The 57,136-nt window shown below is 43.9% G+C and carries 63 protein-coding genes and 1 tRNA gene (2 of these 64 only partly in view); 33 read left to right on the top strand and 31 right to left on the bottom strand.

Going from position 1 to position 57,136, the window contains the following annotated elements:
* The 7 genes from WC407_RS04305 to WC407_RS04275 all read left to right on the top strand — a co-directional run.
* Positions 1–1,173: the 3' end of an outer membrane beta-barrel protein gene (locus WC407_RS04305; RefSeq protein WP_373021340.1), read on the top strand. 1,572 nt of this gene lie to the left of the window's left edge; 1,173 of the gene's 2,745 nt are visible here — the last part of the coding sequence; its start codon lies beyond the left edge, outside the window; the stop codon is at positions 1,171–1,173.
* A 184-nt stretch (positions 1,174–1,357) separates the two neighbouring features.
* Positions 1,358–2,113: a hypothetical protein gene (locus WC407_RS04300; RefSeq protein ID WP_373021339.1), complete on the top strand. Its 756-nt coding sequence runs from the start codon at positions 1,358–1,360 to the stop codon at positions 2,111–2,113.
* 86 nt (positions 2,114–2,199) lie between these two features.
* Entirely contained in the window at positions 2,200–2,586 is a 387-nt protein-coding gene (locus tag WC407_RS04295) for a hypothetical protein (RefSeq protein ID WP_373021338.1), read from the top strand.
* A gap of 112 nt (positions 2,587–2,698) precedes the next feature.
* Positions 2,699–2,851: a hypothetical protein gene (locus WC407_RS04290; RefSeq protein WP_373021337.1), complete on the top strand. Its 153-nt coding sequence runs from the start codon at positions 2,699–2,701 to the stop codon at positions 2,849–2,851.
* Between the two features lie 148 nt (positions 2,852–2,999).
* Positions 3,000–5,402, top strand: a complete 2,403-nt coding sequence (locus WC407_RS04285; RefSeq protein WP_373021336.1) for a PAS domain-containing protein — start codon at positions 3,000–3,002, stop codon at positions 5,400–5,402.
* 86 nt (positions 5,403–5,488) lie between these two features.
* Entirely contained in the window at positions 5,489–6,229 is a 741-nt protein-coding gene (locus WC407_RS04280; RefSeq protein WP_373021335.1) for a polysaccharide deacetylase family protein, read from the top strand.
* Positions 6,230–6,266: 37 nt separating this feature from the next.
* Positions 6,267–6,824 (top strand): manganese efflux pump MntP family protein, encoded by a 558-nt coding sequence (locus WC407_RS04275; RefSeq protein ID WP_373021334.1) that lies wholly within the window; start codon positions 6,267–6,269, stop codon positions 6,822–6,824.
* Here WC407_RS04275 and WC407_RS04270 read toward each other — a convergent pair whose 3' ends face one another.
* The gene (locus WC407_RS04270) at positions 6,825–7,187 is read right to left on the bottom strand and encodes a hypothetical protein (protein WP_373021333.1); all 363 of its coding nucleotides are present in this window, start codon (positions 7,185–7,187) and stop codon (positions 6,825–6,827) included.
* 65 nt (positions 7,188–7,252) lie between these two features.
* Here WC407_RS04270 and WC407_RS04265 point away from each other — a divergent pair, with 65 nt between their 5' ends.
* A complete protein-coding gene (locus WC407_RS04265; protein WP_373021332.1) occupies positions 7,253–7,654 on the top strand; it encodes a rhodanese-like domain-containing protein in 402 nt (133 codons plus the stop codon).
* 99 nt (positions 7,655–7,753) lie between these two features.
* Here the strand turns inward: WC407_RS04265 and WC407_RS04260 are convergent, their stop codons facing one another.
* Positions 7,754–8,068: a hypothetical protein gene (locus WC407_RS04260; protein ID WP_373021331.1), complete on the bottom strand. Its 315-nt coding sequence runs from the start codon at positions 8,066–8,068 to the stop codon at positions 7,754–7,756.
* A gap of 94 nt (positions 8,069–8,162) precedes the next feature.
* On the opposite strand from WC407_RS04260, the gene WC407_RS04255 reads away from it, so the two are divergent.
* Entirely contained in the window at positions 8,163–9,371 is a 1,209-nt protein-coding gene (locus WC407_RS04255) for a GGDEF domain-containing protein (protein ID WP_373021330.1), read from the top strand.
* Here WC407_RS04255 and WC407_RS04250 read toward each other — a convergent pair.
* The 4 genes from WC407_RS04250 to WC407_RS04235 are packed head-to-tail and all read right to left on the bottom strand — an operon-like array spanning position 9,366 to position 12,327.
* Positions 9,366–9,707, bottom strand: coding sequence for a translation initiation factor (locus WC407_RS04250; RefSeq protein WP_373021329.1), 342 nt, complete (start codon positions 9,705–9,707; stop codon positions 9,366–9,368). The genes WC407_RS04255 and WC407_RS04250 overlap by 6 nt on opposite strands.
* The gene (locus WC407_RS04245) at positions 9,704–9,910 is read right to left on the bottom strand and encodes a DUF1653 domain-containing protein (protein ID WP_373021328.1); all 207 of its coding nucleotides are present in this window, start codon (positions 9,908–9,910) and stop codon (positions 9,704–9,706) included. The genes WC407_RS04250 and WC407_RS04245 overlap by 4 nt, the downstream gene beginning before the upstream one ends.
* On the bottom strand, positions 9,903–10,736 hold the full coding sequence (locus tag WC407_RS04240; protein ID WP_373021327.1) for a DUF5718 family protein: 834 nt from the start codon (positions 10,734–10,736) through the stop codon (positions 9,903–9,905). The genes WC407_RS04245 and WC407_RS04240 overlap by 8 nt, the downstream gene beginning before the upstream one ends.
* Positions 10,723–12,327 (bottom strand): ABC-F family ATP-binding cassette domain-containing protein, encoded by a 1,605-nt coding sequence (locus WC407_RS04235; protein ID WP_373021326.1) that lies wholly within the window; start codon positions 12,325–12,327, stop codon positions 10,723–10,725. Before WC407_RS04235 ends, WC407_RS04240 begins: the two co-directional genes overlap by 14 nt.
* 149 nt (positions 12,328–12,476) lie before the next feature.
* Between WC407_RS04235 and WC407_RS04230 the strand changes: the two genes are divergently transcribed.
* From WC407_RS04230 to crcB, 11 genes are all read left to right on the top strand, one after another.
* Positions 12,477–14,591 (top strand): EAL domain-containing protein, encoded by a 2,115-nt coding sequence (locus WC407_RS04230; protein ID WP_373021325.1) that lies wholly within the window; start codon positions 12,477–12,479, stop codon positions 14,589–14,591.
* Positions 14,592–14,613: 22 nt separating this feature from the next.
* Positions 14,614–16,548 (top strand): acetate--CoA ligase family protein, encoded by a 1,935-nt coding sequence (locus WC407_RS04225; protein ID WP_373021324.1) that lies wholly within the window; start codon positions 14,614–14,616, stop codon positions 16,546–16,548.
* Positions 16,549–16,664: 116 nt separating this feature from the next.
* On the top strand, positions 16,665–16,940 hold the full coding sequence (locus tag WC407_RS04220) for an RNA-binding protein (RefSeq protein WP_299933658.1): 276 nt from the start codon (positions 16,665–16,667) through the stop codon (positions 16,938–16,940).
* A gap of 87 nt (positions 16,941–17,027) precedes the next feature.
* Positions 17,028–17,231, top strand: a complete 204-nt coding sequence (locus WC407_RS04215; protein ID WP_373021323.1) for a phage head closure protein — start codon at positions 17,028–17,030, stop codon at positions 17,229–17,231.
* 74 nt (positions 17,232–17,305) lie between these two features.
* Positions 17,306–18,631: a S41 family peptidase gene (locus WC407_RS04210; RefSeq protein WP_373021322.1), complete on the top strand. Its 1,326-nt coding sequence runs from the start codon at positions 17,306–17,308 to the stop codon at positions 18,629–18,631.
* A 2-nt stretch (positions 18,632–18,633) separates the two neighbouring features.
* Positions 18,634–19,344: a phosphoribosylaminoimidazolesuccinocarboxamide synthase gene (purC, locus tag WC407_RS04205; protein WP_373021321.1), complete on the top strand. Its 711-nt coding sequence runs from the start codon at positions 18,634–18,636 to the stop codon at positions 19,342–19,344.
* A gap of 2 nt (positions 19,345–19,346) precedes the next feature.
* Positions 19,347–19,589: a phosphoribosylformylglycinamidine synthase subunit PurS gene (gene purS, locus WC407_RS04200; protein WP_373021320.1), complete on the top strand. Its 243-nt coding sequence runs from the start codon at positions 19,347–19,349 to the stop codon at positions 19,587–19,589.
* Entirely contained in the window at positions 19,586–20,260 is a 675-nt protein-coding gene (gene purQ, locus WC407_RS04195; protein ID WP_373021319.1) for a phosphoribosylformylglycinamidine synthase subunit PurQ, read from the top strand. The genes purS and purQ overlap by 4 nt, the downstream gene beginning before the upstream one ends.
* Positions 20,257–21,417 (top strand): hypothetical protein, encoded by a 1,161-nt coding sequence (locus WC407_RS04190; protein WP_373021318.1) that lies wholly within the window; start codon positions 20,257–20,259, stop codon positions 21,415–21,417. Before purQ ends, WC407_RS04190 begins: the two co-directional genes overlap by 4 nt.
* A gap of 43 nt (positions 21,418–21,460) precedes the next feature.
* Positions 21,461–22,093 (top strand): lysophospholipid acyltransferase family protein, encoded by a 633-nt coding sequence (locus WC407_RS04185; protein ID WP_373021317.1) that lies wholly within the window; start codon positions 21,461–21,463, stop codon positions 22,091–22,093.
* On the top strand, positions 22,062–22,448 hold the full coding sequence (gene crcB, locus WC407_RS04180; RefSeq protein ID WP_373021316.1) for a fluoride efflux transporter CrcB: 387 nt from the start codon (positions 22,062–22,064) through the stop codon (positions 22,446–22,448). The genes WC407_RS04185 and crcB overlap by 32 nt, the downstream gene beginning before the upstream one ends.
* Here the strand turns inward: crcB and WC407_RS04175 are convergent.
* Together WC407_RS04175 and WC407_RS04170 are read right to left on the bottom strand one after the other, a co-directional pair.
* Positions 22,440–23,012, bottom strand: a complete 573-nt coding sequence (locus WC407_RS04175; RefSeq protein ID WP_373021315.1) for an ATP-binding cassette domain-containing protein — start codon at positions 23,010–23,012, stop codon at positions 22,440–22,442. The two genes, crcB and WC407_RS04175, sit on opposite strands and share 9 nt — an antisense overlap.
* On the bottom strand, positions 23,009–24,241 hold the full coding sequence (locus WC407_RS04170) for a glutamate-5-semialdehyde dehydrogenase (RefSeq protein WP_373021314.1): 1,233 nt from the start codon (positions 24,239–24,241) through the stop codon (positions 23,009–23,011). Before WC407_RS04170 ends, WC407_RS04175 begins: the two co-directional genes overlap by 4 nt.
* Positions 24,242–24,423: 182 nt before the next feature.
* On the opposite strand from WC407_RS04170, the gene fliG reads away from it, so the two are divergent.
* On the top strand, positions 24,424–25,449 hold the full coding sequence (fliG, locus tag WC407_RS04165; RefSeq protein WP_373021588.1) for a flagellar motor switch protein FliG: 1,026 nt from the start codon (positions 24,424–24,426) through the stop codon (positions 25,447–25,449).
* Between the two features lie 12 nt (positions 25,450–25,461).
* Here fliG and WC407_RS04160 read toward each other — a convergent pair whose 3' ends face one another.
* The 3 genes from WC407_RS04160 to WC407_RS04150 form a co-directional block, all read right to left on the bottom strand.
* Positions 25,462–26,511: a response regulator gene (locus WC407_RS04160; protein ID WP_373021313.1), complete on the bottom strand. Its 1,050-nt coding sequence runs from the start codon at positions 26,509–26,511 to the stop codon at positions 25,462–25,464.
* A gap of 154 nt (positions 26,512–26,665) precedes the next feature.
* Positions 26,666–28,543: a molecular chaperone DnaK gene (gene dnaK / locus WC407_RS04155; RefSeq protein WP_373021312.1), complete on the bottom strand. Its 1,878-nt coding sequence runs from the start codon at positions 28,541–28,543 to the stop codon at positions 26,666–26,668.
* A 108-nt stretch (positions 28,544–28,651) separates the two neighbouring features.
* Positions 28,652–29,191: a nucleotide exchange factor GrpE gene (locus WC407_RS04150; protein WP_373021311.1), complete on the bottom strand. Its 540-nt coding sequence runs from the start codon at positions 29,189–29,191 to the stop codon at positions 28,652–28,654.
* Positions 29,192–29,356: 165 nt separating this feature from the next.
* Here WC407_RS04150 and WC407_RS04145 point away from each other — a divergent pair, with 165 nt between their 5' ends.
* From WC407_RS04145 to WC407_RS04135, 3 genes are read left to right on the top strand one after another with little or no spacing between them, the layout of a single operon-like run.
* The gene (locus WC407_RS04145; RefSeq protein ID WP_373021310.1) at positions 29,357–30,760 is read left to right on the top strand and encodes a DASS family sodium-coupled anion symporter; all 1,404 of its coding nucleotides are present in this window, start codon (positions 29,357–29,359) and stop codon (positions 30,758–30,760) included.
* Positions 30,757–32,013, top strand: a complete 1,257-nt coding sequence (locus tag WC407_RS04140; protein ID WP_373021309.1) for a hypothetical protein — start codon at positions 30,757–30,759, stop codon at positions 32,011–32,013. The genes WC407_RS04145 and WC407_RS04140 overlap by 4 nt, the downstream gene beginning before the upstream one ends.
* A gap of 48 nt (positions 32,014–32,061) precedes the next feature.
* Complete coding sequence (locus WC407_RS04135; protein ID WP_373021308.1) at positions 32,062–33,558, top strand: SagB/ThcOx family dehydrogenase; 1,497 nt, start codon at positions 32,062–32,064, stop codon at positions 33,556–33,558.
* 5 nt (positions 33,559–33,563) lie between these two features.
* Here WC407_RS04135 and WC407_RS04130 read toward each other — a convergent pair whose 3' ends face one another.
* The 7 genes from WC407_RS04130 to glmM form a co-directional block, all read right to left on the bottom strand.
* Positions 33,564–34,142 (bottom strand): ComF family protein, encoded by a 579-nt coding sequence (locus WC407_RS04130; protein ID WP_373021307.1) that lies wholly within the window; start codon positions 34,140–34,142, stop codon positions 33,564–33,566.
* 1 nt (position 34,143) lies between these two features.
* Complete coding sequence (gene lepA / locus WC407_RS04125; RefSeq protein WP_373021306.1) at positions 34,144–35,934, bottom strand: translation elongation factor 4; 1,791 nt, start codon at positions 35,932–35,934, stop codon at positions 34,144–34,146.
* 343 nt (positions 35,935–36,277) lie between these two features.
* Positions 36,278–36,808 (bottom strand): translation initiation factor IF-3, encoded by a 531-nt coding sequence (gene infC / locus WC407_RS04120; RefSeq protein WP_373021305.1) that lies wholly within the window; start codon positions 36,806–36,808, stop codon positions 36,278–36,280.
* Positions 36,805–38,613, bottom strand: coding sequence for a threonine--tRNA ligase (thrS, locus tag WC407_RS04115; protein ID WP_373021304.1), 1,809 nt, complete (start codon positions 38,611–38,613; stop codon positions 36,805–36,807). The genes infC and thrS overlap by 4 nt, the downstream gene beginning before the upstream one ends.
* Before the next feature lie 109 nt (positions 38,614–38,722).
* A tRNA-Val gene (locus tag WC407_RS04110) sits at positions 38,723–38,798 on the bottom strand.
* 54 nt (positions 38,799–38,852) lie between these two features.
* The gene (lspA, locus tag WC407_RS04105; RefSeq protein ID WP_373021303.1) at positions 38,853–39,296 is read right to left on the bottom strand and encodes a signal peptidase II; all 444 of its coding nucleotides are present in this window, start codon (positions 39,294–39,296) and stop codon (positions 38,853–38,855) included.
* Positions 39,289–40,629 carry a phosphoglucosamine mutase gene (glmM, locus tag WC407_RS04100; RefSeq protein ID WP_373021302.1) on the bottom strand — a complete coding sequence of 447 codons (1,341 nt, stop codon included), beginning with the start codon at positions 40,627–40,629 and terminating at the stop codon, positions 39,289–39,291. Before glmM ends, lspA begins: the two co-directional genes overlap by 8 nt.
* Positions 40,630–40,756: 127 nt before the next feature.
* On the opposite strand from glmM, the gene rpsT reads away from it, so the two are divergent.
* Complete coding sequence (gene rpsT, locus WC407_RS04095) at positions 40,757–41,023, top strand: 30S ribosomal protein S20 (RefSeq protein ID WP_373021301.1); 267 nt, start codon at positions 40,757–40,759, stop codon at positions 41,021–41,023.
* An 82-nt stretch (positions 41,024–41,105) separates the two neighbouring features.
* On the top strand, positions 41,106–42,173 hold the full coding sequence (gene prfA, locus WC407_RS04090; RefSeq protein WP_373021300.1) for a peptide chain release factor 1: 1,068 nt from the start codon (positions 41,106–41,108) through the stop codon (positions 42,171–42,173).
* Here prfA and dapF read toward each other — a convergent pair.
* The 3 genes from dapF to WC407_RS04075 are packed head-to-tail and all read right to left on the bottom strand — an operon-like array spanning position 42,168 to position 44,105.
* A complete protein-coding gene (gene dapF, locus WC407_RS04085; RefSeq protein ID WP_373021299.1) occupies positions 42,168–42,917 on the bottom strand; it encodes a diaminopimelate epimerase in 750 nt (249 codons plus the stop codon). The two genes, prfA and dapF, sit on opposite strands and share 6 nt — an antisense overlap.
* A 31-nt stretch (positions 42,918–42,948) precedes the next feature.
* Positions 42,949–43,554, bottom strand: a complete 606-nt coding sequence (gene coaE / locus WC407_RS04080) for a dephospho-CoA kinase (RefSeq protein ID WP_373021298.1) — start codon at positions 43,552–43,554, stop codon at positions 42,949–42,951.
* Positions 43,554–44,105, bottom strand: a complete 552-nt coding sequence (locus tag WC407_RS04075; RefSeq protein ID WP_373021297.1) for a spermidine synthase — start codon at positions 44,103–44,105, stop codon at positions 43,554–43,556. Before WC407_RS04075 ends, coaE begins: the two co-directional genes overlap by 1 nt.
* A 153-nt stretch (positions 44,106–44,258) precedes the next feature.
* On the opposite strand from WC407_RS04075, the gene WC407_RS04070 reads away from it, so the two are divergent.
* The 3 genes from WC407_RS04070 (at position 44,259) to WC407_RS04060 (ending at position 46,161) form a co-directional block, all read left to right on the top strand.
* Positions 44,259–44,459, top strand: a complete 201-nt coding sequence (locus WC407_RS04070; protein ID WP_373021296.1) for a phosphoribosylaminoimidazole synthetase — start codon at positions 44,259–44,261, stop codon at positions 44,457–44,459.
* A gap of 148 nt (positions 44,460–44,607) precedes the next feature.
* Entirely contained in the window at positions 44,608–45,603 is a 996-nt protein-coding gene (gene purM / locus WC407_RS04065) for a phosphoribosylformylglycinamidine cyclo-ligase (RefSeq protein ID WP_373021295.1), read from the top strand.
* Positions 45,604–45,720: 117 nt separating this feature from the next.
* The gene (locus tag WC407_RS04060; protein WP_373021294.1) at positions 45,721–46,161 is read left to right on the top strand and encodes a heme-binding domain-containing protein; all 441 of its coding nucleotides are present in this window, start codon (positions 45,721–45,723) and stop codon (positions 46,159–46,161) included.
* A 7-nt stretch (positions 46,162–46,168) separates the two neighbouring features.
* Here WC407_RS04060 and ccoG read toward each other — a convergent pair whose 3' ends face one another.
* The 5 genes from ccoG to WC407_RS04035 form a co-directional block, all read right to left on the bottom strand.
* Entirely contained in the window at positions 46,169–47,632 is a 1,464-nt protein-coding gene (gene ccoG / locus WC407_RS04055) for a cytochrome c oxidase accessory protein CcoG (RefSeq protein ID WP_373021293.1), read from the bottom strand.
* Complete coding sequence (locus WC407_RS04050) at positions 47,629–48,288, bottom strand: recombinase family protein (RefSeq protein WP_373021292.1); 660 nt, start codon at positions 48,286–48,288, stop codon at positions 47,629–47,631. The genes ccoG and WC407_RS04050 overlap by 4 nt, the downstream gene beginning before the upstream one ends.
* Positions 48,289–48,365: 77 nt before the next feature.
* Complete coding sequence (locus tag WC407_RS04045) at positions 48,366–49,163, bottom strand: UDP-N-acetylmuramate dehydrogenase (protein WP_373021291.1); 798 nt, start codon at positions 49,161–49,163, stop codon at positions 48,366–48,368.
* Positions 49,160–49,426 (bottom strand): flagellar biosynthesis protein FliQ, encoded by a 267-nt coding sequence (fliQ, locus tag WC407_RS04040; protein WP_373021587.1) that lies wholly within the window; start codon positions 49,424–49,426, stop codon positions 49,160–49,162. The genes WC407_RS04045 and fliQ overlap by 4 nt, the downstream gene beginning before the upstream one ends.
* A 5-nt stretch (positions 49,427–49,431) precedes the next feature.
* Positions 49,432–50,286 carry a menaquinone biosynthesis family protein gene (locus WC407_RS04035; protein ID WP_373021586.1) on the bottom strand — a complete coding sequence of 285 codons (855 nt, stop codon included), beginning with the start codon at positions 50,284–50,286 and terminating at the stop codon, positions 49,432–49,434.
* A gap of 185 nt (positions 50,287–50,471) precedes the next feature.
* On the opposite strand from WC407_RS04035, the gene recA reads away from it, so the two are divergent.
* From recA to WC407_RS04015, 4 genes are read left to right on the top strand one after another with little or no spacing between them, the layout of a single operon-like run.
* A complete protein-coding gene (gene recA, locus WC407_RS04030; protein ID WP_373021585.1) occupies positions 50,472–51,509 on the top strand; it encodes a recombinase RecA in 1,038 nt (345 codons plus the stop codon).
* The gene (gene eno / locus WC407_RS04025) at positions 51,506–52,774 is read left to right on the top strand and encodes a phosphopyruvate hydratase (RefSeq protein ID WP_373021290.1); all 1,269 of its coding nucleotides are present in this window, start codon (positions 51,506–51,508) and stop codon (positions 52,772–52,774) included. The genes recA and eno overlap by 4 nt, the downstream gene beginning before the upstream one ends.
* Complete coding sequence (locus WC407_RS04020; RefSeq protein WP_373021289.1) at positions 52,774–53,061, top strand: hypothetical protein; 288 nt, start codon at positions 52,774–52,776, stop codon at positions 53,059–53,061. The genes eno and WC407_RS04020 overlap by 1 nt, the downstream gene beginning before the upstream one ends.
* 18 nt (positions 53,062–53,079) lie before the next feature.
* On the top strand, positions 53,080–53,700 hold the full coding sequence (locus WC407_RS04015) for an AMIN domain-containing protein (protein WP_373021288.1): 621 nt from the start codon (positions 53,080–53,082) through the stop codon (positions 53,698–53,700).
* A 50-nt stretch (positions 53,701–53,750) separates the two neighbouring features.
* On the opposite strand, the gene tpx is transcribed toward WC407_RS04015, so the two are convergent.
* The 5 genes from tpx to WC407_RS03990 all read right to left on the bottom strand — a co-directional run.
* Entirely contained in the window at positions 53,751–54,254 is a 504-nt protein-coding gene (gene tpx / locus WC407_RS04010) for a thiol peroxidase (protein ID WP_373021287.1), read from the bottom strand.
* A 94-nt stretch (positions 54,255–54,348) separates the two neighbouring features.
* Positions 54,349–55,326: a tRNA (adenosine(37)-N6)-threonylcarbamoyltransferase complex transferase subunit TsaD gene (tsaD, locus tag WC407_RS04005; RefSeq protein WP_373021286.1), complete on the bottom strand. Its 978-nt coding sequence runs from the start codon at positions 55,324–55,326 to the stop codon at positions 54,349–54,351.
* The gene (locus WC407_RS04000) at positions 55,323–55,853 is read right to left on the bottom strand and encodes an RBBP9/YdeN family alpha/beta hydrolase (RefSeq protein WP_373021285.1); all 531 of its coding nucleotides are present in this window, start codon (positions 55,851–55,853) and stop codon (positions 55,323–55,325) included. Before WC407_RS04000 ends, tsaD begins: the two co-directional genes overlap by 4 nt.
* Entirely contained in the window at positions 55,847–56,923 is a 1,077-nt protein-coding gene (gene dxr, locus WC407_RS03995) for a 1-deoxy-D-xylulose-5-phosphate reductoisomerase (RefSeq protein WP_373021283.1), read from the bottom strand. Before dxr ends, WC407_RS04000 begins: the two co-directional genes overlap by 7 nt.
* A protein-coding gene (locus tag WC407_RS03990; RefSeq protein WP_373021281.1) for a phosphatidate cytidylyltransferase crosses the window boundary here: on the bottom strand, positions 56,920–57,136 show its end. The gene runs 542 nt beyond the window's last position; only the last 217 of its 759 coding nucleotides appear in the window; its start codon lies off the right edge, out of view; it ends in the stop codon at positions 56,920–56,922. Before WC407_RS03990 ends, dxr begins: the two co-directional genes overlap by 4 nt.

Raw genomic sequence — 57,136 nt, 5'->3', positions numbered from 1 at the left:
GGCGAATTCGGAGAATTGGGGACTATCAGCGGTCTGTTCGGCGGCTATGGCCAAATGCTCTCTAAACATATCTATTTAGGGGTAGAGGGGGAATTTGACCGAAGCAACGCAAAACTTTCACATGATCATGTTGCAGATACTCTTTTCACTATCGGGCAAAAGAATGGATTTGCCCTCTCTCTTCGTCCGGGATACATGCTTGACAATGGTGCACTATTGTATGGACGAGTCGGTTTAGCACGGACCAAATTTAACAATTATATCGAAGCTCTCGATGCAGCTCCCGGTTCGACAACTTCGGGTCAATATTATACGGTTGATCAAGACAAAACAATAAATGGTTTCCGTCTGGGTATGGGGACCGACATCCCGATGGGCAATAATCTTTTTGTACGGATGGATTATGCCTATACTGATTATAAAAGCTACTCCATTCCTCTCATCAATGCTGACGGAACGCTTTTACGCAATGACTCTACCGATATTAGCGGCGGCACCTTCAAACTTGGGCTCGGGTGGAATTTCGGAGGGGCAGCAAGCGAAGCCAAAACGGTTTCCATCGATCCGAGCTACCTCGACGGTCTGTATGTCGGAGCAATGATCGGCCAAGGACCGATCAACACGGAGGTTAATGCCTATCATGGTGATGGCACATCCCTTATCGCTGATTTTGGGGCTGATGGTATGACCGGCGGCGCCTTCCTCGGATACGGCCACACATTCGGCAGCTGGTATCTCGGAGCGGAACTCGAAGCCGAAGCGAGCACGTTTGGATGGCATCATGACCGACAAACATCTGGCGCAACCGGCGGCCGCGATTACTATGTCCACAAAAAAGGGGGATTCGGAGAGAGTGTCCGTCTGGGTTATGTGCTTAAAAATGGCTCAATGTTCTATGGGCGCGTCGGGCGCGTCGATACCAAATTTAGTTCAGAATATACCAAAGGAAGTGCAAACAATAACAATTGGGTAGATCAAGACAATACCCTTATGGGTACCCGTATTGGACTCGGAACCGAAATTCCATTCAACAAAGCTCTCTTTATGAGAATGGATTACAGCTATACGAAATATGGCTCCTATAGTTTTGTTACCGGAACCTCTACTCCTGATATCTTAACGTACAAAAATGACGAAAGCCTCTTCCGTTTTGGTCTAGGCTACCACTTTTAACTCGTTTCAAAACGCTTAAAAGCGTTTTGAAATTCCCCCTATCTGTTGTTTTTCCCTTCATCCTTTTTACTTATATCAGAAAGTTTAACTATCTTTATATCACTATCCAAAAATATAAAAAAATCTCATAAGAATCTCATATAGGATTTGTAGAATTAAATATCAAATATAAAAGGAGTTGTCCATGGCAACACAATCATCATTCATTACAAAAGTTATTACAGCAGGTAGTTTGGTTCTTGCAGCAGCCTTAATTGCGCCTGCTTCTATGAACTTTAACGGCTTTGCATCCAATGCATTTGCAGAAGAAGACGGAGGAAGCGGAAGTCATGGAACCGGCGGGCATAAAGGCGAAGGCGGATCTTCTGACAAAGGCAAAGGCGGTTCCGATAAAGGCAAAGGCGGAAAAGATGCTGTATACAAAGGTGATTCGGATAACCATCAAAAAGGCAAATCTGATACGAGCGGCAATAAAGGTAAACCGATATGGTCTTCGGAAGGGATACCAGAAGGTGATTACGGTCGCCTAAATGTCGCTCGTGCGCCTCAGCATACTCGTGATCAAGCACTAGCAGAAGCATTATCAACGACAACCAATTGGTCTCTATACACAAAAACATTGGGTGAAGCGGTTGCTGCGATTAATAACAGCAATAATGTAGCGATTGTCCGTGTCGACTCACCGACACAAGCACTTGCATTGTATCAAGCATTGTTGAAAAATGGCTCTATTCCAGCAATTGGCGGTGGTACTGCTGCAGTTCAAGCAGCAATTTTCTTGGGAAGCGCCTCGGATAAAACAAAAGCAATTACTGCTAATACTGTTATTGCTATGAACACGATTTTAGGTGTAAGTAATCCGGCAGGCATAACGAATGAGCAAATGGCTGCAGATGCGGAACTCGTTCGTTTAGCGATTCTAGCTTCCCACAGCGAATAATTCATTCTCAATATACTATTCGCTTAAAAGAGAAAGATTTGCAATACTTCTTTCTCCCTCATTTTATTTTACTTAGGAGCATTATCATGAAGAAGGTATTTATCACTTTAATGTCGGCATCTGCCATTATCTCAACACTTGCATTTGCGGAAGCATCAGACTCAGCAGTAAAAACGACCCAACAAAGCATGCAGCAAGAGCGTGAGCGTGTGCAAAACGAAACACAGAATAGCTTTCGTAATATGAATACGGACCAGCTTTTAGAAAAACGCGGGACAATGACCAATCAAAGAGAGCGGGAGCAGCTTCATAATGAGCTTCAAAACCGTTATCAGACGATGACGCAGGAACAAAAACAAAAATTCAACAACCGTCCAGAAAATACCCCGGTAAAAGGGATGAATAACGGCGGTGGTATGGGTGGCGGCTTTGGCGGTGGTATGGGCGGTGGCGGAGGAAGAGGGGGTCGTTAATTCCTTTTTTTACAAAGTTCAAAGCATTATTAGTGCTTTGTCTTTGATAAGATATTTGGCGGTTAACATTGTTTGGTTACAATTTTCTCACTTTAATTTGAGAGGTACAAAAATGAAACAATCCCTTTTTACCATTACGGTTTTAGCCCTATTTACAGGATGTGCAACATGGCATGGTGTTAAACAAGACACCTCAACCGCAGTAGAGTGGAGCAAAGAAAAAGTAAATCAGAGTGCGGGCTTCGTCAAAGAAAAAACGGAATGAAGTTTTAGTTAAATAGTTTTAAGAAAAGGATCACATACACTTCCTAAAAACCTATGATACAATCATTTATTGTAATAATTAGGATTTTAGGAATGCGTCGAAATAATATATATTTACCATACACCTACCGTTGTAAAAAAGAGATGAGATGATTTTTCCGGCTTGGTTCAAAAACGCCTCCATCGTCCGAAAATTCATTTATATCGCTTTCTTGGCAACCACACAAGCAACACTATTTGCCATAGTGTTATCAACCCTCATGCAATGGTTCATGCTGCGTGAAGAGCTGGTACACACTATTTCTGCCCACGCGTCGATTATCGCAGCAAATAGCACGGAGGAGCTTCTTTCAAACAACCGCGAAGAGGCAAAAAATACACTAAGCGCACTGGCCAATATCGACAGTATTGAATTTGCAGGGATCCTCGATAGCCAAGGAAACGATTTTGCCCTCTACGTTCAACCGGGAAAAGTAATGCCCATCCACCACCATTATCCGGTGGAAAGCGAATACCATATCCACACCGCCCAATACATCGAAATCATTATCCCGGTCGTATTTAAACAAGAACGGATCGGTATGCTCCATGTCCGCTCCAGTATGGCACCGGTATACGAGAAACTGGCATGGAATATTTTGATACTCGTTGCCGCAGCCGTAGGAGCATTTCTGATCGCCATCATAATGCTGTTATTGCTCCTTCCAACCATTACCGACCCCATTCAATATCTGGTCACTCTGATGAAAAAAGTATCGCAGGACAAAGACTTTCTCCTCCGTTCTGAGTTAAACAGCCACGATGAACTGGGAACCCTCTCAGAGGGGTTTAATGCTATGCTGGAACAAATTCAGATGCGGGATCATGTCCTCGAATACCACCAAATGCAGCTGGAAGAAGATGTCGCTCAACGCACTGCCATTCTGACCGAAGCACAGCGGATTGCCCATCTCGGAAACTGGGAATGGGACATACTCACCAACACCCTGGAGTGGTCGGATGAAGTCTACCGCATTTTCGGACTCACCTCTCAACAATTCGGAGCAACTTACGAGGCATTTTTGCAAACCGTACATCCGGAGGATCGACAAGTCGTGGATACGGATATCCGTAAGACACTTGACCAAATGGGAAATCATCCTTACAGCATAGATCACCGCATTCTGCTCCCCGACGGTACGATACGTCATGTGCATGAGCAGGGGGAAGTGTTCCGTGACAAGGAGGGGAAACCTATCAGAATGATTGGAACCATACAGGACATCACCGAACGCAAGCACTCAGAAGAAGCGCTCAAGGACGCTCACGAACAATTGTCCATTCTCCTCAATTCGCTGCCGATCGCAGTTTACCGCTGTCGTGCTGAGGGGGATTATGCGGTAATGTATATGTCGGAAAACGTCCTCTCTTTCACCGGATTTACACCCCAAGAGTTCATGGAAAAACCTGATCTGTGGCTCACACATATCCATCCCGATGATAAAGCAAAGGTTGCCACGGAGATGGAGTATCTGTTTGAAAAAGGGGCTCACACCTACGAATACCGCTGGCAGAGTGCAAATGGTAAGTATATTTGGATACAAGATTCCCTAAAATTAATAGTACGTGAAGATGGTACACCGATATATATGATTGGAATGTGGGAGAATATCACCGAACGCAAACACATGGAGCTGAAATTACGAGCAAGCGAAGAGCGTTTCCGTCATCTTGCCGAATTAACAACGGACTGGGTTTGGGAAGTCGATAAGAATGGTACCTATGTATATTCCGGAGAGAACGTTTACAACCTCTTGGGGTATACCCCTGAAGAGATATGCGGTAAAACTCCCTTCGATTTCATGACGCAAGAAGAAGCCGAACGCGTCGGAGAAATTTTCAAGAAAATTCTCAGCGAGCAAAAACCTTTTTCTTTTCTAGAAAATACCAATCTTCATAAGGATGGTCATAAGGTTATCCTCGAAACCAGTGGAATACCTCTGTATAATGAGGAGGGAACGTTACAAGGGTACTTTGGAACGGAACACGATGTTACCGAGCGCAAACAGATCGAAGAGGAGATAAAGCGTCTGGCTACGACCGACACTCTCACAGGTATCGCCAACAGAAGAGAATTCAATACGCAGCTCGAAAAAGAGATCGAACGCTCCAAACGCTACAGTACCCCGCTCTCTCTTATCATGTATGATATTGATTATTTCAAGCGGGTTAATGACACCTTCGGGCATGATGCGGGCGATGCGGTTCTGCAGACTCTCACCACCTTGGTAAAGTCTAATATTCGTACCGTAGATATCGTTGCCCGCTGGGGAGGCGAAGAGTTCATGATCCTGATGCCGCAATCTAACGCTTCGACTGCCGCTGAGGCAGCGGAAAAACTGCGTCAAAAAATCGTAGAACACCCTTTTGAACCGGTCGGAAAACTGACTGTAAGTTTCGGAGTTACCCCGTTTGAACCGCAGGATGATTTGGATGGCTTGATCAAACGAGTTGACGATGCCCTGTATCAAGCGAAAGAGCACGGACGCAACCGTGTAGAAATTCTCCTCTAGCCGAGAGACTTCTACGTTACAGCCAACATTTAATAGCCCTTCAAATATGCTACAATCGCACATCTCAATCCTCAGGATTTTAATCGATGCTTAAAGCCCTCGCTTTCTCTATAGCGTTCTTCGCTTCACTGTATGGACACGAACCCGTTCAATGGGGAGAAAATGTCACCGGGGTTGTAACCAAATTTTACTCCGATAAAAAAGAGATTGCTCTCACCTTCGATGCGTGCGGAGGAAGTGCAAAAAGTTCTCAGTTTGATGCAGGCTTGATCGATTTTTTGATTGAGAACCATATCCCCGCCACCTTGTTTATCAACTCACGATGGATTCAAAGCAATCCTGAAATATTCATACGTCTGGCGGAAAATTCTTTATTTGAAATCGCTAACCACGGTACCGCACACCATCCTCTCTCGATCAACGGTAAAAGCGTTTACAATATCCCCGGCACCGCTTCCCCCGAAGAGGTTGCTCGCGAAATTAATGGTAACGGTGATTTAATCGAAAAACTCACCGGTAAACGACCCCTATTCTTTCGCTCCGGTACCGCTTATTATGATGAACAAGCGGTTGCAATCGCTCACCAAAACGGGGTAGAAATAGCAGGGTTCAGTGTTTTGGGGGATGCAGGGGCAACCTTTAGCGCACCCAAAGTGGCGCAACAATTAGAAAGTGCCCACAGCGGCGATATTGTGATTTTTCACATGAACCACCCTGAAAGCGGTACCCGAGAGGGGATCATGGAGGGTGTTGCCAAACTCAAAGCACAAGGGTTTAGTTTCGTCCGTCTCGGTGATGTCAAATCGCATCTTAACCGTCTCCCTTAAAAGGGTATAATTCGCCACCTATTTTTCTGGATTTTTTATGAATGAAACCCTTCTTATCCTCGCCGTGGCTTTGGCGATGGACTCTGTCGCCGTGTCGATCGCCATCGGCTCAAAATACAAAGATCTTTCAGTGTCAAAAGCCCTTATTAGCGCCGCCGTTTTCGGATTTTTCCAAGGGGCGATGCCCATCGCGGGATATTTTATCGGTATCAATTTTGCCGAATACGTCCAAGCGTATGATCACTGGATAGCTTTTGTTCTCCTCGTAGGACTTGGGGGGAAAATGCTCTATGAAGCGTACCAAAATGAATTTGATGACGAAGTCACCGATCTCTCTGCTAAAACTCTCATCACACTGGGTATCGCAACAAGTATCGATGCGATGGCAATCGGGGTGACGTTTGCCTTTTTACAGAGCGATATTTACGCCGCAGCGGGAATGATTGCACTCGTTACCTTTGTTTTGTGTATGGTAGCAGTGTATATTGGGAAAAAATTGGGGTCATTGCTGGAGAGTAAAGCGGAAATGCTCGGGGGGCTTATCCTCATCGGGTTGGGAACTAAAATTCTCTTGGAACATTTAGAAATTATTTAATTACCAACCGTCTGTAGCATGGTTATCGTGTTTTGATTTTTTGTAGTTGCGGGCATTTACCCTTTTTTCCAACTGATTTTGAGCATAAAAGAGTTCTTCTTTAATGGTCTCAATATCCGTATCACTGCTGCGAAAATCAAGAATTTTCTGACCTAACGCTTCAAGTACCATATACTCATCTTTATAAAGTTTGACCGCTTCATTTTTTTCCAAAAACCGAAAATTCATATCCACTTTTTGGTCATACTGCTCTTTCGTAGGATTATCGCTTTTAGCCAAATACGATAGGATTCCGTTGATAAAACGGCCCAACAATCGAATATATCGAAGTCGTTTTGAATTTTCTGCTTTAGATTCGCCCATGCACCCTCGGTTAATGATTACTAGTTATAATTATAGCTATAAAATAGAGAGTAAAAGGTTTTCTTATGATGAAATGGCTTCTAACACTGTCCCTTATCGCAACATCGCTTTTGGCCGATTACACAGCGCAACCTATTGATCAAAAGTTGATCGACTCAAAAATAAAAATCATTGATATCCGTACCCCCGGTGAGTGGAAAACAACCGGATTGGTAAAAGGGTCTATCCCTATCATGTTTTTTGATGAGCGCGGCAATTATAATATGGATGCTTTTTTAGCGGAGCTCAATAAAAAAGTCAAAAAAGATGAAAGATTTGCCGTTATTTGTAATAGCGGCAGTCGTTCTCGAACCCTGGGGACCTATTTAGGAAAACAATTAGGGTATAACGTTATTGATTTGCAAGGGGGGATTCAATATGCTATCGGCAAAAAAATCCCGTTAGAGCCTTATAAATCAAAACAGTAAATGGGTCGTTTTCTCATTTTTCTTCTGATACGTATAATTGTCACCTTCGGACTGATAGCGTTGATTGTCTACGCTTTAGTACGAGGGCTATATTGGCTATTAACGTAAAAATTCGAGTAGATCGATATACTCTTTTTCGATCACGCCGAGATTTTCGAGCATCCGCATCTCGTCGACGCCGGGATTCTCGCTCAAAAACTCCCGTCGCCACTGGATATTGTCCTGAAGCTCCGTGAGTCCGGTCGATAAATATTCTATCATCGAATCAATATCCCCTCCACGCAATAACCCTTCGGTGTCCGCTTTGTAAAATAACAGCGCATAATCTCCCGTCTCATGCGAAAAACGAAAATCCTCGGCAATATTATGGACAATTGTTTTAATCCGTTCGTCTTTTATGATCCGTTTTGCCATACTCTTTCTCCCGATTATTGTTGTCCAATTGTAATGGCTTTTGGTATAGGGTTTGCTTAGGATAACTATCCAATAATAAGAGATTAACCGACACGTGGAATCACTCAACCTCAAAACCAAACTTCTTTATTTGTTACTGGTCGTAGGGTTTGGACTTGTTGTTGTTGGATTGGTGGGATATTTCAATCTTAGGTCCATGAGAAATCACGTCGACACCCTCTATTTTGGGTCCCTTCTTCCTCTTGGTGAACTGGAATCTATCACCGACACGTACCACGGTAAACTTGGCAGTACCGTTTACCTCTGGAGCCATAATCTTATCAGCAATGAACAAGCGGCGCAAAATATCACGCTGGGGCTTGATACGGTTGATCAGATGTGGGGAAACTACCTCTCCCATGATAAACGCCCCGAAGAGCTTCCCTACGTCGATTACACCGAATCTCAAATTGAAAGCATGCGGAGCTATTTTCTCCAGATTCGAGGAGTCATCCTCTCTCCTCAAGATCCGCAGCCCGTATCGCTCTCTATTCTCTCAGATAATATCGGATCGATCCACGCCACTATTCATCAACTTATTCACTATGAAAATGCTGCTGCACGTTATGAACACTCCCTGATACTGACACAGCATCAAAATTCACTGATGCAATTAGCCCTTTTACTCTGCGTAATTTTAGGCTTTGTTATGGGGCTTGCATGGATGATATTTACCCGTATCGAATTACAGCAGCGTCAATTGATCGAATCCACAGAGACCCTCAAACATCTCAATCTCAAACTCGAACATGCCTCCTATACCGATTCATTGACGGCCTTGTTCAACCGCCGTTATTTTAATATTGTTTATGAACGAGAATTTAAACGCGCATTACGAGCCGGAAAGCCGTTTGTCTTTTTAATGCTCGATATCGATTTTTTCAAACAATACAATGATACGTATGGACATCTGCAAGGAGATATCGCCCTCCAGTCAGTAGCACGTATACTCAAAGCCACATTACAACGACCGGGAGATCATCCCTTTCGTTTGGGAGGAGAAGAGTTCGGTGTTATTATCACTGAAACCGATTGCGCTAATGCCCGATTGATGGGAGAAAAAATACGTGCTAATATTGAGGGGTTGCAAATGGAGCATAAAGGGTCTAAAATCGCTCAGATTTTGACAGTCTCTATCGGAGGAGTGTGTGTTATCCCGACGGGACTTATGGGAGATGAAGCATTAATGCATACCGCCGATACCAATCTCTATGCCGCCAAAGAGCGGGGACGCAATCAAGTGGTATTTACCAATACGTTATGATTTAGGATTTTTGAACTTAAACCCTAGTTTTTCAAGCTGTTCTCGTACTTTGGAGGAAATTTCGCCCTGAAACTCCATCCACTCCTCTTTATAGGCTCCGCCGCAAGCCAATGACTTTTTGAGGGAGGAGAGTGTTTTTTGGGCATCGGCATCACTGAGGCTGAAGGGACCGACGAGAGTGACGACTTTCCCACGACGTTTCTCTTTTTGGAATACGAGACTGTGCGCGAAAGGGTCAAGGAGCGTGATGGGCTGTGAGGATTTTTCCTCTTCCATGCTCCACCCCTCATTCCAAGAGGCCCCGAGATCAAGGGTGAGCTTTGTCCCTCGGCTCATTTTACCTCTCCGCAATAGGTAAATCGTTTGACTCCGCCGGAAAGGGTCTCATTAAACATTTTCAGCGGCCGTACCCAAAGTCCGCGCGCCCCGTAAAGGGGGCGATAGACGACGAGTTCTTCCCCCGTCTCGGAGTGTTTGGCGATCCCTATCACTTCGTAATGTTTACCCTTATAATGGCGATAAAGACCGTTTTCAAGCACGAACAACCTTTTGAACGAGGGCACTCACTCCCGTCACATCAAGTCCGCCGCGATTGGCCATCATCAGTATCGGGTTCATGCAATAAAGAGCATTGTTATAAATAACAACAATCACCTCATCCCCCTCCTGAAGAAAATTGGTCTCCCCAAAATGGGTATAACGGGTCGCACCGATACTAATAATTGCCTGACGCGGTAATCCGGCAGCATTAAGATAATCGCTGATCGGTTCTAGAGGACCAAAATCGGTTTGTGTATTGATCTGATGTATCATCCAATCAAGCAGTTTGCCATAAAAATAGCTGTACCCGAGCAATTCGACATCTTCGCCATAACGGAACAGATTTCCATCACGTCGTAAAAAAGAGGCGATACGATACGTATCCATCACGCCCCCCTTGTCAAATGAATCAATAGGGATCAGCGTCTCAGATAGCCCTTTGGAAGAGTCTCCCCAGTTTTTCTTGTGGCTTATTTTAGCTGCCCCCTCTTTGCGTAAAGAGCAGTCATTATACGCCCCAAAAAATTTCGGTATGATTTGGGTTACTTTTCCCTCACCATCGTAGATTAAATCGCAGATTAGAGCCACTTCGGGTTCAGGCTGAACATTGCACGCTTCGTTTGGAAGGAGAATGGTATCTGAGCTAATCGGATAAACCCCCAACTGCCCTTCCCGTCCGGGAACATAAAAAGGGAACATCCCTTTGGGACCGTTGGGATCTTCGCTCACTACATCTTTAAAATCGGCACTCTCACCTGCTTGTTCGAGATGAAGGGCAAAATTGCCCGCAACTCCAAGTCCGACGTATCCGTTATAGTGTACCATTGGCCTTAGCCTCAGCGAACTCTTCATACGTCCCTGTGAAATCGATGTAGCTTCCATCCAAATGAAGCTCGATGATACGTCCCGCGAATGCATCGAGTAACTCACGGTCATGGCTCACACAAATAACGTTTCCATCAAATTCATACAGTGCTTCTCCCAATGCGATAATCGCCTCGAGGTCAAGGTGGTTGGTAGGCTCATCGAGGACAAGGAAGTTCCCCCCCTCCAACATCATTTTCGAGAGCATCATACGGTGTTTTTCACCCCCGCTGATTTTCTCGATACTTTTCTCCTGTTGTTCGCCGTTGAAGAGCATACGCCCAAGACAGTTACGGATTTCAGAGATTTCACGCTTTGGATCGAATGCACGGAGCCAGTCATACAGCGTCTCCATCCCTTTGATCTTATCGGCGGTGTCCTGAGGGAAATAACTCGGCTCGATGGTCGCTCCCCATTTCACGGTTCCGCTGGTCGGCTTCATCTCTTCCATGATAATTTTACACAACGTCGATTTACCCGCACCGTTCGCACCGATAATGGCAATTTTTTCGCCCGGAACGATTTGTAGATTGATATTGTGAAGGACATTTAAATCGTCATAACTGTGTGAAATATCGGAAAGCGTAAGTGCTTCGTCTCCCATTGGGCGTTTAGCTTTAAATACGATACTCGGATCACGGCGGGATGAAGGTTTGACATCATCGATACTGAGTTTATCCAGTTTCTTTTGGCGAGAGGTTGCTTGTTTTGCTTTTGACGCATTGGCCGAAAAACGGCGAACAAACGCTTCGAGCTCCTCTTTTTCTTTCAATTTCTTGCCGCGATCGGCTTCGGCTTGCTTGAGAATCAGCGTTGATGCCATATACCAGTCATCGTAATTACCGGTAAACTCGCGGATTTTTTGGTAATCAACATCAAGAATATTGGTCACAACGGAATTGATGAAGTGACGGTCGTGCGAAATAACAACCATCGTCCCCTCATGGCGTTGGAGCTCATATTCTAGCCATCCGATCGTATCGATATCCAAGTTATTGGTAGGCTCATCGAGGAACAATACATCCGGTTTCGGATAAAGCACCTGTGCCAACAAAACTTTGAATTTTTCCGAAGAAGGGAGCGTTGACATCAAATCATTGTGATTTTCGGCAGCGATACCGACATTTTCCAAGATTTTAGCGATTTGAACATCGTACTCGTAGGTAGGATCCTCTTCCACACAAATCATTTCAAGATCAGCAAGACGGTTATTGACCGCGTCGTCTTCAAAATCGCCCGTCGTATAGAGAAGTTCTTTCTCTTTGATTGCATCAAAAAGACGTTTATTTCCCCATAATACTGCATCGGCGATAGTGTAATCTTCGAACGCGAACTGATTTTGCCCCAAAACCCCGACCCGAAGACCCGGTTCGATAGAGATATCTCCCTCGTACTCTTTGATCTCTCCGCAGAGAATTTTGAGAAATGTTGTTTTTCCTGCACCGTTAGCACCGATAAGGCCATAACGTTTGTGACGGTCGAGCTTGAGGTTAATCCCCTCGAAAAGTATGCGGCTACCGAAGCGCATTGTCAAATTGGTAACTTGAACCATAAAAAAAGCCTTTTAATGAAGGTTAAAAATGTCGCGATTATATCCAAAGGTAGTTTAGTTCTAGATTACTCATAATAATCCAGTCTAAGAAGAAACATTTAATTCGTGAGACGCTAACATATCACGAAAAAATCACTTTCTGGGAAAAAATGAAAACTGAAATCCCTTTTTACGATGTCTTAAATTATTTGCCTGATGGAATCCTGATCGTCGATGAGAGAGGGGTTATATTATTCGCCAATGAAGCTTTTTCCGAATTGGTTGGGTATAAATCCGAAATACTTTTTGGTCTCAATATACTTAGCTTACTCTCTGATATTGATGTTTTCCCCTCTTGTATCGCTAAAGTAATGCAAGAGGGGAAATCACTCGATGCCGAAACCGATTTTACCCACAGTGACGGATCAATTGTCTCTACCGTAAAAAGTGTTCGGATGATTCGTCATAATGAACACATCCGTTTTTTTGTCAATGTCCGAAATCTCACCGATCTTAATCGCCTCAACAAAGAGCTTCGCTACTCCAAAGAACTCACCGAATGTCAGGCGCAGGAACTTTCAACTCTTCTCAATACCAAGAATCAGGAGCTCGAAGAGATATTAGGGAGCATTGACGAAGTCATTTGGTACATTGACAACAAAACCCTCTCCTTGCAGTATGTTAACGATGCGGTAGAATCCATATTCGGTTATAACAAAGAGACCTTTTTAGCCGATCAGTCCTTATGGCAGCAACAGATTCATGCTGATGATCGGGCATTAGTCAGAACCTTTTTTGAAACCCTCTCTCCCGGATTATCACAGGAGATCCGTTTTCGTATTCATCAAGCCAACGGAGAGTTGCGATGGATCAACAGCCGAATTCACCACCATCCGGCTCTTCATCTTTTCATCGGAGTTACCCGCGACGTCACAGAGTCCAAAGCTCAAAGTGAAGAGATCACTTTCTTAGCGTATCACGATCCTCTGACCCAACTGCCTAATCGTGCTAAACTCAAACTTCAACTTGATAATCGTATCGAACACTCTCCTGACACCCCGTTTGCTTTGTTATTTCTTGATCTGGACAACTTCAAAAATATTAATGATACGATGGGGCATGAAATAGGAGATCAGATTTTGATCGAAGTTGGCCAACGGTTGCAAATGAGTATGGCAGAGAGTGATTTTTGCGCCCGATTCGGGGGAGATGAATTTGTCCTATTATTGAGCAACGCCGATCCGATTGAGGTGGGCCATTTTTGCACTCGCGTGATTCAGCTCTTTAAAAATCCGTTCACACTCAATGAAACCGATTTTTTCCTCTCTGCTTCGATCGGTATTGCCCTCTATTCAGAAGATGCCTCTCTAGGGGAAGATTTAATCAAACATGCCGATACCGCGATGTATAAAGCCAAAAGTAAGGGAAAAAATCAATTTGCCTACTATCACACCTCGATGCAACGGGCAATTCATAATTTCTTGCATGTCGAGTCACTCATTCGTGAGGGGCTATCCAATGATCTTTTTGAGCTTTATTTCCAACCTCTTATAGACTCTAAGACACTTAAACTCTCAGGATATGAGGCGCTCCTTCGGCTTCCTCATCCAACAGAGGGATTTATTTCTCCGGATATCTTTATCCCGGTTGCCGAAGCCAATGGAGATATTTTACGTATCGGGCATCACGTGCTGAATCAAGCCTGTGATTTCATTCAAACTGTACGTCAAATTCATTCTGAACCTTTTTTCGTGGCCATAAACGTCTCATCGAAACAGCTCCATCAAGAGCATTTTGCCGCAGAATTATTAGCATACCTCGATAAACATTCTATCCCCGCAGAGTATTTAAAAGTTGAACTGACCGAAAGTGCCGTTATGGATAATATCCAAATTGCCGAAGCGCAGCTCACACAGCTTAAAGAGGGAGGAGTAAAAATTGCCCTGGATGATTTTGGTACGGGATACTCCTCATTTGCTTATCTGGCACAACTCCCCATCGATACCCTCAAAATTGACAAATCGTTTATCCTCTCCTTATTCGATGTTGAATCGCACCGCCACATCGTAGAAGCCATGTCTAACTTAGCGCATATTTTAGGGATGAACGTCACTGCTGAGGGGGTAGAAGAGCTATCCCATTTTGATTTTCTCATCGACTCACAGGTGGATACCCTCCAAGGGTACCATCTCAGCCGTCCGCTCCCCAGAGGGGAAATACTCCGCCGGCTTGCCAATGGGGAGTCTTACTTTACACCAGCCCAAAGCTTAGGCTATACTATCTGATTTTAATCCGATGGAGTCACCAATGGTCGAATCCGAACTGTATCGCCTGTTAGAACAATCGGGATTTCAAATCCCGAAATTCCGCCGCTTTAATCTTGATGAATCGGTGAACCTCGATTTTTATCCTATTGCCCTGAAAATCGAATCACCCGCCGTCATTCATAAAAGCGATGTCGGTGCCGTCGCTGTCGCTATCTCCAATAACGATGAAGCCACGGTAGCGAAAACAGACATTTTAAATAACCTTGCCCGACACAACATTCTCCTGGATAACACTAAGGACGGTTTTATTGCCACTGAAATGATCCAAGGGGAAGAACTCTTTGTCGGGGTAGTGGATGATCCGATATTCGGCAAAACCATCCTTTTCGGCAAAGGGGGTGTATTGCTCGAACTCTACCGTGATGTCTGTTACATCGACATTCATGCCGACCGTGCCGAGATAGAACGCGCCCTTCGTACCACTAAAATATCCGCCTTATTCACGGGGTATCGCGGCAGCCATTTTTCTATCAATATTGCCGTCGATTTCATCCAAAAAGTTCAACTTTTTTTATCCAATCATCCCACGATACATGAGTGTGATTTCAACCCCGTTATTCTTAATAATCAAGGGATGAGTATCGTCGACGCCCGAATACAATACAGCGACACCGCTCCCACCGCTCCCACAGCTAAACGGAGTCGGAACAATTTTTTTGACAACCGCACCGTTGCCGTTATCGGAGCATCCCTTGATCCCTATAAAGTGGGATATGCCATCGCCCGAAATGCGCTCTCCTTTACCGGAGCTCTCTACCTCGTCAATGCCAAAGGGGGAACATTCGAAGGGCATACCCTCTATACCTCTATCGATGATATTAACGATACGATCGATACCGCTATTATCACGATCCCAGCGTCACATGTCATAGAAACCATAGAACATCTTATCCCAAAAGGGGTCAGAAATGTAATTATCGTATCGGCCGGTTTTAAAGAGATCGGAGATACCCAAAGCGAACAGCACCTCTTCGAACTGGCACAGCAGTATAATCTCAATATCATCGGTCCAAACTGTCTGGGATATTACGAATCTACCCGTTCACTGAACCTTACTTTCGGTTCATCAAACGTCAAAGCAGGTTCTCTTGCCCTCATAGCCCAATCCGGTGCCGTCCTCTCAAGCCTTATGGATAAAGCAGCACAACAGGGGATCGGGTTTTCCCATATCCTCTCTGCGGGCAATATGTCCGATCTCGATTTTGCCGATATTATTGCCATGTTGGATCATTCACCTCAATGTCAAGCAATCTCGATTTATGCCGAGGGGATACGTGAGGGGAAAGCTCTTTTAGAAGCTATTCGCCGCTGCACCAAGCCCATTCGAATTTATAAAGCAGGAAAAAGCCCCCAAGCACGCAAAGCGGCATTTTCCCATACCGGAAATCTCAGCGGAGATTATCCGATGTTCAAAGCGCTCATGGAAAGTGTCGGTGTTAAAACGGTCGATAGTATCGAAGCCCTTCTGCACCATTCATCTGTAAATATCTCTCGCATCGCCATCATTACCAATGCCGGCGGCCCTGGAACTATATTGACCGATTATATTATAGACAAAGGGGCAATACTTGCCACGCTTAGCGACCAAGCTATCGCCGATTTGGATCTCCTGCTCCCCTCTAACTGGTCACGTAACAACCCGATTGATATTATCGGCGATGCACGAAGCGAACGATTTGAACTGACCCTCAATTACATCGATGCACTCGAAGATATCGATATGATTTATCTGCTGATTACTCCTCAAATGATGACCGATACCCTCAACATCGTCAAACTGTTAGAATTGCCTAGATCAAAACCGATTTATCCCATCTTACTGGGAGGGGTAATGATGCACGAAGCCGCAGAGTATCTTTATATGCGTAATATCCCCTATTTTACGACCTTGCAAGAGGCTAGTGCATTTTTGTAAAGAAGTTTAATTAATAACGATAATACAATTATTTTTAACATTGCCATAAGATTGGAATGGCTAAAATGTGTTAAGGATTATGCTGGTTATAGTTCGATTTTTCCACGGAGTACAATGTGACACAAATTTATGTCGGGAATATTCCCTACGGCAAAGACGAAAACGATCTTAAAGATCTTTTCGGACAATACGGTGAAGTTAGTTCAGTTAAATTCGTAAACGACAAAGAAACGGGTCGTTTCCGTGGTTTTGGTTTCGTAGAAATGGCAAACCAAGACGAAGCTAACAAAGCAATCACAGCCCTTGAAGGTAACGATTTCGGCGGACGTACACTTCGTGTTAATGAAGCTCGTCCACGCGCTCCACGCCCTCCGCGCAACGATCGCTGGTAAGCACCTCCGAAGCTCTATAACAGAGCTTCGTTTCTCCATTTTTCACCCTTTTCTTCTGCCATATTTTTTCATAAAAGAGCTATACACGTGACATACACATTAAGCGATGAAACCATTGAACTTTACAAATTACTCAAACTCCTTGATCTAGTGGATACCGGAGGTCAAGCCAAGATGCTTATCGAACAAGAACAGGTAAAACGAAACGGTGAGATTGAAACCCGGAAAAGGGCAAAAATCACTAAAGGAGAACAGATACAAATCGGAGATGTCGTTATTAACGTCATCTGAATATTGTTATTTAATGGAGTTTTGACTATAATTGCTGATCTTATATATGGCTCACAAAGAGGTTTGATAAACTCATGAAAAACACAAAAATGATGGTAGTCGGTTTTATCAGCGCGCTCTCCATCAGCGTCGCTCTTTCTACCTCTCTCCTTGCTAAAAACAATACCAAAGCCGAACCGGCAGAAGTCTCTGCAGAAGCTTCGCGCCTACAATCACTTGCCAAATTTACCAAAGTTCTAGGTATTGTTGAACAATACAATGTTGATGGCCTCACCATCGATCAGCTCATTGACAAATCACTTCAGGGGATGCTCTCCAATCTTGATGCCCACTCCACTTACCTTGATAAAAAAAGCTATGATTCTTTAAAATCCCAAACGGACGGAGAGTTCGGCGGATTAGGGATCACCGTAGGAATGCGGGATAATGCCCTGACGGTTATTGCCCCTATCGAGGGGACACCAGCGGATAAAGCAGGAATGAAAGCGGGAGATATTATTCTTAAAATCAATGATCAATCCACCCTTAGCATGACCATCGATGATGCCGTTGCTATTATGCGGGGTGCTCCTAAAACGCCAATAGACCTTACTATCGTCCGCAAAGGGACAGCCGACCCGATCAAATTTCATATCGTTCGTGAAATTATCACTGTCGATTCGGTCTACAGCCGCACTATCAGCAACAATATCCTCTATATACGTGTGACAAGCTTCGATAAAAAAGTAGCCAGCGGCGTCAAAGCGGCCATCAAAAAGAATGCCGCTAAAAGTAAAGGAATTATCCTTGACCTGCGCAACAATCCCGGTGGTTTGCTCGATCAAGCCGTTGAATTAACCGATTTATTTGTAGATGAGGGAATTATCGTCTCTCAAAAAGGGCGTGATAAAGCCGATGATGTCACCTACAAAGCGACTAAAAGTACTACTGTTACCGATCTTCCTCTTGTCGTACTGGTAAATGAAGGTTCAGCAAGCGCCTCTGAGATTGTCAGCGGAGCGCTCCAAGACCTCAAACGAGGTGTTATCGTAGGGGAAAAAACCTTCGGCAAAGGGTCCGTTCAAGTCGTTATGCCGATTACCGAAACCGAAGCGATTAAACTCACCGTTGCTCGTTATTACCTTCCAAGCGGAAGAACTATTCAGGCCGTCGGTGTCTCTCCGGATATTCAAGTTACTTCAGGAGAGGTAAAAAATCACGACAAGCAATTCAATATCAAAGAATCCGATCTTAAAAAACACCTTGAAAGTGAACTTGAAAAAGCAGATGGCATGATTGATGTCACCGAAGCAAATGCCACCAATAAAACCACCATCACCGCCGAACAGCTGGACCAAGACATTCAGCTTAAAGAGGGTGTCGATATCATTAAAGCACTTATCATAGTCAAAGGAAAATAATTATGGAAAAACGCGATTTAATGTATGAGGGGAAGGCTAAACGCCTTTTTACAACGGACGATCCAAATCTGGTTATCTCTGAATTCAAAGATGATTTGACCGCGTTCAATGGAGCTAAAAAAGATAGCGAAGCAGGAAAAGGTGCCCTTAACAATAAAATCTCTTCGGAGCTCTTTAAGATGTTGGCCCGAGAAGGGGTTGAGTCTCACTTTGTCGAGATGATGGATGATACCCATATGCTCTGCAAAAAAGTGGACATTATCCTCATTGAAGTGATCGTTCGTAATATTGCAACCGGAAGTCTTAGCAAAAACCTCGGTATCGCTGATGGTACCGTTCTTCCGTTTACCTTAGTCGAGTTTGATTATAAGAACGATGCATTGGGCGATCCGAAGCTCAACGACCAGCACTGCTTGATCCTTAACCTCGTTAAAAATGAAGCGGAACTCGATCAACTCCGTGCCATGGCACGCAAGATAAATGATATTTTACGACCTTATTTCCACAAAAAAGGGCTTAATTTAGTCGATTTCAAACTGGAATTCGGCCGTGACCAAGAGGGGAAAATCATTCTTGCCGATGAGATCAGTCCTGATAACTGCCGTTTCTGGGATTTAGCGACAGGTGAGAAAATGGACAAAGACCGTTTCCGTCAAGGGATGGGGGGACTCAAAGTCGCCTATGAAGAAGTATTAAATAGAATATTGGGGTAGTTATGAAAGCAATCGTTAATGTATTTTTGAAAAACGGAGTTTTGGACTCTCAAGGCAAAGCTGTTCTGCATGCCCTCAGCGGCCACGGATTCGGTACCGTAAATGACGTACGTGTCGGCAAACAGATCATCATCGAAATGGATGAATCGGATGCGGCAAAAGCAAAAGAAAAAGTCGCGCATATGTGTGAAGAGCTCCTTGCCAATACCGTTATCGAAGAGTACACCATCGAGATTCAAGCATGAAAGTCGGCATTATCCAATTTCCCGGAACCAACTGTGAGTACGATACGCAGCATGCATTCGCCTCTTTAGGATGCGATACGGAGATTCTTTGGCATAAAAACGACACAATTTCTGAGGGGATAGATCTCGTCGTTGTGCCTGGGGGATTTAGCTACGGCGATTACCTGCGTAGCGGAGCTATTGCCAAAATGTCCCCGCTTATGAAGGCCCTCAAGCTCTACGCCGATAACGGCGGTAAAGTATTGGGAATTTGTAACGGTTTTCAAGTACTGACCGAAATGGGGCTCCTTCCGGGTGCGCTCAAACGTAACGAAGGGCTCCATTTCATTTCCCGCCACCATCACCTCAAAGTGATCAGCACAAACAATGAGTTTTTGCGTCTTTATACAAAAAATGCTCTCCTTAATATTCCCATTGCCCACCACGACGGTAATTTTTATATCGATGAGCAAGGGCTTGCAGAGCTATATGCCAATGATCAGGTTCTTTTGAAATATACCGATGAGAACGGTGAGATCGATAATCCGAACGGTTCAGTGGACAGCATCGCCGGTATTTGCAATAAAAGCAAAAACGTATTTGGATTGATGCCGCACCCTGAACGGGCGATGGAATCATTATTGGGCTCCGACGATGGATGTCGTATGCTAGAGGGCTTTTTACACGCTTGAAAAAGATAACTTTATTCTTATTGCTTTTTTTCTCTGCCCTGTTAGCAGAACCTTCGGTATTAACCGAGCCCGCAACTCCGGTTCAAGAAGCCCCCGTAAGCGAACCCCAAGCAAACAGTGCTGAAGAACCCGCTTCCAATATTGCTACACTCTTTTCCAGCGTCAACTCCGGTCTTACCATGCAATTCAATAATCTCCCGAGCCACCCTTATATTGGTGAAATTATTGCCGTAACCGTTAAACTTACTCCGGTTGACGTGGCATCGGGAAATATTGAATATTCTCTTCAAAATGAACAAGGAATGCGGATTTTCAGTGAAACTCCCCGCCGCAGTGTTAAAGAAGACGGAGTATATGACACCTTTTATTTTCTTGTTCAATCTAGCGATGTTCGCCTTCCTGATATTACCGCGACCATTACCTCTACAGGAGCCTCATCAGATGCTCTAATCGGTACTGCGTTGGTGGCATCTGCATTGACGCCTCCTTCAAACTATGCAAATGTTTTGGCCGATAAGTTTACTATTCTAAACTACAAAACAACGGCCTATGATCAAGACAATAATATCGTTATTTTCACCGTCAAAGCATCTCGATGTAACATCGGTAATTTTTCACTTTCCAATGCAATAAAACAAGGGTTTGAGTCCAAACTTCCCAATGTCGGCGAATCTCAAATGACCTATTATGCTATCATTCCCAATAGCGAACAGTCACTTACTTTTTCGTACTTTAATCTTCAAAAACAGCGCTATGAATCACTCGCAATTCCCATTGTTGTCGATGATGATACGGTATCAACCCAAAGTGATCTCTCTCCGACGGATGAGCGCCATACCGGATTAAAAGTGGGGGGTTCAGCCGTAGTAGGATCTATTTTAATCGGTCTATATTATTGGAGACGCCAAAAATACTATCTCATAGCTTCCATATTTCCGATGTTTTATGTCGTATTTGCCCTTTTACCGAATCAGCAAATCTGTGTCAAAAAAGATGCTCCTGTCTATTTATTGCCGATGAATCACGGTACCGTTTTTGAAATGACCACCGAAGAAGAGCATTTGGAAGCAGAAAAAGAGGTGGGAGATTTTATCAAGGTTCATCTCAATGAAAATAAAGTGGGATGGATAAACAAACGTGATCTTTGCTCGCATTAAATGGCTTTATGCCGTAATCGTAATCTTTACGGGGATGGCGCTTATGATAGCGATTTTTTACCTCGTTCCCAATCCCTATGCGCAAAAAATAAGTGCATGGTTTATCCGTATCCTTGTTTTTCTCCCTGTTCGTGTTAAGGGAACTCCCGATCCCGATGCACAGATGTTTTTGCTTAACCATCAAAGCGACATCGATATCGGAATTATGGAGACAATCACTTCGCATGACTTAGCCTGGGTCGCCAAAAAAGAGCTCTTCAATATCCCTTTTTTCGGTTTGGTGTTAAAGCTTCCCAAAGATATTCCGCTTGAACGAGAAAGTAAAACCGCATTGATAAAGCTCATAAAAGAGTGTAAAGAGCGGATTGATCAAGGACGGGTTATAACCATCTTTCCGGAGGGAACCCGTACCGAAACAGGGAAAATGAAACCGTTTAAGGCGGGGGCAAAAATTGTTGCCGACAAATATTCCCTCAAAGTTCAACCGGTCGTTTTTATTGAAACCGCATACCATTTCAGTAACAAGCGCAAAGATTTCCATCCCGGAACGGTTAGCGCCATCTATCTTGATTCGTTTGTTGCCGATAAAAGTGATCCGTTATGGCTCGAAAATCTCCAAATTACCATGCAAAAGGTTTATGATGATGAGTTGGCAAACCATCCTCGCTATCGGTAGCGGCGCTTTTTTAGGAGCCGTGCTTCGTGCCTATATGAACGGTGTCGTGAATCACCATTTCCCGCATACCCTCCCATTCGGTACAATGTCTGTCAATCTGCTTGGCAGTTTTATTATCGGTGCACTGCTCGCTTATTTTAGCTACACAACTTTCTTTAGTGTTCACATGAAATCATTTCTAACTACCGGGTTTTTGGGTGGACTTACCACCTACTCTACTTTTGCGATGGAGACTTTTTTATTGCTCAGCGGAGGACATCTGCTCATGGCTGTTGCCAATATGGCACTCAATACCTTTGGTACGATAGCAATGGCAGCTTCAGGGTATTATCTATTTAAAAATTGGTTAGCGTAAAAGAATTACTTCATCAGCGCACCATTGCGCTAGATTCTGATCATGAGTTATCAGTAATACACCCATCCCCTCTAAATGTTCTACAATCAGTTTCATAATATCCAGCTGATTAAGATTGTCCAATGCCGAAGTCGGTTCATCGAGCAATAACACCTTAGGCTTCATAAGTAAAGCTCTTAGAATCGAACATCGTTGCAACTGCCCTCCGGAAAGCTTGTGCGGTAAGGTATCGAGATGAATCTCTTCTAGCCCCATCTGAGCCAGTAATATCTCATACCCATCCATCGATGCCACATCGTATATTTGTTCACGGATCGTGTAGGTGGGGTGAAAAGAGCTGTAAGGATCTTGAAATACCTGTGAGAGCTTCTCATGGGTGATTGATCCGCTCTGATGTTTTAACCGCCCTAATATCAATTCAAACAAGGTTGATTTTCCGACGCCGCTTCTCCCGACAATCGCTTTAATCTCCCCCTCGGCTAACGCTAAAGAAAAATTATCAAATATAGAGATATTTTTAGTATATCTAAAAGATATATTTTTAATATCCAATATAGGTTTCAACGAATTTGTCCTTTGCCATACACTTTATATTTGTAGGTGGTTAGCCCCTCAACTCCCATCGGTCCGCGTGCGTGGAGTTTGTTCGTACTGATCCCTACTTCTGCACCGAAACCGAACGCTCCGCCGTCAGTAAAACGGGTAGAGGCATTAACATAGACGCACGCTGAGTCAATCGCATCCAAAAAGCGTTCTGCGGTCGTAATATTTTCGGTAATGATCGACTCTGAGTGTCCCGAACCGAATCGGACGATATGATTGATCGCCCCTTCTACTCCGTCAACCACACGAATATTAAGAATGTTGGCTAAATACTCCGTATCGAAATCTTCCTCCGTAGCTTCAGCTACCTCAATGATCTGACGAGTTAGAACACACCCTTTTAAAACGGTCTTCTCACGGTCAAATACTTCTTTAAAGAGGGGTAAAACATCTTGTGCAATAGCCCCGTCAACCAATAAAGTCTCTATAGCGTTACATGCCGAAGGGCGTTGGACTTTTGCATTAACGGCAATTTGAAGCGCTTCGTCGATTTTTGCATTGACATCGATGTACAAATGACACTGCCCTTTATCGTGTTTTACTACCGGAACGGTCGCATTTTGGCTCACAAATCGAATCAACGCTTCTCCCCCGCGAGGGACAATCAGATCCACATAATGATCCATCTTGATAAGTTTTGCTACCCCCTCGCGAGTCGCGTCAGGCAACAAAGCGATCAATTCTTTAGGAAGATGGTTACGGATCAATACCTGTTGTAAGATATCGGCGATGATGTGATTGGACGCTTCCGCCTCTTTTCCCCCTTTGAGGACGCAGCCATTAGAACTTTTAAAACACAATGCCGCCGTATCGGAAGTAACATTCGGACGGGACTCATAAATAATTCCGATCATCCCGATAGGGATACTCACTTTCTCGATCTTGAGTCCTGTTTCGGTGACCCATCCCTCGATCACTTTACCGATCGGATCTTTCAATGCGGCGATTTCCTCAATCGCTACCGCCATCGTATCGATCCGTTTTTCATCCAGCATAAGGCGATCTTTGAGAGAAGAGGCCAGATTCTCCACTTCGGCACGCTTCATATCAATGGCATTAGCTTCGATAATATTCATCGTATTGGCACGAAGCGCTTCGGCCATCTCACGCAAAATTCGGTTACGTTCATTTCCGCTCAGTGTCGCTAAAACACGGCTGGCCGCTTTGGCTTTTTCTAAAAACTGTTCCATAATTGACAATCCTTCTATTCTAAAAAAATTATACCAAACATACCCTGATGTGACACATTCAAAAATTATTCTCCTAAATAGATTACCGTGTCGAAGACAAGGGAGCGACTGGTATACTTGTCAGATTAAATAGATTGACCATGAGTCTGCTCCTAATGACTCTAAAACATCAGGAGTATAGGATGAATCTGAATCAGACGCAGCAAGCTAATTTTGATGAAATGGGGATGGCAGAGAAGATTGCTATCCTCTTAATGCAGCTGGGTGAAGATACCACCGCCGGTATTTTTTCACGAATGAACGTCGAATCCATCACCCAAATATCCAAACATATTGCCAATAATCGTTCCATCGAAAAAAATGTCGGTGCCGCCGTTTTGGAAGAATTTTACGCCATTATCCAATCCAATCAATACATCAACAGCGGTGGAATGGAGTATGCTCGTGAGCTGCTTTATAAAGCATTAGGGGCTGACGAAGCTAAAAGGGTGATGGATCGCCTCTCTAAATCTATGCACAGCACACAAAATTTTGCCTATTTGTCAAAAATAAAACCTCAGCAGCTCGCCGACTTTATTACGACCGAACATCCCCAAACTATTGCCCTTATTCTTGCACACATGGATCCATCTGCAGCAGCCGAAACCCTCTATATCTTTTCGGATGAATTACGTGCCGAAGTAGCGATGCGTATGGCCAAACTCGGAGATATCTCTCCGGCTATTATCAAGCGGGTAAGTGCGGTTCTGGAATCCAAACTCGAATCACTTGCCAGCTATAAAGTCGAAGTGGGCGGTCCTAGGTCGGTGGCGGATGTGTTCAATCGCTTGGGCGCAAAAGTATCCAAAGCAACCTTGACCCAAATTGAGCAGCTCGATCAAGAACTTGCCGCATCGATCAAAGAGATGATGTTTACCTTCGAAGATATTGTCGATTTGGACGGTAACGGTATTCGCGAAATTCTCAAATCGGTCGATAAAAACGATCTGATGCTCGCCCTCAAAAGTGCCCCCGAAGAGCTCAAAGAAAAATTTTACGCCAATATGTCCCAACGGGCCAAAGATGCCTTTATCGAAGAGATGCAATTCTTGGGTGCGGTTAAAGTCAAAGAGATCGATGCTGCGCAACGGAAAATCGTCGATGCCGTACAAGCTTTGGCAGAACAGGGTGTCTTACAACTGGGTGAATCGGAAGAGATGGTGGAGTAATTATTGATCCAATCAAAGATACGCTCTAATATCTTGCAGTAATCTCTCTAGCTGGACCTTGTACTGGTCGAAAAGGCTAAAGTAGCTCTGTTCATGTGTGTCACTCAGTGCTAGTTTCATATTTGAAGCAATTTCCCCGAGTGGGTGCGCCCCGATGTTTTCAGTTACACCGATAATATCAAGAAGGTATGCATCAGCATCGTGAAGATTGTGTGAGCGTAAAAGTTTCCCTAACGTATCCGAAGAATTGCCATAGTCGGTAATGAACTCGGATAAGATTTCACGGTAAAAATCCTCATCTCCTCCACACGTTTGAAGCCCTTTATCTGTATCAAAAATTTTTGTCCTTTTAGCTTCTACAGGCTCATCTTTATCCGTTTCTTTACCGGTATAGGCATAGATGATTTTATAGAGGGATTCCATTCTCAGAGGTTTTTCCAGCTGTTCAGACATCCCCGCATTTTTCATTTTTTGTATGTCATCAGATGCAGTGTCTCCACTAAGTGCTACTACTAAAATATCGTCGTACTTAGGATTTGCTCGAATAATGCGTGTTGCTTCAAAACCATCCACTCTTGGCATGTGTGCATCCATTAAAATCATTAAAAAATTGGTGTCATGCTCAAGTATATCCAGAGCTTCTTGACCATCATTGGCCAAAACCAGCTCGATACCGCTTCCGGCTAAAAGACCCACAAGAACTTTTTGGTTGATGATGTTATCTTCTGCCACCAATATTCTCTCACCTGCGAATTCAGAAAAATTTTGTTTTGTTATTTTTCCATGCTCCGGCACGAATCGTTTTGGGATTGTCTTGTCACTTTTTCTTCTATTCGTTAAGTCTTTGAGGGTATCTTCAGAAGTTGGTATTTTTGGTTCTTCTTTTATCTCCTGAACTACTTTTACCTTCTCTTGAATGGCGACTTCCGGTATTTCATTTTTTTCCGGTTTATCAATAGGAGTTTGTAGGGTTGAGCGGCTTTTGAAAATGAAGTAAAAAATTAAAAAGGCTACTACTATGGCTCCGGTGACTATAATTATTTGTTGAAATTCATTAACCATTAGATACTCTTTTTTTCTTTAATCATATAACATTTTCTTAAAAAAAACAATATTTGTTTTTCCGAAAATAGTTTTATCATTGATGCAATAAACGTGAGGAAAAGGAAGTAAAGCAAGAGGTGGATTCCCGCAAAAGCGGGAATGAGGGTGAAAATTACTCGATTTCAGCGTCGATGACGTCGTCATCTTTTTTCGCCGATGAAGAAGCAGCTTCACCGCCTTCATTTTGTTTGTACATTTGCTCTGCCATTTTGTGGCTCGCATCTGCCAATTTTTTCGTAGCGGTTTCGATCTCTTCTTTAGAAGCATCGGTGTTTTTGAGTACCGCTTTGAGTTCTTCGAGAGCGGTTTCAATCGTTGCTTTTTCCGTTGCATCGATTTTATCACCCATCTCTTCGAGAGATTTTTCGGTTTGATTTGCCAACGCATCCGCTTGGTTGCGAAGATCTACGATCTCTTTGCGTTTTGCATCTTCAGCTTTGTGGTTTTCTGCGTCTTGAACCATTTTATTGATCTCTTCTTCGCTCAACCCGCTTGACCCAGTGATTTTGATCTCTTGGGTTTTGCCTGTCCCTTTGTCACTAGCAGAAACGGTCAAGATACCATTCGCATCGATATCAAAGGTTACTTCGATTTGAGGTACACCGCGACGTGCCGATGGGATGCCTGTTAGTTCGAACAATCCGAGTGCTTTGTTATCACGGGCGAACTCACGCTCACCTTGACCGACGCTGATGCTAACCGCAGGTTGGTTGTCTTCCGCTGTTGAGAAGATTTGTGATTTTTTCACCGGGATAGTCGTCCCTTTTTCGATGATTTTTGTCATAACACCGCCAAGCGTTTCGATCCCGAGTGACAATGGTGTAACGTCAAGGAGAAGTACGTCTTTAACGTCTCCGCGCAGAACCCCACCTTGGATTGCCGCACCGGCTGCTACAACCTCATCCGGATTTACCCCTTTATTGAGGGTTTTTCCGCCAAACTCATCCGAAACCATTTTTTGTGCGATCGGAAGACGTGTTGATCCACCGACCATGATAACTTCGTTGATTTCGTTGTTACTCATCCCTGCATCTTTCATCGCAGTTTTGATGTGAGAAATCGTCTCTTTTACAAGAGTATCGATCATCCCCTCGAATTTAGCGCGAGTGAGTTTAACAACCAAGTGTTTTGGACCAGAAGCATCTGCGGTGATAAACGGAAGATTGATCTCTGTCTCTTCGGCAGAAGAGAGCTCTTTTTTCGCATTTTCAGCTGCGTCTTTGAGACGTTGAAGAGCCATTTTGTCCGCTTTGAGATCGATCCCGTGGTCAGATTTGAATTCAGATGCGAGGAAATCAACAATTTTATTATCGAAGTCATCCCCTCCGAGGAACGCATTACCGTCTGTTGAAAGAACTTCAAACGTTCCCTCGCTGATTTCAAGAACCGTAACGTCGAACGTTCCGCCTCCTAGATCGTAAACGAGAACTTTTTCATCCCCTTTTGAATCCAAACCGTAAGCAAGAGCAGACGCCGTCGGCTCATTGATGATACGAAGGACGTTAAGACCTGCGATGGTTCCCGCCTCTTTGGTCGCTTTACGTTGTGCATCATTGAAATACGCAGGTACTGTAATAACTGCATCAGTTACCGCTTGACCCAAGTAAGACTCTGCATCCGCTTTCAATTTAGAAAGAATTTTTGCCGAGATCTCTTGAGGCGTATACACTTTACCCGCTACGTCAACCGCAGCCATACCGTTTTTATCGACGATTTTATAGGTAACTTTGTCGTGTGCCTCTTTCGCTTTTTCTTCGTTCATCATGAGACCCATGATACGTTTAACTGAATAGATCGTTTTGTCCGGATTTGTGATCGCTTGACGTTTCGCCGGATCACCTACAAGGATTTCACCTTTGTCGGTAAACGCTACAACCGATGGAGTGGTGTTTTTACCCTCTTTGTTCGGGATAATTTTTGCTTCACCGCCTTCATAGACCGCAACACATGAGTTTGTAGTTCCTAAATCGATACCAATAACTTTTGACATAATATATTCCTTTGTTTTTATTTTATTTTGATACGTGACAGGAGCAAAGCCCCTATCACTACGTTAACACTGGGTTTACTTCGGCAGTAAGCCCAAATGCAATCTATATTAATTCGCTATTACGACCATTGCATCGCGCAATGTTCGCTCTTTATATCGAAACCCTTTTTGAAAAGTGTTTACGATTGCCCCGCTTTCATGATCCGGGCTGTCCACACGCTGAACCGCGTTGTGAATATCCGGATTAAACGGCTCATTCTCATCTACCGGAGTTACCCCGTGTTTTTCGAGAACGCTTAAGAGCTGTTTCATCGTGAGTTCAACACCCTCTTTGAGCTTTTCAAGCAAAACATTTGCATCTGCTTCGATAGCCGTTGCGCCGATTGCCATAGAAAGAGAATCGACCACGGGAATCAAATCTTTCGCAAATTTTTCGTTTGCGTACTCAAGCGCTTGATATTTCTCACGCTCAAGACGTTTTTTGATATTGTCGAAATCGGCATGCACGCGAGCATACTTGTCTTTAAAAGACGCCAATTCGGCTTGTATAGTTTCTAATTCATTCATGCTCTCAGCAACTGCTTCCTCACCCTCTTGCAGAGCAGGTTGTTCGTCGCTGATTACTTCTTCATTTACTTCGTTAGACATAAGTTTATACGACTCCTTTTTTGAAATCCGGCGTTATTATAATACATTGAGTCAACTATTGTCAAGTGGTATATGATTATTTTTATGAAGAATAGTTGAGTCTATTCATATCAAGTCTATATACCGACCTAAAATGCTATAATAAGCACAAAAAAAGGGGGGGCAATGTCACTAAGAGTAAAACAACTTTATCCTATAGTATTGCTGGGTATTTTTGCACTGATCTTGTGGTTTATCCCCCCACCTCTCGCCATCACTCCTAAAGCATGGCAACTTTTTACTATTTTCCTAACAACTATTATAGCTATATTAGGTAACGTACTGCCAATCATTGCCGCATCGGTCATTGCACTGGCGCTCAGCGTTTCATTTGGTGTGATCGAACCCGCAAAAGCATATGCGGGATTTTCAGAGAGTTTTATCCTCCTAATCGTAGCCGCTTTTTTAGTCTCTCATGCAGTTCACAAATCGGGTTTGGGCAAACGATTATCTCTGCATATTATCCGCCGGTTCGGCCATTCCACTCTTGGTCTGGGATACAGTCTTATCGCTACTGATATTCTGATAGCCCCCGCGTTTCCGAGTAATACGGCCCGTTCCGGTGTTCTCTATCCGATCGTCTATGGCCTCGCCCATGATTGCGGTTCCAAAACAGGAGACGGAACACACAAAAGAGCCGGAAGCTATCTGATGATGACCTCGATGGCAGGACTGACGATCTCGTCGGGGCTATGGCTCACGGCCATGGCGGTCAATCCTATCGGCGCTAAAATCGCCGAAACGATGGGAATTCACATCACGTTCGGTTCGTGGCTTGTGTATGCTCTCCTTCCAACCCTCGTAGCCTTTATTCTGATACCGTGGGTGTTGTTTCACATCTATCCCCCTGAGCTCAAAGCAACGCCCGATGCACCTAAAATGGCACGTGAAGCACTCGTTACGATGGGGCGGATCAGCCGAAATGAGTGGATTACGGGAACCGTATTTTTAGGAATGCTGATCCTCTGGTCGCTATCGGGGATATTTCCTATCGACAAAGCGGCCGTCGCCTTCGGAGGGCTTGGAATATTAATGGCCTCCAAAGTGTTTGGCATCGACGATTTTAAAACTCAAGGCGAAGCGCTCAGTACCCTTATCTGGTTTGCGATTCTCTTTGCACTGAGCACACAGCTCGCCGAAATGGGATTTATGGGAGCTGTTGCCAACCATTTCACACTCTATCTGGTCGGTTTGTCGTGGGGGTGGGTGTATCTTCTGCTGGTAGTTGTTTATGTCCTGATTCACTATCTCTTTGTTTCCCAAAGTGCCCATTTGCTTGCCCTTTTTGGAATTTTTTTAGGTATCGGAATCGCATCCGGTGTTCCCGGAGAATTGATGGCGATGATGTTGCTCTTCGCGACCAACTTCAATGCTGCGATAACCCCTCAGGGCTCTTCATGCAATGCTATTTATCTCAGCTCCGGCTACATTAGCGCCCGTGATATTTATATCTACGGCGGAAGTATAACCTTGCTCAATCTTATTATCTTTTTAGCAATCGGTACTCCATGGATACTCGCCCTTTCATGAAATTCTTCACCTATAAAAAATTTCATCAAACAGTAGGGGGAAAAATCACCATTGCCCTGCTCTGCTTTTTTCTCGCTGTTTCTCTTCTCCTTACCCCATGGGGAAATTTGGCACTGAAACCTCTGATACAGAAGCGACTCACTGCTCTGAGCGCAACAGAGATTACCGTCCAAGAACTGCGTTTAGGTTTCAACAAGTTTCATATCGTCTGCACAGACAGCGCGTCCAATATACTGAGTGCACACGGTGGATTTTCATTGCTCACCTTACGGATGTATGGCCATTATGACCTTCTATTCACTAAAGCTTCACTCGGGGCTAATCCCTTGCCCTTCACATGGAAAACCTCTGGGGCTTTAAGCGGTGGAATCGCGGCATTTGATATCATAGGACGGGCCATACTCGGACGCGGCGAAATACACTACCTATTAGAATTACATCGTTTTAATCTCTCAATTATAGATCTAAAAATAGATAGCGTCCCCTTAGTACCGTTCATTCGCCTAATGCACTATCCGGCTGATAACGATACGACCCTATATGGGAAGCTTCATCTCAGCGGAATCGATAAACGGGACATTAAGGGGCAGCTCTCGCTCAAAACCCGTACAGAACATTTTACCCCTACGCAGTTCCTCTCTGACGACTCGAATGAAAGTTTGAATCTTAAAAAGCTTTTAGCCGACGAAAGCGGGATTGTCTCCCCTTTTAAAATTGATCTTACCGCCAATATCTTTTTGAACGAAGCGGGAGTTATAGAACAATTTGTAGGGATACCGTTACACGGAGAAGCCGATCTTTCCGGATTTATCCAAGGAGATGAAAAACATCTCATCCTCCATGCTCACAGTACTCTCTCTGATAGCAATACCCATAGTACTCTAACGATCAACGATCTAGAACCCTCACACCTAAGCCTCCATATACAACATGCTGATATCGGCTCGCTCTTTCACTTTTTGACCCTTCCCGCTCCTTTGGAAGGAAAACTCAATGCAGATGCCGATCTGACACCAAAAGGGGGATTAATTACCCTCTCTTTGGCTAATACGCGTACCGTCCCTAAAGTCTTGAGAGACGATTACAATCTCACCCAACCGGCAACCCGTTTTAATGCCTCTCTTAGCGCAAATCTAAGCGATATAGAGGTCCACTACAAAGGGTTATTCAAATCCGATTTAACTCGCATGGAGATTGATAACACCACCACTCACGATCAAATGCTTCGAGAACTTTTAAGATCAATCCGATAGAGAGTTTTACAAGGGGAGATTCAACCCTTTTAACGGACAATCCTCTCTATGGAACATATGAATATTGCACTCGATTACCATAACCGTACCAAACATCGACCCAAGCACTATGCCGCGAGTCTAGGATATATGGACTGGGCGGCACAGCCCGATCCTTTTCGTCGATACGAGGGGGCATCTCTTATTGCCTTGCCCTTCTCTGATATTACTCCCCCCTACCATTTGCTGTTTAAATCTCATGTTCTTCCTAAAGCACCTTTATGCATGGAATCACTTTCGCAACTCTTACGCTACGCACTCGGACTTGCCGCTATAAAAAGCCACGGCGGATCGCAATGGGCACTGCGTTGCAACGCTTCAAGCGGTAATCTCCACCCTACAGAGTGTTATCTTATCGCTCCGGGGATGGATGGCATCAGTCCGAAGGCCACCCTCTCTCACTATACCCCCAAAGAGCATGCACTTGAAGTGCTCCATACTTACAACGAACCGTTACATGAAGGAACTTTTTTAATTGCCCTTAGCTCTGTCATCTGGAGGGAAGGATGGAAATACGGTGAACGCTCCTGGCGATATTGCCAGCTCGATGCGGGACATGCATATCAATCGATCCGAATCTCTGCGGCAATGCTGGGTTGGGAGTGTGAAATACTCAGCGTCAATACCGAAGAAATCGCGCGTCTCTGCGGCCTCAATCAGGATGAACGTTTCGATCCTTCTGAAAGGGAGAGTCCGGATCTTCTGATTAAAATCGGCACCGGTTCAGGATTCCCCCTCCCGCTTACCCCCATCTTGCACAGCAGTGCAAACCGTCTTAGTCACTCTCACCATGAATGGCCCATCTTGGAAACGATTGATAACGCAACACAAGGGATATATCCCCTTACCATACCGCTCGCCCATTCACGCCGTATACCCGAACCCTCCAATAATAGCGGGGAGATCATTCTAAAACGGCGAAGCGCCCAGATGATGGACGGCTCTTTTATTTCTGAAATTCAATTTCGTCAAATCCTTGATGCGTCACTCTTTTGCAAAGAGGCCAGTGATGTCCATTTTATGCTGTTCGTACATCGGGTAGAGGGGCTTGAAAAGGGGCTATACGCTTACATCCGCCGTGCAGAGGATTTAGCTGATTTACGTGATGCTATGGATGAGACATTTATATGGAAAGAGTTCGGTGAAGGGCTTTATCTGCTCCGCCCGGGTGATTATCGGGGTGCAGCGCAGATGATCTCGTGCAATCAGGAAATTGCCAAAGAGGGGGCATTTAGTTTCGGGATGCTCTGCCGTTTCAGCTCGCCGCTGGAAGAGAGGGGGGCAATCGGCTACAAAAACCTCTACCATCAGTGCGGTGCGATCGGACAGATGCTCTATCTCGAAGCGACCTCTCTCAGGCTGAGTGCCACAGGGATAGGGTGCTTTTTGGACGATGAGTTTCATACCCTATTGGGTTTACGCGATCAACGTTTTCAGTCACTGTACCATTTTACAATCGGTAGAGCGATTGTAGATACACGCATTACGACCGTACAGCCTTACTAAAGCTTTTATTTTGTTTCGGCATCCGAAAGGGTAAGGCAAAGGATCACTCGCTTCCCGTACATCTGAAGTGTTTCGGTAGCTTCGGTGAGGGTAAGTCCGGTCGTAACGATATCATCCACCAAAATCACCTCCTCCTCGCGAAATGGTACATAGCTAAATTGCCGAGGATTACAAAGTCGTTCTTCGACACTTTTGCCCGCATACTTATAACGCGTTGATGCTCTCAGTTTTCCGTAATAGGGGCTAATATTCGGCGTTTTTAATGCGCGGTTGAGTAATGCCGTATGCGAATATCCGTGATGCGCATGATCATCAATCCCGAGTGAAGCAACCTTACCTTCATACTTCCATTCGCGTGCAAACGCTCTAAATGACAGTTTTGCCAATATGGAGTAAATATAATATCCGATATCGGTATGCTTAGTAAGAAGCAACGGTTCAATCTCGTTGTAGGGATAAAAGGAGTAGACAGGTACGTTTCCGAGGATTTTTCGTTTATGGAGGGAGGGGGTAAGTATTTGTTCTTGGCACGAAGGGCAGATATGCGAGAGAAGGCTAAACCGCTCGCACATCATACAGCGCATATCAATCCATTTTGAGGACGGACATAAATGCCTCTTGGGGAAGCTGAACTTTCCCGATTGCTTTCATCCGTTTTTTACCCTCTTTTTGTTTGTCGAGGAGTTTGCGTTTACGGGAGATATCCCCGCCGTAACATTTCGCGGTAACATTTTTACCCATTGACTTAACCGTTTCGCGGGCAATAACACGATTTCCGATACTCGCCTGAATCGCCACTTCAAAAAGCTGACGAGGGACAATCTCTTTCATATTCGTAACCAACGCACGTCCGCGCATATCGGCAGAGGTTCGCGGGACGATAACACTGAGGGCATCGACGACATCTCCCGCGACACGAACATCAAGTTTAACCAAATCTCCCTGACGAAATTCGATAGGATCGTAATCGAAACTCGCGTACCCTTTTGAGGTTGATTTGAGTTTATCGTAAAAATCGACAACGATTTCGTTCATCGGCATGACGTAGATGAGCATTACGCGCGTCTCATTGAGATACTCCATCTTCTCTTGCATTCCCCGTTTGTTGGTCAAAAGAGTGATCACATTCCCCAAATAATCGGTCGGAACGATCACCGTTGCGCGAACATACGGCTCTTCGATTTTCTCAATACTTTGCGGTTCCGGTAATTCACTCGGATTTTGTACCTCCACCATCGTTCCATCAGTCTTATAAACTTTGTAGATAACAGACGGTGCCGTAGCGATCAAATCAAGATTAAATTCCCGCTCCAACCGCTCTTTAACCACTTCCATATGGAGCATTCCCAAAAACCCGACACGAAAGCCAAACCCAAGAGCAATAGAAGTTTCCGGCTCATAACTGAGGCTACTGTCGTTGAGTTTCAGTTTATCAAGCGCATCACGCACCGCTTCAAACTCATCGGTATCGATTGGATACAATCCTGCAAATACAAACGGTTTGGCAGGAGCGTATTCACCTACCGGCTCTTTCGTAGGGTTTCGAGCATCGGTGATCGTATCACCGACTCGGATAGACCCCACCTCTTTGACGCCCAAGATGACAATCCCGATCTCTCCGGCTTTAATGCTTTGCGTTTTTTGGCGGCGCAGCGGATGGGGATACATCAGCTCCAACACTTGATGGTTTTCATCATTGTGCATCAGTTTAATCATTTGCCCCATCTTGATCTCACCGTCAAATACCCGTACAAGAGCCATTGCCCCTTGGTATGTATCAAACCACGAATCGTAAATAATTGCTTTAGTCGTAGCCTGCGGGTCTCCGTTGGGTGCGGGGATACGGTCTACGATCGCATCGATGAGAGTTCGGATACCTACTCCCGTTTTTGCCGAAATCATTATCGCATCGGTTGCATCGATCCCGATCGTTGTTTCAATCTCTTCTGCAACCCGTTCCGGTTCAGCGGCCGGAAGATCGATTTTATTAATAACAGGGATAAGGGTTAAATTATTTTCCATCGCCATATAAACATTGGCAATCGTTTGCGCTTCCACCCCTTGTGCCGCATCCACGATCAACAGTGCGCCATCCGATGATGCGAGCGATTTAGAGACCTCGTAACTGAAATCGACGTGGCCCGGAGTGTCGATCAGGTTGAGAATATAATGTTTCCCGTCTTTAACGTAATCGAGCCGGACGCTTTGCGCTTTGATCGTAATTCCGCGCTCTTGTTCGATGTCCATCGTATCCATCATCTGTTTACTCAGCTCACGATCACTAACCGCTCCGCACTCTTGGATAATACGGTCTGCTAAGGTACTTTTGCCGTGGTCAATATGGGCGATGATTGAAAAGTTGCGAATGTTATCCATTAGGTTTTATTGCTCATTTATTTTAATTAGTAAAATTATAGCAGAACGCTGCTTAGGAGGTATGAAAAGGTTTATTAATTTTAAATAGATGTTCTTATCATGGCGGAGTTTCTAAGCCTGCCACTTTTTAGCACCGAGGAGAAAACAACCCAGCTCTAACTAAAATAAAAACCAAAAAAATCCTTAAAAGAGGAACAGGACCCCATTCCCGCATAACAAAAAAGAGGCAAGACTTTATCTGCAACACTTTTTCATACTCTATAAAAAGATACCAAACTGTTTCAAGATGAGTTAGATTAGGATATCTCATGCCGAAGCACGAGAGGAAGAAAGGATAGAAAAATTATTTTTTATCGTCTTTTTTCGGAAGAATCATCATGTTGCAATAACGCCCTTCCATTTGCGGAGCTTTATACATCATACCGATATCTTCAACCATCGGCCATACACGCTGCAAAACAGCTGCAGCAGCTTCAGGGTGCGCCATCTCACGTCCGCGTAAGAATACACGAAAGTGGACATGTTTCCCCTCTTCGAGAAATTCGCGCGCATGCTTGACCTTGTAGCTGACATCGTTTTCCGCAATTTTGACCGAAAGTTTGATCTCTTTGACCTCTACTTTCGTCTGCTTTTTACGTGCCTCTTTTTTCTTCTTCTCTTCTTGATAATGAAACTTGCCGTAGTCCATAATTTTCGCTACCGGAGGCTTTGCATCCGGAGAGATCAACACTAGGTCAAGTCCCATCTCATTGGCTTTATCCATTGCTTCTTTAATCGAAACGACACCTAGCGCTTCGCCACCATCGACAACACATCGTACCTCAGGAACCCGGATCTCTTCATTCATCTGGACTCGGTCTTGTTTTTTAATCAAAAATGTACCTCATTAATTTTTTCTTTAACTAAGCCAAGAAATTGTTCTTCGCTTAGGTTGTATTGTTCACGCTTACGTCGATCACGTACCGCAACACTTTTAGCGCTTACCTCTTCATCACCGAGAACGATGATCATTGGAACACGCCCTTTTTCTGCCGTCCGGATCCGTTTATTCAGACTGTCATTTTTATCAAAAATTTCATAGTCTGCACCCAGATCCATCAGTTTATCTCCCAACTCACGGGCATACGCGACGTGAGATTCTGCAATCGGAACGATTGCAACCTGCGTCGGAGCGATAAACATCGGAAATTCCCCAGCATAATGCTCCGTCAATATACCAACAAATCGCTCAAATGAACCTAAAATTGCACGGTGAATCATCACCGGCTGAATTTTAACGTTCTCTTCGCCATTGTATTCGAGCTCAAAACGCTCCGGAAGATTGAAATCGAGCTGGATAGTACCGCACTGCCATTCACGTCCGATGGCATCGGTAATCTTGATGTCGATTTTAGGACCGTAAAACGCTCCGCCCCCCTCATCGATCTCATAGGCGAGGTTATGTTTGTCCATCGCATTTTTCAATGCATTGGTCGAAATCTCCCATACTGCGTCATCTCCGACCGCTTTTTCAGGCTTAGTGGAAATCATCATTTTATAGTTAAACTCGAAGGTAGACATAATTTTATCGACAAAATCGACCACTTCGATAATCTGCTCTTCGATCTGATCGGCAGTACAGAAAATGTGGGCATCGTCCTGAGTAAATTCACGGACACGGAACAACCCGTGAAGCGCTCCCGTCATCTCATGACGGTGAACAACCCCGTATTCAAAATATTTTAGCGGCAAATCACGATATGAATGCAAATCGTGTTCATAAACTTTGATATGACCGACACAGTTCATCGGTTTAACCCCGAACTCAATCTCATCAATATTGGTGAAATACATGTTTTCACCGTAGTTTTGATAATGGCCACTCACTTTCCACAAATCGCTTCGTAGCATCTCAGGGCCACGTACCGGCTCATATCCGCGCTTGCGGTGTGCTTTAAACAGCAACTGTTCCAAACGTGAACGCATTCTTGCCCCCGCAGGGAGCCAGATCGGGAATCCCGCACCGACCTCTTCACGGAAGGTGAAGAGTTTCATCTCGGCACCTATTTTGCGGTGATCTCGTTTTTCGGCTTCTGCCATCATCTCCAAATAGGCTTTTAACGATTCCTTGTCCGCAAACGCAATCCCATAGATACGAGTTAACATCTCATTTTTGCTGTCACCACCCAAATAAGCACCCGATATTTTGGTCAGCTTGAAATAGCGTAACAATCCGACACTCGGCAAATGAGGCCCGCGACAAAGGTCTTCGAAGTTACCTTGTTTATAAATCGTAACCGTGTCATCTGGAATCCGATCCATAACCGCTTGCTTCAAATGATCGTTTGCAAATTTTGCACGCGCTTCGTCTTTCGTGATCTCATAACGTTCGATTTTTTCTTTGCCTTTGGCAATATCGAGCATTTTTTTCTCGATCGTCTTTAAATCTTCTTCGCCGATCGTTTCATTCACTTTGAAATCGTAGTAGAACCCCTCTTTTACCGTAGGCCCGACAAAAAATTTTGCATCGGTATAGAGTGCTTTGATCGCTTCAGCGAGAAGGTGCGCACATGAGTGACGAATCACTTCGAGAGCATCGACTGAGTTGTCATACGCGATCTCTTGACCGCTGATACCGAGAGCCTCGGCTGTTTGTAAATCGATTATTTGATCGTTGTGTTTGATCGCAATAATATCCATAGAATATGCCTCGTATGAGAAAATATCGCGGATTATACGGTAATATTGATTGATTTAGGATTAAACGAATACTTGATGATAATTATTTTCAAGGAATTTAATAAAGAAATGGTGGTCCCAACAGGACTCGAACCTGTGACCACTACCTTGTCGAGGTAGTGCTCTACCAACTGAGCTATAAGACCATCAATAAGTTAATGCAAGAACGAAATTATAGCCGCACGGAAGTTAAAAGTCACTTAACCCTTGCACGACTGCGGACGAAAATTTAAAACCATCAACCAAAGGACGGCAAAATCAATCATCACATCGGCAAAATTAAATACGGCAAAATTAAATCCGTAATGCCAATAGACATAATCAACCACCCCACCGTGTATAAAACGGTCATAGACATTCGATAGCCCCGCCCCAACCATTATCCCTACCGGAAAAAGATAACACGCTTTTTTTAGCCACAGCGTATATACAACTACACCGCTCAGAAGAGCAAGCTGAATCCATTTCAAGGACTCTGCCAAAAAAGCAAACATCGAAAAGGCTACCCCTTTGTTATATACCAAAATCAGATCAATGCAACTTGTATACGCTCGAAACCCTTCAATAAAAAGAGATTTAATGGTCTGATCAATGATAAAAATACCCGTAACCGCCAATAACAAGACGACTATTGACTTAACCATTTAACGCCTTTTCAAAAAATTGTACTAAATGTTCCATCGCTTTTTCCATCACTTTGGCATCTTTTCCCTCCAAAAGGAGTCGAAGTTTGTTTTCCGTACCAGAATAGCGGATCAAATGACGCATATGTTCACGTTCAATCTTTGCGAGTTCTTCGCTTAAACCCTCAATTTGATCGAGCGGTTTTTTGATTTTAACTTTTATATTGACTAATTTTTGAGGATAGAGTTTAAACGGACGGAGCACTTTACTCGCTTTTTGACCTGTCGTAAGTAATAACGCCAAGATTTGAAGTGCGCTCACCAATCCATCACCCGTTTTAGCGTAGTCGTGCAAAATAATATGACCGCTTTGCTCTCCACCGAAATTGATCCCCTTCTCCCGCATCACTTCCAACACGTATTTATCCCCGACGTTGGAGCGGAAAAGTTTAAGGCTGTTCTCATTCATCGTATCTTCAAGCGCTTGATTACTCATTACGGTAGCAACAATTCCACCCCCTTTGAGCTGGCCATTTTTATTTAAAAAGAGGCCCAGTGCTCCGAGAATCTGGTCGCCATCGACTTCATCCCCTTTTTCGTCCACAACGATCAAACGATCAGCATCCCCATCAAGTGCCAAACCAATATCGGCACGGTACTGTTTCACCGCCTCGCGTAAATCTTTGGTATGAAGAGCTCCGCACCCCTCGTTGATATTAAACCCATTGGGTTTATCATGTAAAACAATTACTTCGGCACCCAGTTCTTCCAGTACCGTTGGACCGACTTTATATCCAGCCCCGTTAGCCGTATCTAATACGATACGTAACCCTTGCAGTGTCAATTCACGGCTAAAAGAATTTTTGAGTTGCACAATATAACGACCGATAACATCATCGATCCGTTTGGCTGAACCTATTTTTCTCCCCGTAACCTGTCCCTCTTCGAGACGGACGTTATCCTTAGCAATCGTTTCAATTTGGGATTCAATATCTTCGGATAGCTTATTTCCTTGGGCATCAAAAAATTTAATTCCGTTGTCTTCAAATGGGTTGTGGCTTGCCGAAATCATAATCCCCGCATCACATCTCATATTCAACGTCAAAAATGCAATCGCCGGAGTCGGCATAGGACCGATCTCTATAACATCATAACCCACTGCCGTCAGACCGCTTACAATCGCATTTTCGATCATGTAGCCGCTTTTACGGGTATCTTTACCAAGTAAAATCTTTTTCGTTCGTGCATGGGCACTAAAATAAATTCCTGCTGCCATTGCTACACGCATTGCCAATTCTGCCGTTAAAAAAGAGCCCGCTTCACCGCGAACACCGTCTGTTCCAAAGAGTTTCATTGTTTAATATTTCCTTTTTTACCATCATTTTGGATTTTTCGAGGGATAATCCATAAAGTTTAACTTAATTTTAATTATCTTTAAGGTAACATTCTACCCTAAAAAAAATTCGACAAGGATAAATGCCATGGCAAACCATAAGTCAGCATTGAAACGTATCCGTCAGACTGAAAAGCGCACAGAGCGCAACCGGTTTTATCGTACGCGTATTAAAAATATCGTTAAAGCAGTCCGCACCGCAGTAGATGCAGGTAATAAAGAAGAAGCGCAAGCAGCTCTTGTTATCGCTAATGCCAACCTTCACAAATATGTTAGCAAAGGTGTCTTGAAAAAAGAGTCAGCTGCTCGTAAAGTTAGCCGTCTTCACCTCGCTGTTAACGCTATATCAGCCTAATCACTAAAAATTACGTCAAAAGGAATACGTTCCTTCTGGCTTACCCCTTTTCTCCCAACGCCTTTCTTTAGGAATTACAACTATGTTATCCGACAAGCTCACCCCTTTTATTAACCGTTACAACGAATTGACCGAACTTCTTAGTTCTCCCGATATTGGTTCCGATATCAAACGGATGACCGATCTCTCCAAAGAGCAATCTGCGATTCAAGCCATTGTAACCAAAGCAACCGAATACAAAAAACTTCTCGATGATATCGAAGAGAACAAATCGCTCGCATTTGATGCTGAACTCGGAGAACTCGCAAAAGAGGAACTTCGCTCTCTTGAACCGATGGTAGCACCTCTCGAAGAAGAGATCAAAAAGCTCCTTATCCCGGCTGATCCTAACGATAAGCGTAACATTTATATCGAACTCCGTGCCGGAACAGGCGGGGATGAAGCGGCAATTTTTGTCGGTGATTTGTTCAACGCCTATGTCCGTTATGCGGACGTTAAGGGTTGGAAAATCGAATTGATGAGTTCTAGCCCTTCCGACGCGGGAGGATATAAAGAGATTATTGCCCTCATCAAAGGGGAGCAGGTTTATTCACGACTCAAATTCGAAGCAGGAACACACCGTGTACAACGTGTCCCTGCAACAGAATCTCAAGGACGGGTTCATACCTCAGCCATTACCGTTGCTGTAATGCCCGAAGTCGATGATGTCGAGATCAACATCAATGAAAGTGATCTCAAAATTGACGTTATGCGCTCATCAGGATGCGGCGGGCAAAGTGTCAATACGACCGATTCGGCAGTTCGTATTACCCATATTCCCAGTGGAATCGTAGTAAATAATCAAGATGAAAAATCACAGCATAAAAACAAAGACAAAGCGATGAAAATCCTCAAAGCGCGTTTGTATGAAATGCAGATCCAAGAGGCTAAAGAAAAAGAGATGAACGAGCGTAAAGAGCAGGTAGGAACGGGAGACCGTAGTGGTCGTATCCGTACTTACAACTACCCTCAAAACCGTATCTCCGATCATCGCATTACCCTTACCCTCTATCGTCTCGAAGAGATCATGCAGGGGGGATTGATGGATGATATTATCGATCCGCTTATCGCTGATGCTCAGGCACAGATTATGGAGAGAGCGGGATTATAATCGCCAAAGGGTCTCAAAAACCCCTTTGACTTCCCCTTTGAACGTAATCACACCCTCTTCCAGCCCTAAATAAAGTGTTTCTCCACTTTTGGGAAATACCCTTGTTTTATCTTCCACCATTTTCTCTTGAACTGCACGATAAAAACTTGCTGCCATCCCCGTTCCACATGCCAATGTCTCATCCTCAACGCCCCGCTCATAGGTACGGACGCGAAGCGTACCATCAGGATTTACACTGGCGATGTTCACATTCGCATTATAGCGGTGACGCAGAGTACGCGCCAACTCGATATCAAAATGGTCGATATCACTATCAAAGGTGATCAGATGGGGTACTCCCGTGTCGATTAGCCACCACTTCATTCCATTTTCCATAATCTCTTGATTGACAATCACGGGAGGGGTCAAGTCGCTTTGAACCATAGCACCCTCTACCTGAGCTTTAATTACCCCAGCACCCGTCAAAAATACCATTCGTTTGGGAGCCAATCCAAAACGATACGCATAATGAGCACAGGCACGGCTTCCGTTCCCGCACATTGAGGCGGTTGAACCGTCGGCGTTATAGAACTCCCACTCGAAATCATGTTCTTCGTGAGGAATAAGAACGATTAAACCATCGGCACCGATGCCGTTTTGGCGATCACAAAGCAAGCGTGCCAATTCAGAACGATCGACTTTTTCAAAGGCGTGAAAAATGACAAAATCATTTCCGCTGGCACAGTATTTTGCGATTTGAAGCATGGGTAATCCTTTGGATTAATAATGGCGGTAATTATACCTTAGGGGCAGGATAGAGCACTTTAATATTTTCGACAAACTGTTCACATTCTCGCTGTAAATGTTTGAGATTGGAGGAGTTGTCAATCACCCACGTCGCGCGCGCTTTCTTCTCCTCGATGTCCATCTGACTCTCGATACGGCGCAACGACTCTTCCTCGGAAAAACCGTTACGCTTCATAAATCGCTCCAACTGTAATACTTTGGGGGTATACACAACAACAGAGTTTTTAATCGGATACGACGAGGTCTCAAAAAAAAGGGGGATGTCGATCAAATAGGGGTATTTTAGACGATCTTGTTTTTCACTTTGTTCTTCGATAGCGGCACGAATTTTTGGGTGAAGGAAATGTTCAAGCTCTTTTTTCGCTTCCGGATCGGAAAAAATCTTTTTTCCAAGCTCAGGGCGATTTACTTTTGAGCCATTAAGAAACTCTGATCCGAAATGTTCCGCAATCCACCCGCTGTTTTCATCCAAAATACGGTGTGCAATAGTATCGGCATCGATGATACGCAGACCGTTCAGCCCCAGCAAAGAAGCAACAGTACTTTTCCCCGTCGCTATCCCTCCGGTAAGTGCTATCGCATATTCAAAAGCCATTAGTTACGGATAATACCCAAATAATTTTTACGGATGTATTGCGGCATGGCAAATGCGGCAATGTGAACATCGCAATTATAGTATTGATGCCCTTCCAGCAAATCACTCCGCTGCAAAATCAGATCCGCGGTCGGATGATACTCTTTGGAGCAGAGCAACAATGTTGATCCCTCTTCCAAATGATACGGCATGATAATTTTAAAATAGTTTCCGAGAATTTGCATGAGCTTTGTATTGGCAGCAATATCATCCAAAGAAGGATGCTTCATTACCATAAGCGCATCGTCTTTTAGAAGACGGTTTGCATGTGCAAGAACAACACTATCGTCGCTCATTATGTCCAAAAGCAATACATCCAGACTTTTATCTGCACTATTTCGCAATACATTTAGTGCGTCCGCTGTGGGTATAGCCACCACTTCCATAGCGTGATGACGCCCGATTTCATCGTTTAAAAGTATATTATCGCTAAGAATACCTACTGACTTTGGGTCTTTGTGAGTACATAATGGGACATGCACCATCATTTCGGGGAAAATAAATCTTTTCATTGTTTAGCGATCTCTTTTAGGAATTTTTGAGCGATTGTAACACGTAGAGATTAAAACGCATTGAATATTCTGTCTCGTTTCTAAAGATTAAAGAAAGGGAGGAAATTATTCGTTATAATTTTGTCAAATTTATATCACAAAATGGAGTGGAATATGTGTGCTGAAAAAATTCAACGTTTTTTGATGGCAATCGTCTTAACCGTATCTATGCTTCTGTTTGCAAACAACCAAATGTTGTACGCGATGATCCTTCAAACACTTGTAATCGTAATGGTTATCGTATGGGCACTGTTCGATTTTTGTCCCTCTTTGTGGATATTCAAAAAAGTTTTCGGATCTTGTTACGAAAAATAAACTTCTCCTAACACTCCCTTCGTTATAATTCCTGTTATATCAATGAAACGCCCAAGGGAGTAATCCCTTAGGCTACGTTAACACTGGGTTTCCTTCAGCAGGAAGCTCTCAACGTGATGCGTTTCTATATTCAAAGATGAGGGACTTCATGAGTCAAATCAGCTATAAAGATGCCGGTGTCGATATCGATGCAGGTAACAGTTTTGTCGAAAATATCAAACCACTCGTTAAATCGACTGCTATTCCCGGTGTACTCGGAGGTATTGGATCATTTGCTGGTGCGTTTGAACTCCCCACAGGTTACCGTGAACCCGTCATGCTCGCGGCGACAGACGGCGTAGGCACTAAACTCAAACTCGCTATTGATTCAGGCATTCACAATACGGTTGGTATCGATTTGGTCGCTATGTGCGTAAATGACCTCATCTGCAACTTCGGAACCCCTTCTTTTTTCCTCGATTATTATGCAACCGGCAAACTCGATGTTGCTGCTGCTACGGCTGTCGTAAGCGGCATTGCAGAAGGGTGCCGCCAAGCAGAGTGTGCTCTCATCGGCGGAGAGACCGCAGAAATGCCGGGTATGTACCATGCCGATGATTACGATCTTGCAGGATTTGCCGTCGGTATTGGTGAAAAAAGTGAACTCGACCGTAGCAATAAAGTTCACGCAGGCGATATTCTCATTGCTCTTCCAAGCTCAGGACTCCACTCTAACGGATTCTCATTGGCACGTAAAGTATTATTCGAAAAAATGGGGATGACGTTTGAAGACGAATTTGATGGAAAACCTCTTATCGAAACCCTTCTGACTCCGACACGCATCTATGTCAAAACATTTAAAGCCCTTAAGGACAAGATTCAAGCCCTTGCCCACATCACCGGCGGAGGTATCGTCGAAAACTTCCCACGTGTCCTCCCAGAGGGTCTTCGTGCAGTCATTACCGAATCCTCTATCCGTGTATTGCCGATTTTTGAATTAATCGCTCAGCACGTCGAGCGTGCCGAAATGTTCCGTGCATTCAATATGGGGGTCGGAATGATCCTAGTGGTTAAAGAAAAGGATGTTACCGATGTCCTCGCTGCAACCGACGGATACATTATCGGTCATCTTGAAGCCGGCAAACGTGAAGCGGTACTTATCTAATCCCCTCCTCTCATCTCTTATGAGATGAATCTCTATTTGCTTTTTATTAACACTATTTACACCTTTTTGTATTATGATGTTCCTTTGATTTAACCAATCTCTATAAGGATCTCTATTATGAAACTCAAAATTCTAGGTGCATTAGCCCTTGGTGCTGTTGCCATTCAATTTATCCCATACGGTAAAACCTACACTAATCCCCCGATAATCAGTGAACCTACCTGGGATTCACCTCGTACAAAAGAGTTGTTTAACAACGCCTGTGCTAATTGCCACTCCCACCAAACAACTTATCCATGGTACAGTAAAATTGCTCCGCTGTCGTGGCTGATTCAACGCGATGTGGATGAGGGACGTGAACATTTTAATGTTTCAGCGTGGGGAGCACAGAAAAAGAATGAGGGTGAAGATGCTGCGAAAGAGCTTCGCGAAGGAGATATGCCGCCATGGTTCTATCTCCCAACCCATCCCGAAGCAAAGCTTACAGAGGGAGAGAAGAAAGAGCTAATGAGTGGATTTGAAAAAACATTTGGGAAAGAGGAATCAGACGAAAAGTAGGAGAGGATTAATCCTCTCCCTTTTTTTCTCCCGCTTCTAATACATCTTCTCGTGGAAACGTAAACGTCGATTCACGAGTTACCATAACTTTTTCTTTGTTATCAAGAGCATACGCTTTGATTGTGATGGGGATCACCGTATCTTTGCGATCATCTTTCACTAAGATCTCATCCGTATAAAGAATAACTACTTTCTTCTTCTTGACACCAGGACTGGCTTTAAACGGCTCTTCCGGTTCTGCAATTTTGATTTTACCCTCCATCCCTTTAGGAGCGATAACGTCGAAATAATATTTATGATCTTCATTCAAGGTATTTTGCAGCAAGAAAATATAAGCATTTTCTACACGTACTTTTCCATCATCGCTGTGGCTGATAGAATATAAACGGTTCTCTTTGTTGATATTAAGAAGCATATACTCTTTTTTACTTCCCATCATTGCAAGGATAATACTAACAATCACCAAAACAGCGATATACCCTATAATTTTTGGACGAAGATAATGCGTTTTCCCTTTTTGGAACAAGGTCTCTTTTTCACTTGACCACTCAACCAAGGAGGGCTTACCTAATTTACCCATTACTTCGGTACAAGCATCAACACACTCCAAGCAGTTAATACACTCAAGCTGTAGCCCTTTGCGAATATCAATATGGGTCGGACATACGGTTACACAGCTCTCACACGTCGTACACTCCGCATTAGCATTAACGGAAAGCAAATCTTTTTGCTTTGTAAACATCTTCTCTTTGTGCTCATTGTAAATATCACCGCCACGATGCGGATTATAGATCGCCATAACCGTGTCATCATCATACAATACCGACTGGATACGTGAATACGGGCACACATAAACACAAAAATTCTCTTGCAAGAAAATAACGTCATAGACCAAGAATAGGACGATTCCCAATACCGATCCTACAAGAACCGTGTGTTCTGCCGGATTTTGAATATACGCCAAAAAGTCTTCAGGAGGTACAAAATACCACATCAAATCGGCTGCCGCAATAAACGCCAATCCGGTCCAAAGGAGCAGTGCGACAACACGCTTAACTTGGTTTTCTACTTTAGAATAATCAGGTTCTTGTTGCTTGTTTTTAATCCGTTTTCGAAGACCAAGGAGCTTCGTTTCGATCAAATCACGATACACCACACGGAAAATTGTTTGCGGGCACATCCATCCACAAAATACCCGTCCGCCCAATACCGTCAATCCAAAAATTCCGATAAACAGAATCATCAGTAAAAACGGCATCAGATAGAGTTCTTGCATATCAAACTGAACAAACATCAAATGGAGTTTTAATTTGTCAAAACTCAATAGGAAAAGATGATTTCCACCTATTTTAATCCAAGGCACCCCCAAGGCAAAAAGGGTGATTAACCCGTAAAACCAATATCGTCTCATCCGCCACGGAGTCCACCCCGCCAGATACCCTTCCCCGTTTGGGGTTATTTCTTCACTCATACCGCCTCCTTCGAACTTATATCTATTGTAGGACACTTGATTGTACTTACAACCATTGCCTCCGCTTCTTCATCGCTAGCACCGATGACGCCATTAACCACCTCTTTGAGCTCACGCGACTCGATGTAATCTTTAAGAGAACTGCGACTCACGCCAAGTACGCGTGCAATTTCGCTTACACTTTTACCTTTTTTCAATAATCCGAGTATCGAATCCAAATGGATATCAAATTTTGAAGATGACTTGGATCCCCGAGGTCGTCCAATCCCTTTTTTTGCATCGTCTTGAAGTACTTGACGAAGCTGATCGATAAGACCTAGAACGACCATTGTATCACTTTTACGGTCAATCACGACCCCTTGCTTAACAAAATGGATTGTATTATTGTTTTTTAAAAGACAGCTAAACATCTGAACTAAATCTTCGATGTCGCTGCTTAATGTCCACGTATCATACACGATCAATGTGTCCCCGTTAAGGGTGCGAAAAAATCGAACGACTTCATCACGATCAATCAACCGTTTACTTTGGGAAGTCTGATCGACAAGCTCTTCATGGATCGAAATCCCTTTTTGATCAACATAACCGTTAATCAACTTAAGTTGTTCGTAAACACCATCAAAATCTTTGTCCGGACGGATATAGCTAACTGTCATTGTACGATCATATCCTTTCAACATCTGAATTTCATCGTCATTTTACTCATTATGACGACTAAAGTCAATATAAAAGTTTATTTTTTCGTCATATTATTACTTTCGAGAATGACTACTTCACATTGCAGTTCTATATTAAACTCCGCAAATACGCGTCTTTTCGCCTCGTTAATGAGGCATATAGCATCTTCAAAAGTGCCTTTAGCGTAATTGACGAGAAAATTCGCATGCACTTCACTAAATGCCATAGCTCCCTGCCTAACGCCTTTAAGTCCGACAGCTTCGATAAGACGTCCGGCATAATCCCCCGGAGGATTTTTAAAACAGCTCCCCGCACTTGGTTCATGCGGTTGATTTGAGCGCATTTGCGCAAACATCTCCAGCCGTTCTAATGAAAAGCCCTCTTCACGTTCAAACGCCACTTCAAAAATAACGTCTTCTATTGATGTTTTACGATACCCGTATTCAATCTCTTCTTTAGGTATCCAACCGCTCTTCGTACGGAGTGCAATTAAATGATTAAAAATTTCATATTCTTTCAATCCGGCATTCATTTTCACCATCCCGCCAAGCGTTCCTGGGAGTTTAGAAAGGTACTCAAAATGGGCAATATTGTTTTTTTTGCAAAAAGAGACAATGCGTCCTCCGGGAGTCGCAGCGCCGATAATTAGTCGATTGCCCTCTATGCGGATAAAGTCGTACGCTTTGGAAAGAATCATCAGCGGCGGCGGAGTAGGAGAAACAAGAAGATTGTTTGCCGATCCGACAATAGTGTGATTTGGCGGAACAATATCGTTTTCGATTAGGGCCACCTCTATGGTAGGGCCTATGCGGATCGAACTAAATTTGGAAAAATCGATAGCTTTAAAATTCATTGGCTAAAAGTCGGAATCATATTAAACATGCGAATCGTAAAATCTTGCATCTCATTCATCATCCACGGCATAGTGAGGATAATAACAACAACGATACCGACCACTTTGGGAATAAAGCTCAATGTCGCTTCATTGATCTGTGTTGTTGCCTGAAAAATACTCACTGCAAGTCCCAGAAACATCCCCACAAGCAATGAGGGGAGAGCTAAGAGTAATGCGATTTTAAACGTCTCAATCCCAAGTCCGATAAGTTCTTCTTGCATCATGGCTATGAATACCTCAACTCAGTATATTCCAGTGGAATCGTAAAATCTCTCGGATTAATTTGCGCATCGAAAAAACCGTGTGCATGCCCAAGAGTAAATAAGAGCTCAATCGCTTTGTATTGAATTTCGCTGAGAGCAATTGATTCATCGTTTGCGTATAGCTCTAAATAGCGTTCCAACGTCGATGCGTCAATCCGTACCAAAGAGCGCTCTATTAACATTTTTGAAAGAGACGCTTTATGATCTCGGGCAATTTGTACCGCTTTGGTTAAAAGATTTTCATATTCTATCGCAGAGGTAAGAGGGAGTGAACGGCGAATTGCCATCCCCCCCAGCGGTAAAGGTAAAGCACCGCCGCTCAGTTCACACCAAATATCCCACATCTCCCGTTCTACTTCAAGTGACTCATCATATCCCAAGATGGACTCATGAATAAGGACACCTGCATCGACGACTCCGTCTAATACAGCTTTTTCGATCTCTAAAAAATTCATATAGACAATTTTAGCATCCGGGTAAGCGATTCTAAATAACAATGCATTGGTCGTATATTTTCCACTAAGAGCCACTTTAAAACGCCGTTTTAATACCGTCTCTTTTTTGCGTATCAACTTAGGACCATAACCGCTGCCAAAACTAACCGCCGTTCTTAGTAGGGCATACTCATTTCGGATATGGGGATAAAGACCGAAACTTATTGCACTGATATCATACGTCCCCTCAAGTGCTTCAGTATTAAGGGTCTCAATGTCAAGAGCAATATTTTCAAAAACAGTATTTTTTTTCCCTACCCAACCGAATTTGATCGCGTAATACATAAAGATATCATCAGCATCGGGAGAGTGGGCAATCACCATTTTTTTCACAGAAAATTCCTCTATATCGGCAAATCAATTAAATTTTAACCAATTAACGCTAAAATATCCCTATTCCATAAGTGCGAATCAACAATATGTCATATTGCAATATTTTTAGGATTTATTTCAAATTGTCATATTATTGTCCTAACTATTAGATATTAACCGCAGGAGAGTGGAGCATGATGGATCCCCAAAAACAAAAATCGCTTGATTTAGCGATGAAGCAAATCGACAAAACGTTCGGAAAAGGGACGTTAATGCGTCTGGGAGACAAAGAGATCGAACCCATTAACGCAATCAGTACCGGATCTCTCGGTCTAGATCTCGCACTTGGGATCGGCGGAGTTCCCGAGGGGCGCGTCGTTGAAATCTACGGGCCTGAAAGTTCGGGAAAAACAACCCTGAGCCTACAAATTACCGCAGAGTGTCAAAAGCGAGGCGGAGTTTGTGCCTTTATTGATGCGGAGCATGCCCTCGATGTGGGCTATGCAAAAAATCTTGGCGTGGATGTGGAAAATCTCCTTGTTTCACAACCTGACTATGGCGAGCAGGCGCTCGATATCGTTGAAACTATTGTTCGCAGCGGTGCTATTGATTTAATCGTTATTGACTCCGTTGCCGCTCTGACACCCAAAGTAGAGATCGAAGGGGAGATGAATGACCAGCAAGTGGGGGTGCAAGCACGCTTAATGTCCAAAGCATTGCGAAAACTCACCGGTATCATGCATAAAATGAACTGTACCATCATCTTCATCAACCAAATTCGGATGAAAATCGGAACGATGGGATATGGCTCACCGGAAACAACCACGGGTGGGAATGCGCTAAAATTTTACGCTTCCGTTCGTATCGATGTCCGTAAAATTGCTACCCTTAAACAAGGTGAGAGTCAAATCGGTAATCGCGTTAAAGCAAAAGTGGTCAAAAATAAAGTGGCTCCTCCATTTCGCCAAGCCGAATTTGATATCATGTTCGGAGAAGGTATCTCCAAAGAGGGAGAGCTTGTCGATTACGGTGTTAAACTTGATATCATTGACAAAAGCGGCGCATGGTTCAGTTATGAAGATGTAAAACTGGGACAAGGACGTGAAAACGTCAAACAAAAATTCAAGGATGAGCCGGAATTGGCTCGTCGCGTCGAAGAAAAAATTAAAGCCGCCATGGGTGTAGCCAATATCATGGTTATGGATGAATCTGAAATGAGTGAGGTAGATGAATGATTTATATAGATGAAGTAAGTGCAATAGAAGTAATGGATTCACGCGGGAATCCAACAGTCAAAGCAACCGTACAATTGAGTGACGGAACACGTGAAAGTGCTATCGTACCCAGTGGAGCAAGTACCGGAAAACGTGAAGCGCTTGAGTTACGTGATGGCGATTCACGCTATATGGGTAAAGGGGTTTTAAAAGCTGTTGAGCACGTCAATACTGACATTGCAGACGCTATTATGGGACTAAGCCCATTCAATCAAGCCATGGTTGATGCGGTAATGAAAGAACTTGACGGTACCGAAAATTACTCTAACCTTGGCGCTAACGCCGTTTTAGGTGTATCGATGGCGCTTGCACGTGCCGCAGCTAAAAGTCTTGGAATTCCATTGTATCGCTATCTTGGCGGTGCCAATGCGATGGTTGTACCGGTCCCTATGCTCAACATTATCAACGGTGGTTCCCATGCGGATAACAGCGTTGACTTCCAAGAATATATGATTATGCCTATTGGTTTTGCCGATTTTTCAGAGGGTTTACGTGCTTCTGCAGAAGTTTATCATAACCTCAAAAAGATCCTTAAAAATCGCGGCGCGAACACTGCTCTGGGCGATGAGGGGGGATTTGCACCGGATTTAAGCTCAAACGAAGAGCCTATTCAAGTGATCATGGAAGCAATCGCGGCTGCCGGATACAAAGCCGGTGAACAAATTGCAATCGCGCTTGATGTCGCTGCATCCGAACTGGTAACCGAAGGGGGATACCGGCTTGATTCTGAAAACAGAACCGTAACCGCCGAAGAATTGGTAGGATACTACGAAGCACTCTGCGCCAAATATCCTATCGTATCCATTGAAGACGGCTTAAGTGAAGATGATTGGATGGGATGGAAAGTACTTACAGAACGTTTAGGTTCAAAAGTACAACTCGTCGGAGACGATCTATTTGTAACCAATGCAAATATCTTGGCAGAGGGGATCGAAAAAGGGATCGGTAATGCGATCTTGATCAAACCAAATCAAATTGGATCGGTATCTGAAACCATGCTAACCGTCCGTCTTGCGCAGCGTAACGGATATAAGTGTGTTATGTCTCACCGTTCAGGAGAGAGCGAAGATGCATTTATCGCTGACTTCGCTGTTGCACTTAATTGCGGTGAAATCAAAACCGGTTCTACTGCGCGCGGTGAACGTACGGCCAAATACAACCGTCTCTTAGAAATTGAAACCGAAGTCATGTACGGCGAATATCTCGGGAAGTCATTGTTTCGCTAATGCCTCAACACAATCAACTTCTAAGCGATAGTGAAGAGCGCGAAAGTCTGACTGAACACTATTTCGGTCTTTCGACAGCTAAATTTCTTATCGCCTCTGGATTTGTTCTCGTGCTAGGCATCTATATGGGGCTCATTTTTTTTGGAAATAACTCCCTGTCCGTTCTACTCGATCTTGAAGAACACCAAGATTACTTAACTCATGATATCGAAAGACTCAAAGGGGAAAATGCGGCCCTTCAAAAGCAGTATTTTGAGCTAAAAGAGCTCGATGCCGATTCACAATAATTTTTTAGGGAGAAGTGTATGACTAAAACTTTTTTTTTATGTGCCGCACTGGTAAGTGTATTAGCTGCACGTGAAAATCCTTTTTTTACCCATGATGAATCGCATTTGCCTGTTACGTCTAATATCCCGGATACTCTCCCTAAACTAACAACACTCCCCTACACTTTTCCCAATCAAGCACGAGTCCTAAAAGAGGTGAGTTTCACTGTTCAAAACCTCGATGGAAGCATCGAAACTCGCACCATGACTATCGAAAAAAGTATTGATTGGCACACACCCCTCACCCTTTCACAAGCTTCGCGTAGCGGATCGGTTGATAAGCCGTCATCCGCTGTTGCACAAAGTGCTAATGCCGATTTTGGATTTCTCCGATTTAGTACCAATGGAAAACACTTGACGATCAAATCAAATGATTCCATGATACGTCATTTCTCCCTAACGGAACCTAATAGAATAATTGTTGATTTTAATCACAATGAAGTTTTTACGATGAAAGAAAAAGTTCTAAATGCTCCACCTTACAACGCTGTTAACATAACCAATCAAGGGAAATTTGTACGAGCGACAATAATATTGGATGGGCGGTATGATTACAGTTTGACAAAAAACGGCGGGGTTATTTCTATTATTTGCAGATAAAAAAGAAGTGTTTATAGAAACTATTCCCCAAGAAGGAGAATAGGAGATACTTATTTTACGGCAGCTAATGCAGCGTCGTAATTTGGTTCTTCTGTAATTTCAGGAACGATCTCTTTATAGGTAACAACACCCTCTTCGTTTACTGCGAAGATTGCGCGACATGTTACACCCGCAAGTACTGAACCGCCGAGCAATACACCGTATGCGTTTGCGAACTCTTTGTTACGGAAATCTGAACATACTGTCAAATTATCAATACCTTCAGCTTGGCAAAAACGCCCTGCTGCGAACGGAAGGTCAAGAGATACGATAGTCGTGATAACATCGCTAAGACCTGCAGCTTTCGCATTGAAATTACGTGTTTCAGTTGCACATACACCTGTATCCAATGATGGAACAACGATGATTAGTTGTTTTTTACCTTGTGCGCCACCTACAGTAACATCGCCAAGACCTGCTGAGTTTACAACGGTAATTGCAGGAGCTTTGTCCCCTACATTTACAGTGTTTCCTAAAAGCTCTACATCAGTACCTTTGAATTTAGTCGTTGCCATTTAAAGCTCCTATTTTTTGTTTGGTACGGAAATTGTACTTAAATCGGATAATTTATCTCTGAATTATAGAAGAGGTATTTGCGCTTAAGTTTTATCAAAGTTTACAGCGCGGATTAATCGGAATACGTTGGTACGCGCTAAACTCACCACGAAGATACTGCTCAATTGCCACACGCCCTATCATAGCCGCATTATCAGAGCAATAACGCAATTCAGCCAAATGGAGCTGAGCGTTGTATTTTTGTAACAGCAAGTCCACTTGTTCTCGCAAATAGATATTGGCACTTGCCCCGCCCACAATTGCGAAGTGCTTGGGAGGACGAGTTTTAAAATATTTTTTTAATTTCTGGATCAAATGCTCCGTAGCCGTATATTGAAACGATGCCGCTATATCAGAATAATCATCAACACTTGCACTCTCAACACAAAGGCGAACCTGATTTTTAAGTCCGGAGTAACTAAAGGCGATCAAAGGAGATTGCCATAAAGGGACGGTAAAGGCAAATCTCTTATTATCCCCAGAATGTGCCAACTTCTCAATAATTGGTCCACCTGGGTATCCTAATGCCATCATTTTTGCCACTTTATCAAAGCTCTCCCCATAACTGTCATCCATCGTTGTTGCAACGGTATGGATCGATTCATGTGACTCAACCTCAATAAGCTGAGTGTGCCCGCCGGAAACGAGTAACACCGTCATTGGAAATATCGATTCTTTCTCAATAAACAGAGAATAGATATGCCCTTTTAAATGATTAACCGGAATAATGGGTATATCAAGGGTGATACTAAGGGCTTTAGCCATCGCTACCCCCTCAATCAAGGTAACCCCTAATCCCGGCTCATTTGTCACAGCAATCGCTTTTAGCTCGTAAAACCACGGTTCACACTCCCGCAATATAGCAGGCAATGCTTCAGCGTGCAGACGGCTGGCGAGTTCGGGGACAACTCCACCATAACGGGAGTGCTCTATCTCTTGAGAAATCTTCTTATGATAAATAAGCTTTTTGGTTTTAATTTCCGTGATCGCAATCGAGCTGTCATCGCAACTGCTTTCTATACTGAGAATCATTGAAGCACCCACTCTTTGACCCATTGCCATTCGCCGAAGCCTGAAGCAGTGTTAATATGTCCACCGTTTTCTATCACTTTCATCTCCACACCCAAGCTGTTTTGCAGTGCAAGGGATTCTTCATAGGTCATATACGGATCATTATCCGACGTTACCAGCATTACCTCATCGGCATACAATGCGGCAGGTGCATTTAAAGGGAAAAAGGTTTTAAGTGTTTCAATCTCACAGCTCAAACGGGGAGGGGCGACCAAAAGAAGTCGCTTCACAGGTGTAATCTCACCCTCATTACATAAATGAAACCATAAAATATTGGCGAGTGAATGGCAAATGACAACATCCGGCTTGAAATCGCTTAAAATCGCTTTTGTCTGTTTGACCCACCGATTTTTACTTGGGAAATGGGGATTATCCAAAAGAGGAAAGCATACGGAACCGTACTCTTTAACTACTTCCCCTGCAAGCCACGCCTGCCAATGGGGATTATCCGATCCCCCCCAACCGTGAAGGATCAAAACTTTTAACACGATAAACTCCGGACATAGGCTCTTACACGCGTATCGATTTCAAAAATCTCATCTACGGAAGCGGGGCGTTCGTCAAAATGCTCAAATGCCATCAATATCCGGCGAGAGATTCCTAAAAATCCGATCTTTCCTGCTATAAAAAGCTCAATAGCCGCTTCATTGGCAGCATTTAAGATAACACCGACGCTCGGATCACGCAATACAGCATCTTTAATGTCCCATATCGGATAACGCTCCCTTTCGATAGGGCGGAACTCTAATGAACCGATACGGCTCAAATCAATACGATCCACTATCGGCGTCTCTACTCGTCCCATCAGAGCGTATGCAATCGGCAGCCTCATATCGGCATGGGCGAAATGGGCGGTTGTTGAACCGTCCGTGTAATCAATAAGGGCATGAATTAGCGATTTTGTCTCAATAACCGCATCGTATTCCCCTTTACCGAACAGCCATCGGGCCTCAAGAAGCTCAAAAAGCTTATTCATCATTGAGGCACTGTCTATCGTAATCTTTTGTCCCATAGACCAGTTAGGGTGTTTGAGCGCATCCGCAAGTGATGCCGTTTTAAGATGCTCAAGCGGCCAATCCCGAAACGCACCGCCGCTGGCAGTAATGACCATTCGACTGATGGGACGGCTGTTTTGATGCAAATACCATAATCCGAAATGCTCGCTATCAATCGGGACAATCCGTGAGGTATCGACAAAAGCCCCTCCCACTACCAGCGACTCTTTGTTGGCTAAAGCAACTCGCTTACCGCATTCCAACGCTTTAAGCGTCGGTCTAAATCCGGCGAAGCCTACCAACGCATTGACCACATGATCCGATTCAGACTCTTCTATCGCCTCCAATATTGCCCTCTCTCCGGTATGAACATTGGGATGATTAACACGAGAACGATCCTCTTCACACATAATGACAACGCGTTTAGGGGAGTGTTTTAGAATTTGGAGGTTAAGAAGATCAATGTTACGCCCTGCGACAAGAGTATCAACACTGAGGCCGAATTGCTCGGCGATTAAAAGGGCATTAACCCCTATAGAGCCTGTAGAGCCCAGAAGGATCAAACAAGACCTCGGAGCAATACCAGCATCACAATCGAAGCAAAAAGATATCCGTCAATACGATCCAAGACTCCGCCGTGACCCGGCAAGATAGTACCGCTGTCTTTAACCCCTGCCTTACGTTTTAAATAACTCTCAAAAAGATCTCCGAAGACGGCACCGATCGCAGCCATCATAGAGATAACAATTGCCGGAACAATATCAACGATTGTCACA

The sequence above is a fragment of the Sulfuricurvum sp. genome, assembly GCF_041651515.1.
In the GTDB taxonomy this organism is placed as follows: Bacteria; Campylobacterota; Campylobacteria; order Campylobacterales; family Sulfurimonadaceae; genus Sulfuricurvum.
Note: the sequence above shows the minus strand (reverse complement) of the source record. Positions and strands in the feature narration are given on the sequence as shown.

Excerpts from the sequence above, each read along its gene's own strand:
- WC407_RS04300 (WP_373021339.1), top strand. The coding sequence starts at position 1,358 with ATGGCAACACAATCATCATTCATTACAAAAGTTATTACAGCAGGTAGT.
- WC407_RS04295 (WP_373021338.1), top strand. The coding sequence starts at position 2,200 with ATGAAGAAGGTATTTATCACTTTAATGTCGGCATCTGCCATTATCTCA.
- WC407_RS04290 (WP_373021337.1), top strand. The coding sequence starts at position 2,699 with ATGAAACAATCCCTTTTTACCATTACGGTTTTAGCCCTATTTACAGGA.
- WC407_RS04285 (WP_373021336.1), top strand. The coding sequence starts at position 3,000 with ATGATTTTTCCGGCTTGGTTCAAAAACGCCTCCATCGTCCGAAAATTC.
- WC407_RS04280 (WP_373021335.1), top strand. The coding sequence starts at position 5,489 with ATGCTTAAAGCCCTCGCTTTCTCTATAGCGTTCTTCGCTTCACTGTAT.
- WC407_RS04275 (WP_373021334.1), top strand. The coding sequence starts at position 6,267 with ATGAATGAAACCCTTCTTATCCTCGCCGTGGCTTTGGCGATGGACTCT.
- WC407_RS04270 (WP_373021333.1), bottom strand. The coding sequence starts at position 7,187 with ATGGGCGAATCTAAAGCAGAAAATTCAAAACGACTTCGATATATTCGA.
- WC407_RS04265 (WP_373021332.1), top strand. The coding sequence starts at position 7,253 with ATGATGAAATGGCTTCTAACACTGTCCCTTATCGCAACATCGCTTTTG.
- WC407_RS04260 (WP_373021331.1), bottom strand. The coding sequence starts at position 8,068 with ATGGCAAAACGGATCATAAAAGACGAACGGATTAAAACAATTGTCCAT.
- WC407_RS04250 (WP_373021329.1), bottom strand. The coding sequence starts at position 9,707 with ATGAGCCGAGGGACAAAGCTCACCCTTGATCTCGGGGCCTCTTGGAAT.
- WC407_RS04240 (WP_373021327.1), bottom strand. The coding sequence starts at position 10,736 with ATGGTACACTATAACGGATACGTCGGACTTGGAGTTGCGGGCAATTTT.
- WC407_RS04235 (WP_373021326.1), bottom strand. The coding sequence starts at position 12,327 with ATGGTTCAAGTTACCAATTTGACAATGCGCTTCGGTAGCCGCATACTT.
- WC407_RS04230 (WP_373021325.1), top strand. The coding sequence starts at position 12,477 with ATGAAAACTGAAATCCCTTTTTACGATGTCTTAAATTATTTGCCTGAT.
- WC407_RS04225 (WP_373021324.1), top strand. The coding sequence starts at position 14,614 with ATGGTCGAATCCGAACTGTATCGCCTGTTAGAACAATCGGGATTTCAA.
- WC407_RS04210 (WP_373021322.1), top strand. The coding sequence starts at position 17,306 with ATGAAAAACACAAAAATGATGGTAGTCGGTTTTATCAGCGCGCTCTCC.
- purC (WP_373021321.1), top strand. The coding sequence starts at position 18,634 with ATGGAAAAACGCGATTTAATGTATGAGGGGAAGGCTAAACGCCTTTTT.
- purS (WP_373021320.1), top strand. The coding sequence starts at position 19,347 with ATGAAAGCAATCGTTAATGTATTTTTGAAAAACGGAGTTTTGGACTCT.
- purQ (WP_373021319.1), top strand. The coding sequence starts at position 19,586 with ATGAAAGTCGGCATTATCCAATTTCCCGGAACCAACTGTGAGTACGAT.
- WC407_RS04185 (WP_373021317.1), top strand. The coding sequence starts at position 21,461 with ATGATAGCGATTTTTTACCTCGTTCCCAATCCCTATGCGCAAAAAATA.
- crcB (WP_373021316.1), top strand. The coding sequence starts at position 22,062 with ATGAGTTGGCAAACCATCCTCGCTATCGGTAGCGGCGCTTTTTTAGGA.
- WC407_RS04170 (WP_373021314.1), bottom strand. The coding sequence starts at position 24,241 with ATGGAACAGTTTTTAGAAAAAGCCAAAGCGGCCAGCCGTGTTTTAGCG.
- fliG (WP_373021588.1), top strand. The coding sequence starts at position 24,424 with ATGAATCTGAATCAGACGCAGCAAGCTAATTTTGATGAAATGGGGATG.
- WC407_RS04160 (WP_373021313.1), bottom strand. The coding sequence starts at position 26,511 with ATGGTTAATGAATTTCAACAAATAATTATAGTCACCGGAGCCATAGTA.
- dnaK (WP_373021312.1), bottom strand. The coding sequence starts at position 28,543 with ATGTCAAAAGTTATTGGTATCGATTTAGGAACTACAAACTCATGTGTT.
- WC407_RS04150 (WP_373021311.1), bottom strand. The coding sequence starts at position 29,191 with ATGTCTAACGAAGTAAATGAAGAAGTAATCAGCGACGAACAACCTGCT.
- WC407_RS04145 (WP_373021310.1), top strand. The coding sequence starts at position 29,357 with ATGTCACTAAGAGTAAAACAACTTTATCCTATAGTATTGCTGGGTATT.
- WC407_RS04140 (WP_373021309.1), top strand. The coding sequence starts at position 30,757 with ATGAAATTCTTCACCTATAAAAAATTTCATCAAACAGTAGGGGGAAAA.
- WC407_RS04135 (WP_373021308.1), top strand. The coding sequence starts at position 32,062 with ATGGAACATATGAATATTGCACTCGATTACCATAACCGTACCAAACAT.
- WC407_RS04130 (WP_373021307.1), bottom strand. The coding sequence starts at position 34,142 with ATGCGCTGTATGATGTGCGAGCGGTTTAGCCTTCTCTCGCATATCTGC.
- lepA (WP_373021306.1), bottom strand. The coding sequence starts at position 35,934 with ATGGATAACATTCGCAACTTTTCAATCATCGCCCATATTGACCACGGC.
- thrS (WP_373021304.1), bottom strand. The coding sequence starts at position 38,613 with ATGGATATTATTGCGATCAAACACAACGATCAAATAATCGATTTACAA.
- lspA (WP_373021303.1), bottom strand. The coding sequence starts at position 39,296 with ATGGTTAAGTCAATAGTCGTCTTGTTATTGGCGGTTACGGGTATTTTT.
- glmM (WP_373021302.1), bottom strand. The coding sequence starts at position 40,629 with ATGAAACTCTTTGGAACAGACGGTGTTCGCGGTGAAGCGGGCTCTTTT.
- rpsT (WP_373021301.1), top strand. The coding sequence starts at position 40,757 with ATGGCAAACCATAAGTCAGCATTGAAACGTATCCGTCAGACTGAAAAG.
- prfA (WP_373021300.1), top strand. The coding sequence starts at position 41,106 with ATGTTATCCGACAAGCTCACCCCTTTTATTAACCGTTACAACGAATTG.
- dapF (WP_373021299.1), bottom strand. The coding sequence starts at position 42,917 with ATGCTTCAAATCGCAAAATACTGTGCCAGCGGAAATGATTTTGTCATT.
- coaE (WP_373021298.1), bottom strand. The coding sequence starts at position 43,554 with ATGGCTTTTGAATATGCGATAGCACTTACCGGAGGGATAGCGACGGGG.
- WC407_RS04075 (WP_373021297.1), bottom strand. The coding sequence starts at position 44,105 with ATGAAAAGATTTATTTTCCCCGAAATGATGGTGCATGTCCCATTATGT.
- WC407_RS04070 (WP_373021296.1), top strand. The coding sequence starts at position 44,259 with ATGTGTGCTGAAAAAATTCAACGTTTTTTGATGGCAATCGTCTTAACC.
- purM (WP_373021295.1), top strand. The coding sequence starts at position 44,608 with ATGAGTCAAATCAGCTATAAAGATGCCGGTGTCGATATCGATGCAGGT.
- WC407_RS04060 (WP_373021294.1), top strand. The coding sequence starts at position 45,721 with ATGAAACTCAAAATTCTAGGTGCATTAGCCCTTGGTGCTGTTGCCATT.
- ccoG (WP_373021293.1), bottom strand. The coding sequence starts at position 47,632 with ATGAGTGAAGAAATAACCCCAAACGGGGAAGGGTATCTGGCGGGGTGG.
- WC407_RS04050 (WP_373021292.1), bottom strand. The coding sequence starts at position 48,288 with ATGACAGTTAGCTATATCCGTCCGGACAAAGATTTTGATGGTGTTTAC.
- WC407_RS04045 (WP_373021291.1), bottom strand. The coding sequence starts at position 49,163 with ATGAATTTTAAAGCTATCGATTTTTCCAAATTTAGTTCGATCCGCATA.
- fliQ (WP_373021587.1), bottom strand. The coding sequence starts at position 49,426 with ATGCAAGAAGAACTTATCGGACTTGGGATTGAGACGTTTAAAATCGCA.
- WC407_RS04035 (WP_373021586.1), bottom strand. The coding sequence starts at position 50,286 with ATGGTGATTGCCCACTCTCCCGATGCTGATGATATCTTTATGTATTAC.
- recA (WP_373021585.1), top strand. The coding sequence starts at position 50,472 with ATGGATCCCCAAAAACAAAAATCGCTTGATTTAGCGATGAAGCAAATC.
- eno (WP_373021290.1), top strand. The coding sequence starts at position 51,506 with ATGATTTATATAGATGAAGTAAGTGCAATAGAAGTAATGGATTCACGC.
- WC407_RS04020 (WP_373021289.1), top strand. The coding sequence starts at position 52,774 with ATGCCTCAACACAATCAACTTCTAAGCGATAGTGAAGAGCGCGAAAGT.
- WC407_RS04015 (WP_373021288.1), top strand. The coding sequence starts at position 53,080 with ATGACTAAAACTTTTTTTTTATGTGCCGCACTGGTAAGTGTATTAGCT.
- tpx (WP_373021287.1), bottom strand. The coding sequence starts at position 54,254 with ATGGCAACGACTAAATTCAAAGGTACTGATGTAGAGCTTTTAGGAAAC.
- tsaD (WP_373021286.1), bottom strand. The coding sequence starts at position 55,326 with ATGATTCTCAGTATAGAAAGCAGTTGCGATGACAGCTCGATTGCGATC.